At 71.4% G+C, this 57,062-nt stretch carries 50 protein-coding genes, 1 tRNA gene, 1 other RNA gene and 1 pseudogene (2 of these 53 only partly in view); 23 read left to right on the forward strand and 30 right to left on the reverse strand.

Annotated features, from left to right (window positions below; translation table 11 throughout):
- From leuA to FFT09_RS06320, 3 genes are all read left to right on the forward strand, one after another.
- Positions 1-1,065, forward strand: the 3' portion of a protein-coding gene (gene leuA, locus FFT09_RS06310) for a 2-isopropylmalate synthase (protein WP_081191902.1). The gene continues 720 nt to the left of window position 1, outside the view; only the last 1,065 of its 1,785 coding nucleotides appear in the window; its start codon lies beyond the left edge, outside the window; it ends in the stop codon at positions 1,063-1,065.
- Between the two features lie 180 nt (positions 1,066-1,245).
- Entirely contained in the window at positions 1,246-1,794 is a 549-nt protein-coding gene (locus tag FFT09_RS06315; RefSeq protein ID WP_138382122.1) for a DedA family protein, read from the forward strand.
- Between the two features lie 7 nt (positions 1,795-1,801).
- Positions 1,802-2,770, forward strand: a complete 969-nt coding sequence (locus FFT09_RS06320) for a helix-turn-helix transcriptional regulator (RefSeq protein ID WP_138382123.1) — start codon at positions 1,802-1,804, stop codon at positions 2,768-2,770.
- A gap of 7 nt (positions 2,771-2,777) precedes the next feature.
- Here FFT09_RS06320 and FFT09_RS06325 read toward each other — a convergent pair whose 3' ends face one another.
- Both FFT09_RS06325 and FFT09_RS06330 read right to left on the reverse strand, forming a co-directional pair.
- Positions 2,778-3,677, reverse strand: a complete 900-nt coding sequence (locus FFT09_RS06325; protein WP_138382124.1) for a LysR family transcriptional regulator — start codon at positions 3,675-3,677, stop codon at positions 2,778-2,780.
- Between the two features lie 18 nt (positions 3,678-3,695).
- Positions 3,696-4,784, reverse strand: coding sequence for a hypothetical protein (locus FFT09_RS06330; RefSeq protein WP_138382125.1), 1,089 nt, complete (start codon positions 4,782-4,784; stop codon positions 3,696-3,698).
- Between the two features lie 112 nt (positions 4,785-4,896).
- Here FFT09_RS06330 and FFT09_RS06335 point away from each other — a divergent pair, with 112 nt between their 5' ends.
- Positions 4,897-5,820, forward strand: a complete 924-nt coding sequence (locus tag FFT09_RS06335; RefSeq protein ID WP_176218269.1) for an EamA family transporter — start codon at positions 4,897-4,899, stop codon at positions 5,818-5,820.
- Here the strand turns inward: FFT09_RS06335 and FFT09_RS06340 are convergent.
- From FFT09_RS06340 to FFT09_RS06365, 6 genes are all read right to left on the reverse strand, one after another.
- Positions 5,811-6,728, reverse strand: coding sequence for an SDR family oxidoreductase (locus tag FFT09_RS06340; protein WP_024875486.1), 918 nt, complete (start codon positions 6,726-6,728; stop codon positions 5,811-5,813). The two genes, FFT09_RS06335 and FFT09_RS06340, sit on opposite strands and share 10 nt — an antisense overlap.
- Before the next feature lie 180 nt (positions 6,729-6,908).
- Positions 6,909-7,988 (reverse strand): ABC transporter ATP-binding protein, encoded by a 1,080-nt coding sequence (locus tag FFT09_RS06345; protein WP_138382126.1) that lies wholly within the window; start codon positions 7,986-7,988, stop codon positions 6,909-6,911.
- On the reverse strand, positions 7,985-8,980 hold the full coding sequence (locus tag FFT09_RS06350; RefSeq protein WP_081191912.1) for an ABC transporter ATP-binding protein: 996 nt from the start codon (positions 8,978-8,980) through the stop codon (positions 7,985-7,987). Before FFT09_RS06350 ends, FFT09_RS06345 begins: the two co-directional genes overlap by 4 nt.
- A gap of 5 nt (positions 8,981-8,985) precedes the next feature.
- A complete protein-coding gene (locus tag FFT09_RS06355) occupies positions 8,986-9,957 on the reverse strand; it encodes an ABC transporter permease (protein ID WP_024875489.1) in 972 nt (323 codons plus the stop codon).
- A gap of 3 nt (positions 9,958-9,960) precedes the next feature.
- Positions 9,961-10,986: an ABC transporter permease gene (locus FFT09_RS06360; protein WP_024875490.1), complete on the reverse strand. Its 1,026-nt coding sequence runs from the start codon at positions 10,984-10,986 to the stop codon at positions 9,961-9,963.
- Positions 10,987-10,996: 10 nt separating this feature from the next.
- Positions 10,997-12,676, reverse strand: a complete 1,680-nt coding sequence (locus FFT09_RS06365) for an ABC transporter substrate-binding protein (RefSeq protein WP_138382127.1) — start codon at positions 12,674-12,676, stop codon at positions 10,997-10,999.
- A gap of 437 nt (positions 12,677-13,113) precedes the next feature.
- On the opposite strand from FFT09_RS06365, the gene FFT09_RS06370 reads away from it, so the two are divergent.
- Positions 13,114-13,944 (forward strand): SAM-dependent methyltransferase, encoded by an 831-nt coding sequence (locus tag FFT09_RS06370; RefSeq protein ID WP_138382128.1) that lies wholly within the window; start codon positions 13,114-13,116, stop codon positions 13,942-13,944.
- A gap of 37 nt (positions 13,945-13,981) precedes the next feature.
- Here the strand turns inward: FFT09_RS06370 and FFT09_RS06375 are convergent, their stop codons facing one another.
- The 5 genes from FFT09_RS06375 to FFT09_RS06395 form a co-directional block, all read right to left on the reverse strand.
- Entirely contained in the window at positions 13,982-14,551 is a 570-nt protein-coding gene (locus FFT09_RS06375) for a uridine kinase family protein (protein WP_138382129.1), read from the reverse strand.
- The gene (gene recR / locus FFT09_RS06380) at positions 14,541-15,137 is read right to left on the reverse strand and encodes a recombination mediator RecR (RefSeq protein WP_024875494.1); all 597 of its coding nucleotides are present in this window, start codon (positions 15,135-15,137) and stop codon (positions 14,541-14,543) included. The genes FFT09_RS06375 and recR overlap by 11 nt, the downstream gene beginning before the upstream one ends.
- 2 nt (positions 15,138-15,139) lie before the next feature.
- Positions 15,140-15,496, reverse strand: a complete 357-nt coding sequence (locus FFT09_RS06385; RefSeq protein ID WP_081192438.1) for a YbaB/EbfC family nucleoid-associated protein — start codon at positions 15,494-15,496, stop codon at positions 15,140-15,142.
- A 95-nt stretch (positions 15,497-15,591) separates the two neighbouring features.
- The gene (locus tag FFT09_RS06390; RefSeq protein ID WP_138382130.1) at positions 15,592-16,257 is read right to left on the reverse strand and encodes a response regulator; all 666 of its coding nucleotides are present in this window, start codon (positions 16,255-16,257) and stop codon (positions 15,592-15,594) included.
- Positions 16,254-17,378, reverse strand: a complete 1,125-nt coding sequence (locus tag FFT09_RS06395; RefSeq protein ID WP_081191924.1) for a sensor histidine kinase — start codon at positions 17,376-17,378, stop codon at positions 16,254-16,256. The genes FFT09_RS06390 and FFT09_RS06395 overlap by 4 nt, the downstream gene beginning before the upstream one ends.
- A gap of 133 nt (positions 17,379-17,511) precedes the next feature.
- Between FFT09_RS06395 and FFT09_RS06400 the strand changes: the two genes are divergently transcribed.
- Both FFT09_RS06400 and FFT09_RS06405 read left to right on the forward strand, forming a co-directional pair.
- A complete protein-coding gene (locus FFT09_RS06400) occupies positions 17,512-18,459 on the forward strand; it encodes an ABC transporter ATP-binding protein (RefSeq protein ID WP_138382131.1) in 948 nt (315 codons plus the stop codon).
- Complete coding sequence (locus tag FFT09_RS06405) at positions 18,456-19,262, forward strand: ABC transporter permease (RefSeq protein WP_138382132.1); 807 nt, start codon at positions 18,456-18,458, stop codon at positions 19,260-19,262. Before FFT09_RS06400 ends, FFT09_RS06405 begins: the two co-directional genes overlap by 4 nt.
- An 18-nt stretch (positions 19,263-19,280) precedes the next feature.
- Here FFT09_RS06405 and FFT09_RS06410 read toward each other — a convergent pair whose 3' ends face one another.
- The 3 genes from FFT09_RS06410 to FFT09_RS06420 all read right to left on the reverse strand — a co-directional run bounded on the left by FFT09_RS06410 (position 19,281) and on the right by FFT09_RS06420 (position 21,820).
- A complete protein-coding gene (locus FFT09_RS06410; protein ID WP_138382133.1) occupies positions 19,281-21,326 on the reverse strand; it encodes a DNA polymerase III subunit gamma and tau in 2,046 nt (681 codons plus the stop codon).
- A gap of 64 nt (positions 21,327-21,390) precedes the next feature.
- Positions 21,391-21,487: signal recognition particle sRNA small type (gene ffs, locus FFT09_RS06415), an RNA gene on the reverse strand.
- A gap of 81 nt (positions 21,488-21,568) precedes the next feature.
- The gene (locus FFT09_RS06420) at positions 21,569-21,820 is read right to left on the reverse strand and encodes a DUF397 domain-containing protein (protein WP_024875497.1); all 252 of its coding nucleotides are present in this window, start codon (positions 21,818-21,820) and stop codon (positions 21,569-21,571) included.
- A gap of 239 nt (positions 21,821-22,059) precedes the next feature.
- Between FFT09_RS06420 and FFT09_RS06425 the strand changes: the two genes are divergently transcribed.
- Positions 22,060-22,251: a hypothetical protein gene (locus FFT09_RS06425; protein WP_081191932.1), complete on the forward strand. Its 192-nt coding sequence runs from the start codon at positions 22,060-22,062 to the stop codon at positions 22,249-22,251.
- 20 nt (positions 22,252-22,271) lie between these two features.
- Here the strand turns inward: FFT09_RS06425 and FFT09_RS06430 are convergent, their stop codons facing one another.
- Positions 22,272-23,126, reverse strand: a complete 855-nt coding sequence (locus tag FFT09_RS06430) for a helix-turn-helix domain-containing protein (protein WP_024875499.1) — start codon at positions 23,124-23,126, stop codon at positions 22,272-22,274.
- Between the two features lie 122 nt (positions 23,127-23,248).
- Between FFT09_RS06430 and gndA the strand changes: the two genes are divergently transcribed.
- The 3 genes and pseudogenes from gndA (at position 23,249) to FFT09_RS06445 (ending at position 26,812) form a co-directional block, all read left to right on the forward strand.
- The gene (gene gndA, locus FFT09_RS06435) at positions 23,249-24,712 is read left to right on the forward strand and encodes an NADP-dependent phosphogluconate dehydrogenase (protein WP_138382134.1); all 1,464 of its coding nucleotides are present in this window, start codon (positions 23,249-23,251) and stop codon (positions 24,710-24,712) included.
- Between the two features lie 98 nt (positions 24,713-24,810).
- A pseudogene (locus tag FFT09_RS06440) lies at positions 24,811-26,154 on the forward strand (TrkH family potassium uptake protein).
- A complete protein-coding gene (locus tag FFT09_RS06445) occupies positions 26,147-26,812 on the forward strand; it encodes a potassium channel family protein (RefSeq protein WP_244231259.1) in 666 nt (221 codons plus the stop codon). Before FFT09_RS06440 ends, FFT09_RS06445 begins: the two are co-directional and overlap by 8 nt.
- 87 nt (positions 26,813-26,899) lie before the next feature.
- Here FFT09_RS06445 and FFT09_RS06450 read toward each other — a convergent pair whose 3' ends face one another.
- From FFT09_RS06450 to FFT09_RS06460, 3 genes are read right to left on the reverse strand one after another with little or no spacing between them, the layout of a single operon-like run.
- Positions 26,900-28,021, reverse strand: a complete 1,122-nt coding sequence (locus FFT09_RS06450) for a 5-methyltetrahydropteroyltriglutamate--homocysteine S-methyltransferase (RefSeq protein ID WP_138382135.1) — start codon at positions 28,019-28,021, stop codon at positions 26,900-26,902.
- A 54-nt stretch (positions 28,022-28,075) separates the two neighbouring features.
- Positions 28,076-29,278 (reverse strand): hypothetical protein, encoded by a 1,203-nt coding sequence (locus tag FFT09_RS06455; RefSeq protein WP_138382136.1) that lies wholly within the window; start codon positions 29,276-29,278, stop codon positions 28,076-28,078.
- Positions 29,275-29,889, reverse strand: a complete 615-nt coding sequence (locus tag FFT09_RS06460; protein WP_244231260.1) for an RNA polymerase sigma factor — start codon at positions 29,887-29,889, stop codon at positions 29,275-29,277. Before FFT09_RS06460 ends, FFT09_RS06455 begins: the two co-directional genes overlap by 4 nt.
- A gap of 128 nt (positions 29,890-30,017) precedes the next feature.
- Between FFT09_RS06460 and FFT09_RS06465 the strand changes: the two genes are divergently transcribed.
- Positions 30,018-30,926 (forward strand): serine hydrolase, encoded by a 909-nt coding sequence (locus tag FFT09_RS06465; protein ID WP_138382137.1) that lies wholly within the window; start codon positions 30,018-30,020, stop codon positions 30,924-30,926.
- 27 nt (positions 30,927-30,953) lie between these two features.
- Positions 30,954-31,481 carry a hypothetical protein gene (locus tag FFT09_RS06470; protein WP_081191946.1) on the forward strand — a complete coding sequence of 176 codons (528 nt, stop codon included), beginning with the start codon at positions 30,954-30,956 and terminating at the stop codon, positions 31,479-31,481.
- 39 nt (positions 31,482-31,520) lie between these two features.
- Here FFT09_RS06470 and FFT09_RS06475 read toward each other — a convergent pair whose 3' ends face one another.
- Positions 31,521-33,374 carry a transketolase gene (locus tag FFT09_RS06475; protein ID WP_138382138.1) on the reverse strand — a complete coding sequence of 618 codons (1,854 nt, stop codon included), beginning with the start codon at positions 33,372-33,374 and terminating at the stop codon, positions 31,521-31,523.
- 75 nt (positions 33,375-33,449) lie between these two features.
- Between FFT09_RS06475 and FFT09_RS06480 the strand changes: the two genes are divergently transcribed.
- Positions 33,450-33,535, forward strand: a tRNA-Ser gene (locus FFT09_RS06480).
- A 95-nt stretch (positions 33,536-33,630) separates the two neighbouring features.
- Positions 33,631-34,251, forward strand: a complete 621-nt coding sequence (locus tag FFT09_RS06485) for a maleylpyruvate isomerase family mycothiol-dependent enzyme (protein WP_138382139.1) — start codon at positions 33,631-33,633, stop codon at positions 34,249-34,251.
- 16 nt (positions 34,252-34,267) lie between these two features.
- Here FFT09_RS06485 and FFT09_RS06490 read toward each other — a convergent pair whose 3' ends face one another.
- Genes FFT09_RS06490 through FFT09_RS06500 form a run of 3 tightly spaced genes read right to left on the reverse strand, consistent with a single transcriptional unit; the run spans position 34,268 to position 37,079 of the window.
- Positions 34,268-36,529: a heavy metal translocating P-type ATPase gene (locus FFT09_RS06490; protein WP_138382140.1), complete on the reverse strand. Its 2,262-nt coding sequence runs from the start codon at positions 36,527-36,529 to the stop codon at positions 34,268-34,270.
- Positions 36,530-36,541: 12 nt separating this feature from the next.
- Positions 36,542-36,748, reverse strand: coding sequence for a heavy-metal-associated domain-containing protein (locus FFT09_RS06495; RefSeq protein ID WP_024875511.1), 207 nt, complete (start codon positions 36,746-36,748; stop codon positions 36,542-36,544).
- A gap of 49 nt (positions 36,749-36,797) precedes the next feature.
- Positions 36,798-37,079 carry a metal-sensitive transcriptional regulator gene (locus FFT09_RS06500; protein ID WP_024875512.1) on the reverse strand — a complete coding sequence of 94 codons (282 nt, stop codon included), beginning with the start codon at positions 37,077-37,079 and terminating at the stop codon, positions 36,798-36,800.
- A 330-nt stretch (positions 37,080-37,409) separates the two neighbouring features.
- Between FFT09_RS06500 and FFT09_RS06505 the strand changes: the two genes are divergently transcribed.
- From FFT09_RS06505 to FFT09_RS06520, 4 genes are read left to right on the forward strand one after another with little or no spacing between them, the layout of a single operon-like run.
- Positions 37,410-37,670, forward strand: coding sequence for a hypothetical protein (locus FFT09_RS06505; RefSeq protein WP_024875513.1), 261 nt, complete (start codon positions 37,410-37,412; stop codon positions 37,668-37,670).
- Between the two features lie 16 nt (positions 37,671-37,686).
- On the forward strand, positions 37,687-37,932 hold the full coding sequence (locus FFT09_RS06510; RefSeq protein ID WP_081191954.1) for a hypothetical protein: 246 nt from the start codon (positions 37,687-37,689) through the stop codon (positions 37,930-37,932).
- Positions 37,933-37,942: 10 nt separating this feature from the next.
- Complete coding sequence (locus FFT09_RS06515) at positions 37,943-40,705, forward strand: FtsK/SpoIIIE domain-containing protein (RefSeq protein ID WP_138382588.1); 2,763 nt, start codon at positions 37,943-37,945, stop codon at positions 40,703-40,705.
- Entirely contained in the window at positions 40,698-41,066 is a 369-nt protein-coding gene (locus FFT09_RS06520; protein ID WP_024875516.1) for a hypothetical protein, read from the forward strand. Before FFT09_RS06515 ends, FFT09_RS06520 begins: the two co-directional genes overlap by 8 nt.
- A 223-nt stretch (positions 41,067-41,289) precedes the next feature.
- Here FFT09_RS06520 and FFT09_RS06525 read toward each other — a convergent pair whose 3' ends face one another.
- Positions 41,290-43,128: an endonuclease/exonuclease/phosphatase family protein gene (locus FFT09_RS06525; RefSeq protein WP_208544395.1), complete on the reverse strand. Its 1,839-nt coding sequence runs from the start codon at positions 43,126-43,128 to the stop codon at positions 41,290-41,292.
- Between the two features lie 145 nt (positions 43,129-43,273).
- Between FFT09_RS06525 and FFT09_RS06530 the strand changes: the two genes are divergently transcribed.
- Both FFT09_RS06530 and FFT09_RS06535 read left to right on the forward strand, forming a co-directional pair.
- A complete protein-coding gene (locus FFT09_RS06530; protein ID WP_081191958.1) occupies positions 43,274-43,945 on the forward strand; it encodes a type IV toxin-antitoxin system AbiEi family antitoxin domain-containing protein in 672 nt (223 codons plus the stop codon).
- Positions 43,946-44,854 (forward strand): nucleotidyl transferase AbiEii/AbiGii toxin family protein, encoded by a 909-nt coding sequence (locus FFT09_RS06535; protein ID WP_138382142.1) that lies wholly within the window; start codon positions 43,946-43,948, stop codon positions 44,852-44,854.
- Between the two features lie 50 nt (positions 44,855-44,904).
- Here the strand turns inward: FFT09_RS06535 and FFT09_RS06540 are convergent, their stop codons facing one another.
- The 4 genes from FFT09_RS06540 to FFT09_RS06555 form a co-directional block, all read right to left on the reverse strand.
- Complete coding sequence (locus tag FFT09_RS06540) at positions 44,905-46,149, reverse strand: MFS transporter (RefSeq protein WP_167305342.1); 1,245 nt, start codon at positions 46,147-46,149, stop codon at positions 44,905-44,907.
- A 115-nt stretch (positions 46,150-46,264) separates the two neighbouring features.
- The gene (locus FFT09_RS06545) at positions 46,265-47,527 is read right to left on the reverse strand and encodes a hypothetical protein (RefSeq protein WP_138382144.1); all 1,263 of its coding nucleotides are present in this window, start codon (positions 47,525-47,527) and stop codon (positions 46,265-46,267) included.
- Entirely contained in the window at positions 47,524-49,389 is a 1,866-nt protein-coding gene (locus tag FFT09_RS06550; RefSeq protein WP_138382145.1) for a dynamin family protein, read from the reverse strand. Before FFT09_RS06550 ends, FFT09_RS06545 begins: the two co-directional genes overlap by 4 nt.
- A gap of 96 nt (positions 49,390-49,485) precedes the next feature.
- Entirely contained in the window at positions 49,486-51,000 is a 1,515-nt protein-coding gene (locus FFT09_RS06555; RefSeq protein ID WP_208544374.1) for an IniB N-terminal domain-containing protein, read from the reverse strand.
- A 291-nt stretch (positions 51,001-51,291) separates the two neighbouring features.
- On the opposite strand from FFT09_RS06555, the gene FFT09_RS06560 reads away from it, so the two are divergent.
- Entirely contained in the window at positions 51,292-52,653 is a 1,362-nt protein-coding gene (locus FFT09_RS06560; protein ID WP_138382146.1) for an Hsp70 family protein, read from the forward strand.
- Positions 52,653-55,142, forward strand: coding sequence for a helix-turn-helix domain-containing protein (locus tag FFT09_RS06565; RefSeq protein WP_138382147.1), 2,490 nt, complete (start codon positions 52,653-52,655; stop codon positions 55,140-55,142). The genes FFT09_RS06560 and FFT09_RS06565 overlap by 1 nt, the downstream gene beginning before the upstream one ends.
- On the opposite strand, the gene FFT09_RS06570 is transcribed toward FFT09_RS06565, so the two are convergent.
- A protein-coding gene (locus tag FFT09_RS06570; RefSeq protein WP_138382148.1) for a PQQ-dependent sugar dehydrogenase crosses the window boundary here: on the reverse strand, positions 55,129-57,062 show its 3' portion. It continues 799 nt past the right edge of the window; the window shows 1,934 of its 2,733 coding nt (coding positions 800-2,733); its start codon lies off the right edge, out of view; the stop codon is at positions 55,129-55,131. The genes FFT09_RS06565 and FFT09_RS06570 overlap by 14 nt on opposite strands.

Below are 57,062 nucleotides of genomic sequence, written 5' to 3' on the forward strand. Positions count from 1 at the left end.
CCGGTGATCCTCAATCTGCCCGCGACCGTGGAGATGGCCACCCCGAACGTCTACGCCGACTCGATCGAATGGATGCACCGCAACCTCGACCGGCGGGACGGGGTGATCCTGTCGCTGCACCCGCACAACGACCGTGGCACCGGCATCGCCGCCGCCGAACTCGGCTACCAGGCCGGCGCCGACCGCATCGAGGGCTGCCTGTTCGGCAACGGCGAGCGCACCGGCAACGTGGACCTGGTCGCGCTGGGCATGAACCTGTTCAGCCAGGGCATCGACCCGCAGCTCGACTTCTCCGACCTCGACGAGATCAAGCGCACCGTCGAGTACTGCAACCAGCTGCCCGTACCCGAGCGCAGCCCGTGGGCGGGCGATCTCGTGTTCACCGCGTTCTCGGGCAGCCACCAGGACGCGATCAACAAGGGCTTCGACGCACTGCGTGACCAGGCGGCCAAGGCGAACACACCGGTGGACGAGTACCCGTGGGAGGTGCCGTACCTGCCGATCGACCCGAAGGACGTCGGCCGCAGCTACGAGGCCGTGATCCGGGTGAACTCGCAGTCGGGCAAGGGCGGCATCGCCTACGTCATGAAGACCGAACACCAGCTCGACCTGCCGCGCCGGTTGCAGATCGAGTTCGCGAGGACGATCCAGCGGCACACCGACACCGCGGGCGGCGAGGTGGCCCCGGACACGATGTGGCGGGCGTTCGCCGCCGAGTACCTGGAACCGGCCGCGCCGCTGGAACTGCTGCGCCAGCACGTCACCGCGAACGGCGACTACGAACTGACCGCGACCATCCGGCTCGACGGCGAGGAGCAGGACGTCGTGGGGCGCGGCAACGGCCCGATCGCGGCGTTCTTCGACGCGCTGGCGACGGTGGGTTACGACCTGCGGCTGCTCGACTACAGCGAGCACACCCTGACCCCGGGAGACGACGCCAAGGCCGCGTCCTACATCGAGTGCGCCATCGACGACACCGTGTACTGGGGTGTGGGTATCGACCCGTCGATCGTCACCGCGTCCCTGCGCGCCGTCGTGTCGGCGGTGAACCGCGCGCACCGGTGATCCGGACACCGTGTCCGCAGCCTGCGTAGCCGTGTTCGCACCGCACGGTGCGGACACGGCTACGCAGGCTGCGGACACGGCTACCTAACCTGCGGACACGGCTACGTAAAGTGCGACGGTGACAACACCCGCGGTGGGGGGCTGAAGGTCTCTCAGCGACGGCGACGTTGGATGGTCCTCGTGGACGTCCTCTCGCTGCTGTTGCTCTTCGCGGTGGCAGTGGTGCCGCTCGTCCCGACCGAGGTCGTGTTGATCGGGATGGGCGTGGCCGCCGCCGACGGGGGACGTTCGCTCGTTCCGGTGGTGGCGGTCGCGGCGGCGGGTTGCCTGATCTCGGACTACCTGCTCTACACGCTCGGCCGCCGGGGCGGCGCGCGGTTGCTCGACCGGCTGCGCAGCAGGGCCGCGGCCGAGCAGACAGCGCAGTGGATCACCCGGCACCTGGAGCGGCACGGCCTGCCCGCGCTGGTGGCCGCGCGCTGGCTGCCCGCGGGTGGCACGGTGGGCTCACTGCTGGCCGGGACGCTGCGCTGGCCCCGTGGCCGGTTCGTCGCCGCCTCGGCGATCGGTGTCACCCTCTGGTGTACCTACGCGGGGTTGCTCGGTTACGCGGGAGGCACGGCGCTGCGCCGGTCGGACCCCGCCAGCACACTCGTCGTGCTGCTCGCGGCTCTCGCCTGTGTGGCGGGGGTGGTGGTCTTCCGCCGCGTGCTGGCGATGCGGGCATGATGAGTGCATGCGAGCGGAGCGGTTGGTGGCCCTGCTGTTCACGTTGCAGAGCAGGCGCAGCGCGACTGTCGCGGAACTGGCCACCGCACTGGGAGTGTCGTCGAGGACCATGCATCGCGACCTCGCGGCTCTGCAGGCCGCAGGGGTTCCACTGTGGACCGAGACGGGCCGCTACGGCGGTGTGCGGCTCGTCGACGGCTGGCGCACGCGCCTCGACGGCCTGACGTCACGGGAAGCCGTGGCGATCTTCGCGATGGGCGTGCCGAGAGCACTCGCGGAGCTGGGGCTGGGCTCCGCCGTCGCCGGTGCCCACGCCAAGGTCACCGCGACACTGCCCACCGCGCTGCGCGACCAGGCCCAGCATCTCGCGCAGCGGTTCCACCTCGACGCGCCGGGCTGGTTCCGGGGCGACGACGACACCGAACACCTCAGCGAACTCGCGGCAGCGGTCTGGCACCAGCACCGCGTGCGCCTGCGGTACCGGCGTGCGCAGGGCACCGTCGAGCGGATAGCCGACCCGCTCGGCCTCGTGCTCAAGGCGGGTGTGTGGTACCTCGTGGCCAGGGTCGGCACCGACCTTCGCACCTACCGGGTCGCCAGGGTCGCCGCCGTGACCGTGCTCGACGAGTCGTTCGACCGTCCCGCGGACTTCGACCTCGCGGGCTGGTGGGAACGCTCGTCGGCGAGTTTCGAGCGATCACTGCAACGGGTGCCGGTGCGGATCCGGCTCAGCCCGGCCGGGATGCGGGCACTGCCCGCCGTGGTCGAGGCCGACCTCGTCGTGGCCGCCCTGCGCGAGGCGCCGCCACCGGGGCCGGACGGCTGGACCGAACTCGAACTCCGGCTGGAGGAACCGCACATCGCGGCGGGTCAGTTGCTCGGGCTCGGCACCGAGGTCGAGGTGCTGGAACCGCAGGCCGCCCGGACCGCCTTCGCCGAGGCCGCACGGGCGATGGCGCGGCGGCACGGCGCCTGAGCGCGCCTCAGGACGCGGTCACGGCTGTCGTCTCGGCACGCAGGTCGGCGAGCACGGCGGCGACGGCGGGGCGGGTCCGCGCCCCGGGGCGCAGCACCGCCTCGACGTGCCGGGCAGCTCGGATACCGGCGAGTTCCTTACGCAGCACCCGCCGGGTGTCCAAAGTGAAGCGTGGCAACAGCGCGATGCCGTGGCCTGCCGCCACGAGCGCCTCGGTGACGCGGAAGTCGTTGATGCGATGCACCACCGCGGGCTGGACACCGGTGCGCACGGCGAGCGAACGCAGCACGTCGTCGACGGGGTAGCCGACGTCGACACCGAGCCACGGCTCCCCCGCGAGTTCGGCGGGCTCCACCCGGTCGTGGTCCGCGAGCGGGTGACCGAAGGGAAGCGCCACGTCGAGCGGCTCCCGCAACAGGTGTACGACGTCGAGTCGCTCGGTGCCGAACGGCTCGGCGAGCTCGTCGCGGTGGGCGACCACGATGTCGAAGTCGGCCACGAGCCCGGGCACGTCCTTCGGCGTCATGTCGACGTCGCGCACCTCGACGTCGAGCCCCGGCCGCTCGGCGAACCGGCTCAGCAGCCCGGGCAGCAGGAGCAGGGCCGCCGAGGGGAACAGCGCGAGCCGGACCCGGCCGCGGGGAGCGCTGCGGTAGGCGTCGAGTTCGGCCTCGGCGTGTGCCACGGCGGCGAGCACGTCGTCGGCGCGCGCCACCAGGGCACGACCCGCGTCGGTCAGGCGCAGCCCCCGGCCGGAGGGCTCCGTGAGCGGCAGGCCCACCTCGGCCTGCAGTGCGCGCAACTGCTGGGAGACCGCCGACGGCGTGCAGTGCAGGGCCCTCGCCGCCGCGCTCACGCTGCCCCGGTCGGCGAACTCCCGTAGGGTGCGCAACTTCGCGATGTCCACGCCGACCAGTGAAGCACCCTAACCGGTCGGCACGAGCGCGCCCGCCACGAGCAGCACCGACACCAGCGCCAGGACCAGCGCGACCGTGCTCAGGTAGTGCCGCGCCCGGACCGGGCCGGGCATCCGCCGCAGAGCCACGAGCACGGCCACCAGCGTGGTGATCGCGATCGGGCCGAGCGCCGCCACCGCCCGGCCCACACTGTCCAGTGGCAGCACGGCTTCCGCGCCGTACAGCGACAGGATCAGCGCGGGCAGGCCGAGGCCGGCCGCCGCCGTGGCCGCGACCAGGTTGAACCGTTGCTGCGCCTCACTGTCCTGGGCGACGGCGAAGGTGGACATGCTCGCGAGCAGGCTCTGCAACTGGTCCACCTCCTCGCCCAGCTCCCGATCCATCGCCTCGCAGTGGCGCAGGGCCGCACGATGGGTTCGCGCCCAGGACGGTTCGGGCTCGACGGAGCCGCCGGTGTGCCACCGCCACAGCTCCAGCTGGTGGCGGGTCTGCCACCGGGCGAGGTCGCGCGCGCGTCCGAAAGCCAGCGACAGTTCGACCACGTCGGCGAGCAGGTCCCGCAGCACGACGGCCCGCCGCCGGGCGAGCAGGTCGGCGATGCGCCGCTCCACCTCGTAACGCAGCCCGCGCAGGCGTGCCACGTCGTTGCGGGAGCCTTCGGCGAGCGCCTTGGCCACCACGACGGCCCTGGCCTCGGGCTCGTCCGGGATCGCATGGGCGGGCTCGGCGAGCGCGGGGACCAGCGCGTCGGGCGGCAACTCCGGCTCGCCGGGCTCCCGCCGCCACCTTGCGGTGCCGGACCACACACCGTCGACCACGGCGGTGAGCGTGGTGTCGCCGTCGTCCGCCACGGCCACCCGCATCGTGCCGACGACCACGCGCCGCCCCGCGGCGGACGCGAGTACGCGCACCAACGGCACCACCAGAAAGGCGCGGGCCGCACCGCGCTCGAACGCGCGGTCGTTCCCGCCGTCCTCACCACTCGCCGCGCCCAGGTCGCCAGCGTGCTCGGCGCGCAGTCGTGCCCGCAGCCCCCGGTCCGGCCGCGTGGGATCTCCGGCGAGCAGCAGCGGACGATCGTCAGTTGTCCCCAGCACGACGGCAGCCTACGACGCGAGCGCACCACCCGACGATCTTTAAGACGAACTTGACATATGAGTAAAATAATCTCGCTAGTGCTTCACGGTCATCGCGGCCATGCTGGACACCGTGCCACTCCGCGACCGCCTGCTCGCCGTCCTCACCGCCACGCTCTGGGGCTGCAACTTCCTCGCCATCCACGCCATGCTCACCGGCATCCCGCCGCTGCTGGCCGGCTCGGTCCGGTTCCTGATCATCGCGATTCCGACGGTGTTGTTCGTGCCCTGGCCCGGGGTGAAGGTGCGCTGGCTCGTCGGATACGGCCTCGGGTTCGGCACTCTGCAGTTCGCGTTCCTGTTCGTCGGCCTCGACCTCGGTATGCCCACCGGCCTCGCCTCGCTGGTGCTCCAGGCGTCCGCGCCGTTCACCGTGCTGCTCGGCGCGGTGCTGCTGGCCGAGCGGCTCACCGTCCGGCAGGTGTGCGGCATCGGGCTGGCCGTCGTGGGCATGGCCGCGATCGCCTGGCAACGCGCCGAGTACGCCGCACTGCTGCCCGTCATCCTCACCCTGCTCGGCGCGTTGAGCTGGGCGGTGGGCAACCTCTGCTCGCGGCAAGCGCGGCCGGCCAACGCCCTGCACTTCATGCTGTGGGGATCGATCGTGCCGCCGATCCCGATGTTCGTCCTGTCACTGGTGTTCGAGGGTCCGGGAGCACAGTGGACAGCACTGTCCACTGTGCTCGCCGGTGACGCGTGGTTGTCGCTGGCCGGGCTCGCCTACGTCGTGGTGTTCGGCACCGTCGTGGGCTCGGGTATCTGGACCATGCTGCTCAGCAGGCATCCGGCCAGCACCGTGGCCCCGTTCTCGTTGCTGGTGCCCGTGGTCGGCATGACGCTGGCGTTCGCACTGCTCGACGAGCGACCGACCCCGGTGGAGATCACCGCGGCCGTGGTCGTGGTCGGCGGCGTTCTGCTGGGATCGCTACCCCGGCGTCGGACCCCACCGGCTGTCGACACCACGACGTTCATCCCGGTATCCAGCCGTCAGCGGTAACCGGTGGGGTCGGCCGGTTTGCCCTGGTCCGCCACCTCGCGCATGTAGCGCCAGCCGTCGGGCCTGCTGCCGTCCACGTCGTCGACCTCGTAGATCTTCGCGAGCTGCCCGCTGTTGAGCGTCTGCCCGGAGAACCGCTTCTTCTCCGGGTCGGCGGCCAGCGCCGCCACCGTCCTGCCGACGAACGCCGGCGTCTCGGAGATGCAGAAGTGCGGCTGCGCCGTCAGCGCGTCCCGCCAGTTCTGTTCGGTGACCCCGAACTCGTCGAGCATCGCCTCCGACCGGATCCAGCCCGGGGTGAACGCCACCGCGGTGCATCCGTGCTCGGCCGTCTCCGCCGCCTCCCCGCGAGCGAAGGCGTGGGCGGCGGACTTGACGACGTAGAAGGCGAGCGTCGTGCCCTCGCGGTACTTCGCGTTGTACTCCTCGGTGCCGTCGGTCAGCTCCACGACGAGTCCGCCGGGCTCGCGCAGTACCAGCGGCAGGAGGAAGTGCGAGGTGATGAGGTGCGCGTCGATGCCAAGCCGGACCATCCGCAGGCTCGCGTCCAGCGAGTGCTCCCACACCGGCTGCTCCCAGCCGAGGTGGGTGTCACCACCCCAGATCCCGTCGACGAGGACATCGAGCCTGCCGTGTTCGGCGTCGACGCGTTCGGCGAGGCTCCGTACCTGGTCGGGGTCGAGATGGTCCACCCGCACCGCGACGGCCGAACCACCGGCCCGCTCGACCAGCTCCACGGTGCCCTCGATGGTCTCGCTCCGCCCGACTTCCGAGCGGTGCTCGCCGCTGGTGCGGCCGGTGACGTAGACGTGCGCTCCGGCGCGGCCGAGTTCGACGGCGATGGCCCGGCTCGCACCGCGCGTGCCGCCCGCGACGAGGGCGACCTTTCCAGTGAGATCAACGTTCATGTCCCCAGCGTCGCGCCGAACCCTGCCACCTGCCGACAGGGTTACGCCGGACGTGTCGAGGCGGGTTTCCGTGGGCGGCTGGGGCGCCGTGAAGGCCGCCCTCGCTGCGTCTCACGCAGTGAAGGCCACCCTCGCTGCGTCTGGCGCAGTGAAGGTGGCCTTCGCGGCAACACCCGCAGCTCAGGCCGGGGCCGGGCTCACCGGGGACTGCGTGCGCGGGGCCAGCCGCCCGGCGAGGATGTCCTCGGCGTAGTGGCAGGCCACCCTGCGGCCCCCACCCATGTCGCGCAGCTCGGGCCGGTCGGTGTCGCACAGCGTCTCCTGCCGCCACGGGCAGCGCGTATGGAACCGGCACCCACTCGGCGGGTCGGAGGGCGAGGGCAGGTCGCCGGTGAGCAGGATCTGCTCCCGGCTGTCCTCCACCACCGGATCGGGCACGGGGATCGCCGACAGCAGCGCCTTCGTGTACGGGTGCAGCGGTTCGTCGTACAGCGAGTCCGCGTCCGACTCCTCCACGAGCGCGCCCAGGTACATCACGCCGATGCGGTCGGAGATGTGCCGCACCACCGCGAGGTCGTGGGCGATCACCACGTAGGTGAGCCCGAACTCCTGCTGCAACTCCTCCAGCAGGTTGATCACCTGGGCCTGCACCGACACGTCCAGGGCCGACACCGGCTCGTCCGCCACGATCAGGTCCGGTTCCAGCGCGAGTGCTCGCGCGATACCGATGCGCTGCCGCTGGCCGCCCGAGAACTCGTGCGGGTACTTCCGCAGCGAGTTCCGCGGCAGCCCCACCGCCGAGAGCAGCTCGGTGAGCCGCTTCCGGGTCTTCTCGGGATCGGTGTCGAGGCCGTGGGCCCGCATACCCTCCACGAGCAGCGACTCCACCGACTGCCGGGGGTCGAGGCTCGACAGTGGGTCCTGGAACACCATCTGCATGCGCTTGCGCATGGTGCGCAGCGCCTCGCCCTTCAGCGACGACAGGTCGGTGTCGTCGAAGGTGATGGTGCCGCCGGTGGGCTCCACCAGCCGCAGCAGCGCCCTGCCGAGCGTGGTCTTGCCGCACCCGGACTCCCCGACGAGGCCGTACGTCTCACCGCGGCCGACGCGCAGGCTGACGCCGTCCACGGCGTAGACGTGGCCGACCGTGCGGTCGAGCAGCAGCCCGCGTTTGATGGGGAAGTGGACCTTGAGGTCGTCGAGAACGAGGAGTTCGCCCTCGCCGGCGGTGTCCCCGGCCGGTCCGGTCTCGTCGGTCATCGTGCTCCCTCCGCCACCGTGACTCCCACCGGGTTGTGGCACCGCAGCATGCTGTCCGTCCTGGTCTCGTCCGCGACCAGGGCGGGTGGGTCGGACCGGCAGACGTCGACGGCACTCGGGCATCGCGGCGCGAACGCGCATCCCGCCGACCACGGGATGTTGTCGGCGACCGATCCCTTGACGGGCACCAGCTTCTCGCCCCGCGGCGCGTCCAGCCTCGGGATCGAGGCCAGCAGCCCGTGGGTGTACGGGTGCCGGGGTGTCGCGAACAGCTCGTGGCGCTGCGCGCGCTCCACGATCCGCCCGCCGTACATGACGTTCACCCGGTCACACAGCCCGGCCACCACGCCGAGATCGTGCGTGATCATGATCAGTGCCGTGCCGGTCTCGGTCACCAGCTCGCGCAGCAGGGTGAGGATCTGCGCCTGGATGGTGACGTCCAGTGCCGTGGTCGGCTCGTCCGCGATGAGCAGCTTCGGCTCACACGCCAGCGCGATGGCGATGAGCACCCGCTGCCGCATCCCACCGGAGAGCTGGTGCGGGTACTCGTCCACCCGGCGTTTCGGGTCGGGGATGCCGACCCGGGCCAGCAGTTCGACGGCCTCGCCCTTGGCCTGCTTGCGGTTGAGGTCGCGGTGGCGCAGCAACACCTCCGTGAGCTGCACCCCGATCGTCACCACGGGGTTCAGCGACGACAGCGGGTCCTGGAACACCATGCCGAGGTCGCGCCCGCGCCGCTCGTCGAGCTGCCGCTGGCTCAGCGTCAGCAGTTCCTCGTCCTGGAACCTCGCGGAGCCGGTGACCTCCGCCGACCGGCCGAGCAATCCCATGATCGCCAGTGACGTGACCGACTTACCGCAGCCCGACTCGCCCACGAGGCCCACGGTCTGGCCGGGCTCCACGTCGAAACTGATCGAGTCGACGGCGGTGGTCGACGGCTCGCCCTTGCGGTGGAACGCCACCGACAGATCGCGTACTTCCAGCAGAGCCATGCCACTCACCGCCGTTGCCGTGGATCGAGGGCTTCCCGCATCGACTCGCCGACGAGGGTGAACCCGAGGGCCACCACGACGATGCACGCCGCGGGCCAGAAGGCCAGGTGCGGCTGCGTGTCGAAGTAGTCCTGAGCGTTACCGAGCATCTGGCCCCATTCCGGGATCGAGTCGTCCGCCGCGCCGAGCCCGAGGAACGACAGCGCCGCCGCGTCGAGGATCGCGATGGCCAGTACCAGCGTGGACTGCACGATCACCGGACCCAGGGAGTTGGGCAGGATGTGCCGGAACACGATGGCGCCGCGCTTGACGCCCAGCGCTCTCGCGGCAAGCACGTGATCGCTCTGCCGCACCGACAGCATCGTCCCCCGCAACAACCGCGCGAAGATCGGAATCTGCACGATCGCCACCGCGAGGATCACCGAGAACTGGGTCTGCTGGGCGAACAACGCGCCGATCGACACGGCCAGCAGCAGCGACGGGATCGACAACATGACGTCCACGACACGCATCACCACGGTGTCGACCCAGCCGCCGAACGCACCGGCGAGCGTGCCGAGGATCGTGCCGCCGCCCAGCCCGATGATCGTGGCCAGCAGCGCCACCAGCAGCGTTTGCTGCGAACCGAGCAGCATTCGCGACAGCAGGTCACGCCCGTACTGGTCACCGCCGAGCGGATGACCCGGCTGCGACGGTGGGATTTCGTTGTTGGCGTTGGAGACCTGGTCGTCGAGCAGCCGGATGGCCGGGTCGTGCGGCGCCAGCCACGGAGCGAGCACCGCGAGCAGCACGAACAGCCCGATGATCGTGATACCGACGAGGAACAGCGGGTTGCGCCGCAACCGGCGCAGAGCCGACCTGGCGAGACTCTGCCCTTCGGCACCGGAGGAGCCGGTGTCGTCGGGTTCCAGCCCGCCCGCCACCGAACCACCCGCCGTCGCGGCGAGGTCGTCGATCTTCGTAGCACGTGAGGCCATCGATCACGACCCCGCTTTCTGTGCCGTGCGGATACGCGGGTCGATGAGCGCGTAGGACAGGTCCACGATGAGGTTGACCAGCACGTACGACGCCGCCCCCGCGATGATGACCACTTGGAGCACGGGGAAGTCCTTGCGTTCGAAACCGAGCGCGAGCGCCTCTCCGATGCCGTGCCAGGCGAAGACGGTCTCGGTGAGTACCGCCCCCGACAGCAGGGCACCGGTTTGCAGGCCGATGGTCGTGACCACGGGAAGCATCGCGTTGCGCAGGATGTGCCGGTCGCGGATCACGCGCTTGGCCAGGCCCTTCGACCTTGCCGTACGCACGTAGTCCTCGTCCATCACGTCGAGCACCGAGGCCCGCGTGATGCGGAAGATGACCGCGAACGGGATCGACGACAGCGCGATCGCGGGCAGGATCAGGTGCACCAGCGAGTCGATCGCGGCGTCCCATTCCTGGGTCAGGATGCCGTCGAGCACGAAGAACCCGGTGACTCTCGTGGCGTCGATGCCGACGGTCTGCCTGCCGCCGGTCGGCAGCCAGCCGAGTTCGATCGCGAACAGGTACTTCAGCAGGAATGCGAGGAAGAAGATCGGGACCGAGATGCCGACGAGCGAACCCACGATGCCGGCGTTGTCCAGCCAGCCGCCACGGCGGCGTGCGGCCAGATAGCCCAGCGGGATCGCCGTGGCCAGCGCGATGACGATGGCCGCGAAACTCAGTTCGAGAGTGGCGGGGAACCGTTCCAGGAACAGCTCCATCGCGGGCTTGCCCGGCGAGACCCCGGTCGAGGAACCGAAGTTGCCGGTCAGCGCCCGGCCCAGGAACGAGAAGTACTGGACGAAGATCGGCTCGTCCAACCCGAGGTCTTCGCGCAACTGCGCGCGGCTCTCCGCCGAGCCGCGGTTGCCGAGGAGGGCCGAGACCGGCCCTCCCGGCAGTGACCGCAGCCAGGCGAAGAGCAGCACCGAGAGAACGAACAGGACGAGTACGAGTTGCAGTACCCGTCGAAGAGCGAAACGGAGCACGGGGAAGCTTCTACTCCGAGATCGTGACCGTCGAGAACTCTTCCTTGGTCAGCGGGCTCGGAACGAGACCCTCGACCTCAGGACTCACGACCACCGCGGGCGGCGAGTGCGACAGCGGGATGGCGGGCAGGTACTCCGACATCAGGTCGCGGTTGATGTCCTGGTAGGCGGCCTCACGCTCGGCGTCGTCCACGATGGTGTCGGCGTCGTCGAGAGCCCCGGCCAGGTCGTCGCCCCACGGCGAACCGGCGGTGTAGAACTGGTTCTCCGGCGTACCGAAGAACGTGCCGATGAAGTTGTTCGGCGAGTTGTAGTCACCGGTCCAGCCCAGCAGGAACAGCTGGGCCCGAGTCGCCTCGATGTCGTCGATGTAGCCACCGGCCCACGGCTTGCTGACCGGCTCCACGGTGATCCCCGCGGCCTCGAGGTCCTCGCGCAGCGCGCCGAAGACGGCCTCCGGGTTCGGCAGGTAGGGCCGCGTGACCTGGGTCGGGTACCACAGCTCCACCGTCAGGTCCTCGTAACCGGCCTCGGCCAGCAGGTCCCTGGCCTTGTCCGGGTCGTGCGGGTACTCCTGCACGTCGTCGGCGTAGCCGTCCACCGTCGGCGGGTAGAACTGCTTCGCCACCTCGGAGTCCGCGGGCATGACCGACGACACCAGCGTCTCGCGGTCGAGCGCGTGCGCCAGCGCCTGGCGAACCTTCAGCTCCTTCAGCGCCGGGTTGTTCTTCTGCGTGATGCCCAGGTAGAGGATGTTGAACGGGTCGCGGATCTCGACCGTGTACCCGGCTTCCTCCAGCGCGGCCCAGTCGGACGGCGACGGGAAGTCGTAGCCGTCGATGTCACCGGCTTCCAGCGCCTGCTTGCGGGCCGTCTCATTCGGGATGATCCGGAAGATCAGCTCGTTGAGCTTGGCCTTCTCGCCCCAGTAGTCGTCGTTGCGGTTCAGGGTGATCGTGCCGTTGGCCTCGTCGTAGCCGCCGAAGGTGAACGGCCCCGTGCCCGTCGGGTGCTCCCGCGCGTAGTCCGAGAAGACGAAGCTGTCGCCCTGCGACTTCACGTCGTTGGCCTTGTGCTCGTCCATCGCGCCAGGGCTCTGCATGGCGAAGGAGTCCTGCGACAGCATCGTCGGGAAGTCGGCGGTGAAGCGTGACAACGTCAGCTCGACGGTGGTCTCGCCGGTGGCCTCGCAGCTCTCGTACAGCGACGGGGCGTCGGTGTCGGCGAACCCGCCGAAGTTCTCGACCCAGTAGTACGCCAGAGCCGGGGACGCGCCCGCACCGGTCTGGGTGTACATGCGCTCGAAGTTGGCGCAGACCGCCTCACCGTCGAACGGCGTGCCGTCGTGGAACGTGACGCCCTCCTGGAGTTCGAACGTCCACGTCGTGCCGTCCTCGTTCGACTCCCAGCTCTTGGCGAGTTCCGGTTCGAGTTCGGCCGTGCCCGGCTTGAGGCCGACCAGGTTCTCGAACATCTGCCGGGTCACCCGGAAGGTCTCGCCGTCGGAGGCGTAGAACGGGTCGAAGTTGGACGGAGCGCCCGCGGCGCCGAAGACCATCGTGCCGCCCTCACCGCCACCGCCGCCGGAATCCCGCTCGGATTCCGCGCACGCCGACAGTGACAGCGCGAGCGCACCCGTCAGCCCGATCAGGGCTAGGCGGCGTGGTCGTGCCACCCGTGACTGGAGCATGTTGGCCCCCTTGGAGCAGAGCATCGGTTCGGGTCGCGTCCACCGAGTGTGTACGCGGATGGTGGCAGACCATAGCGGTTATCGCTCGCTTACTTAAGACCTCGCCGTTAAGATCATGCGCCCGACGCGGCCACAAGCGCGGAAATTCGCCATGCCGGAGGTGCGAACCACCCTCTCCCGTTCGGCGACTCCGGCTACGGGCGAACGAGTTCTGGTCGGCGTTTCTCCTGCTGCGCGCAGTGCGCGCGCGGATCGCCGAGATCACCGGCCACAGCCGCCCCGGCCCGGCGACCGAGTGGCCGGCAAACTTCGTCACAGTTGCATAACCCGAAGCGATCTCGGTCGACGTGGCCCCAACCACACTCCCGTGTGTGACCCACAGTGGTGAATTCACTACGATGGCGCGTCCGTGGACCGCCGAAGGGAGCCGATCGCCGATGCCACCCACACCCCACACCTCTGAACAGGACAAACCAGACATCGTGCCGCTGGACGACGGGGTGCCCACCGCAGCCCGCGTGTACGACGTGATGCTGGACGGCAAGGACAACTACGCCATCGACCGCAAGGTCGGCGAGGCCAGCCTGGCGGTCATGCCCGAACTCAAGGAGATCGCGCTGCACAACCGGGCGATGCTCGCCCGCGTCGTGCGCAAGCTCGCCGCCGAGGAGGGCATCACCCAGTTCCTCGACCTCGGCTCCGGGCTGCCCACCGTCGGCAACACGCACGAGGTCGCGCAGGCGGCCAACCCCGACGCGAAGGTCGTGTACGTCGACATCGATCCCATCGTGCTGGCCCACGGCCGCGCGCTGCTCGAGGACAACGACAACACCAAGGTCGTCACGGCCGACATCCGCGAGCCGCGCGCGATCCTGGACAACCCCGACGTGCGGTCGCTGATCGACTTCGAGCGGCCGGTGTGCGTCATGCTCGTCGGCATCCTGCACCACATCCTCGACGAAGAGGACCCCAACGGCATCGTCGCCACGCTGCGCGACGCGGTGCCATCCGGCTCGTACTTCTTCATGACGAACTTCACGAGGCTCAGCGACAGCCGGGAGAGCGAGGAGCTGGAGCACGTTCTGCTCTCCCAGCTCGGCACCGGCCGCGTGCGGACCCCGCAGGAGCTGGAGCGCTACTTCGACGGCCTCGAACTGCTCTCGCCCGGTGTCGTGCCGCTGCCGCTGTGGCGGCCCGACGAGCTCGTCACCGACGCGACCACCATCGGAGTGCGCTTCATGACGGGCGGCGTCGCGCGCAAGCCCTGAGCAGGGCGAGCCCCACCAGGCGCCGCGCTCTCGGCGGTCACCGGCTCCCGACCGCGACGACGTCGTCGGCGTGTTGCCTGGTGCGGTCCACCGCGAACCATCCGCGCTCGAACCGCTGCCACGCGGCCAGCTGCCGCGCGCAACTCTCGCCGTCGCGCGCCACGGCGCGGGCCAAGCGCAGCGCGGGGTCCGGCAACTCCAGCCAGACCAGTCGCGACAGCCGCGGCCGGATCGAGGCTCGACCGGCCGACACGCCCTCCACCAGGAGCACGTCCGGCACCGGCACAGCCACCCACGCGCCCGGCCTCGGTTCGCCGTCCGACCAGTCCCAGGCGCGGTAACCACCGGCCTCGCCCCGCGCGAGCCGGTCGAGGACGTCAGCGAGCCTCGGCCACCAGGCCACGGGGTCATCCCAGGTCGCGAAGTCGTCGGTACCGATCAGTCCGGCCTCGGCGCCACGCTCCCGCAGCGCCGCGATCAGCGAGCGCGCGAACGTGGACTTGCCCGCCCCCGAGGGGCCGTCCACGGCGACCAGCCGCACGGCACCGAGGCGCGCCGGTGCCGCGAGCACCGCCCCGGCGATCCCCGGCGCGGCGTCAGAGAGCACGCCGGCCGGACAGCGCCCGCCCGAGCGTGAGTTCGTCGGCGAACTCCAGATCGCCACCCATCGGCAGGCCCGAGGCGAGGCGAGTCACGGTGAGCCCGGGGAAGTCCTTGAGCAGCCGCACCAGATACGTCGCCGTGGCCTCGCCCTCGGTGTTCGGATCGGTCGCGATGATCACTTCGGACACCTCGTCGGTCCCGATCCGCGACAGCAGTTCCTTGATCCGCAGCTGGTCGGGCCCGACGCCCGACAGCGGGTCGAGCGCACCACCGAGCACGTGATAACGCCCCCGGAACTCGCGGGTGCGCTCGACCGCCAGCACGTCCTTGGGTTCCTCCACCACGCAGAGCACGGTCGCGTCGCGGCGCGGGTCGGAGCAGATGCGGCAGCGCTGCTTCTCGGAGACGTTGCCGCACACCTCGCAGAAGCGCACGCCCTCGCGCACCGTGCCGAGCACGTCCTGCAGCCGCGCCAGGTCGGCCGGGTCCGTCGCCAGCAGGTGGAACGCGATGCGCTGCGCGCTTTTGGGACCGATGCCCGGCAACCGCCCCAGCTCGTCGATCAGGTCCTGAACAACGCCCTCGTACACCGCTATCCCGGAAGTCCGAACCCGCCGAGGTCGGGCATGCCACCGCCGAGCCCGCCCGCGAGGGGGCCCAGCTTCTCCTCGGTGAGCTGCTGTGCGTTGTGCATCGCGTCGCGCACGGCCGCGACCACGAGGTCGGACAGCGTCTCGGTGTCCTCGGGGTCGACGATCTTGGGGTCGATCGCCAGCGACTTGAGTTCGAGGCCCCCGCTCACGGTGGCCGTCACCAGGCCACCACCGGACGTTCCGGTCACCTCGGCCTCAGCCAGCTCCTGCTGCGCCGTGACGAGTTGTTCCTGCATCGCCTGCGCCTGCTGCAGGATCTGCTGCATGTCGGGCATTCCACCGCCGGGTTGCACCATGGCCATCCGATCTTCGCGTCGCTTGCAGGAAGGGTTGCGGTACCCGGCTCCAGCCTAGCCTTTGCCGCGCGCGCCACCACGCGAGCCGTCCGCGCTCACGCCTGCCCGGGTTCGAGCAGGCCCGCGTGCAACGCACGCAGCACCGCGCGGGTGCGATCCCGGGTGCCCAGCTTGAGCAGCACGCTCGACACGTGGTTCTTGACGGTGCCCTCCGCCAGGGAGAGCACCTCCGCGATCTCCCGGTTCGCCCAACCGCCCGCCAGCAGCCCCAGCACCTCCCGCTCCCGCTCGGTGAGCGGCTGGATCGGCCCTGCGTCGTCCTCCACCGGGTCCGGCACCCGCCCCTCCCGCACGGCCCTGAGCAGCCGTTCGGTCACCGCCGGTTGCAGGAGGGTGCCGCCCGCAGCCAGGCGACGCACCGCGCCGACGAGCTGGTCGAGCGTCACGTCCTTGAGCAGGTAGCCCCGCGCACCACCCCGCAGCGCACGCAACACCAACTCGTCGTCGTCGAACGTGGTGAGCACGAGCGCCGGCACCGTGCTGCCGCGCTCGCGCAGGGCGTGCAGCGTCCAGATCCCGTCCCGGTGCGGCATCCGCAGGTCCAGCAGGACCACGTCGGGCTCGCTCGCCTCGATCACCCGCAACGCCGCCGCGCCGTCGTCGGCCTCGCCCACTACCTCGATGTCGTCGGCGAGTCCGAGCAGGCCGCGGATGCCCTGCCGCACGAGCGTCTGGTCGTCGACGACGCACACCCTGATCATCGGAGCGGCACCTCGGCGGTCACCCGGAAACCACGCTCCCCCGCGAACGCCACCCGCCCGCCGAGCGCCGTGACGCGCTCCTGGATGCCCCGCAGGCCGTGGCCGGGCCGCACGGGGTCCGCACCGGGCCCGTCGTCGACGGCCGAGAGCGTCAGCCCGCCCTGCTCGGTCATCGCGACGTCGATCCACAGGTTGCGCGCGGTCGTGTGCCGGATGGTGTTGGTGACGATCTCCTGTACGCAGCGCACGAGCACCGTCGTGCCCTCCTCGTCGGCACGCACGTCGTCGTGGACGACGAGGTGAACGGCGGGACGCGGCAACTCGCCCGTGATGCGTTCGAGCGTCGTGCGCAGATCGGGAGCCCGCTCCCGCAACTCGCCCACCGTGGTGCGGACGTCGCCCAGCAGCTCCCTGGCGATGTGGCGTGCCCGCAGCACGTGGTGGCGCCCGGGCTCGGTGCTGTGGTGGGCGGCCACCTCCAACTCCAGCGTGAGCGCGGTGAGCTGGTGACCGATGAGGTCGTGCAGCTCCCGCGAGATCCGCAGTCGCTCGTCGCTGCGACTCGACTCGGCCAGCAGCGCGCTCGTGGCCCCCAACTCGGTGTGGGCCTCGGCGAGTTCCCGCTGCGCCCTGGAGTCACGCTGCTGACTCATGACCGCGAAGACACTCGCGCCCTGCAGCAGCAGGTACAGCAGCCCGCTCAGCAGCGTCTCCACCACATCGGCGGTGCTGAGCGCGGCGGCCACCAGCACCACGGCCGTGTTCCCCACGATGATCGCCGCCGTGGCCCGGCGCGGAACCACGTAGCCGCTCAGCGCCGCCGTGAACACCAGCAGGATCGACGTCCAGCCCGCCCCCGGCGCCAGCAACACCACTGCCGCGCCGAGCACGACCTGCGCGGCGAACGCGGTCACCACCACCCGGCGCGCGAGCACGTCCTGCAACCAGGTGCTGACGAACAACGCGACCAGGAAACCGGCGTAGGCGCACCACCACAGCCACCACGGACCGAAGGCGACGTCCCGGCCCGACAGTTCGAGTACCAGCACCGGCACGCCAAGGGCGGCGCAGATGACGATCACGAGCACGCCCGACCACAGCTCGGGATCGAAGCGCCTCATCCGGCCAGCCTAGAGCGGGCGGCACCGCACGGGCAGTGCCGGAAGTCATGGGTCACGACCATGACCGTCGGCACTGCCGCCCGAACCGATCGCGGCCCTAGCGTCGGCGCCACCAAGAGAAAGGGGGGCGCGCATGAGCGCAATCGACGTGGTGGGCCTGCACAAACGCTACCGCGACACGGTCGCCGTCGATGACGTCACGCTGTCGGTGGGGCGCGGCGAGATCGTCGGCCTGCTCGGGCGCAACGGGGCGGGCAAGAGCACCACCGTCGCGTGTCTCGCCGGGCTGCGGCGGCCCGACCGCGGCACCGTGCGGGTACTCGGGCTCGACCCACGGCGCGACAGGACCAGAATCCGGCAGGTACTCGGCGTGCAGTTGCAGGAAAGCTACCTGCACCACGCACTCACCGTGCGCGAACTCGTCCGGCTCTACCGCTCGTTCTACCGCGACGGCATCGAACCAGACCGGATCATCGAGGCGGTCGGGCTCAGCGAGCAACGCGGGACCCGCTTCGAACAGCTCTCCGGCGGACAGCAGCAACGCCTGTCCATCGCGCTCGCCCTCGTCGGCAAGCCGCGAGTGGCCCTGCTCGACGAACTGACCACGGGCCTCGATCCCGAGGCACGTCGCCACCTGTGGGAACACGTGGCCACGTTGCGTGCCGACGGGGTCGCCGTGTTGCTGGTCAGTCACCACATGGACGAGGTGCGGCGGCTCTGCGACCGGGTGGTGCTGCTCGACCGGGGCCGGGTCGTGGCGGAGGACACCCCGGAGGGCCTCATCCGCCAGGCCGGGCTGGGACAACGGGTCCGGTTCCGCGTCACCGACCCGGCCCGTAGCGCCGCGCTGGACGCGGTGCTCACGCCACTCACCGACGTCGACGACATCGAGGTCGCGGGAACGCAGGTCACCGTGACCGGACGCGGCGAGCTGCTGGAGAGCGTCAGCACCGCGCTGGCTGCAGCCGGGATCGCCGCGACGGAGACCCGGCTGGAACAGGCCACGCTCGACGACGCCTTCCTCGCGCTGACCGGCCGCCCCCTCGACGACTCACACACCGGAAGCGAGCCTCGACCATGACCGGCACCCACCACGACAGCACGGCGGCCGAAGCTGGGAACCTCAGCGCCCGGGGCCCCGGTCCACGTGCCTGGCTGGAACTGGTCCGCGCCGAGAGCCGCATGGTGGTGCGGGACACGGCGGGCCTGCTCATCCCGCTCGGGCTGCCCCTGCTGATCCTGGTGATGAACGGCATGGGCGCGGCCGGAGAAGCGATGCCGGAACTGTCCGGTCTGACCCCGCTCGACGTCTACGTTCTGCCGCTCGTGCTCACGATCGTCATGTCGACGATCGGGGTCATCAACATGCCGAGCTTTCTCGCCTACTACCGCAAGTCGGGCATCCTGCGCAGGTTGTCGGTCACCCCGGCGCACCCGGTGATGGTGCTCGTGGCCCAGCTCGTCATCAGCGTCGCGCAGACCGCCCTGGGCATCACCCTGTGCCTGCTCGCCGGGATGCTGTGGTTCGACCTCAGCCTCCCGCGCGACGTGCTGGGCGCGCTGGGCGTGCTCGCCCTGACCGCCGCGGCGATGTACGCGGTGGGGATGCTGATCGCCGCCCTCTCCCCGACACCCAACTCTTCGGTGGCGATCGGGCTCGTGACGTTCTTCGCACTGGGCGCCACGGGTGGCCTGTTCGGCGGCACGTCGACCCTGCCCGAGCCGGTGGCGCAGGTCGGCGAGGTGCTGCCCTTCGGCGCGGCCGTGCAGGCCATGGGTGGCGCCTGGGCCGGCGCGGGCCCCGAATCAGCGCACCTGCTGTCGCTGGTCGTGACCGTGCTGGTGTGCGGGGTGCTCAGCGCACGGCTGTTCCGCTGGCAGTGACGCTCGGTGCGCGCCGCCTCAACCCAGGCGGCGCGCACCGAGGTGTTCGGACAACAGTTGCTGTGCCCGGCTCTCGGCGTCCACCGGCCCCGTGCCGGGCGGCGCGTCGGACATCACGGCTCCCGGATCGGCCCGCACGTCGGGCTCGTCGGGGTCCGGCTCGGGCGGCAGCGGGATGTCGGGCTCACCCGTGGCCACGGCGCGGCTCGGCGCGTCGCCGCCCTGCCGGGTCGGGCGCTGGAAAGTCCGCGCGGGGGGCTCCTGGCGTCCCCGCCCGTTCTGCTGCGGCGCGGACGGCGGCCCCGAACCCGGGGAGTTCCCGGTGTTCCCAGTGTTTCCGGCGTTTTCCGCCGCCTGCACCGCGCTGGGATGCACGCACCGGACGGTCCACTCGCCCGAGACGACCTCGCCCAGCGCCGCCGCGATGCACTCGACGTTGCGCTTCTCCGACAGCCGCCGCACCAGTGGTTCAGCAGGATGCGTCAACACCACCGTGGCACCGCTGACGCTGTGTACCGTGGCGCCCGTCAGCAACGCCTCGGTGCTGCGGCTCCTGGTACGCACCGCCGCGAGGACCTGCGGCCAGTACTGCCGCAGGCCCGCCGCGTCCACCTGCGAGGGCTCGGCTCCCGCCTGCGGTGGCGCGGCCTGCTCGGTGGGCTCGGCGGGTTCGGCGCTCGACGGCGCGGGCGTGGCGGGCGCGGTGGGCGGAGTCGCGGGCGTCTCGGCCCGGGTCTCGCGAGGCGCTGCCCGCTGCGGCTCGGACTCCGGAACCGGGCGTTGCGGCGCCGCTCGCTGGGACGGCCGTTCGTACACCCGCTCCGGTGCCGGAGCCTGCGCGGCCGGCGCGGCCTGCGGTGAGCTCTCCTGTGTCGACGGTGCCGACGGCGCCGACGGCGCGCCCGCGGTCACCCGGCGTTCGAGTCGTTCGAGCCGTTGCAGCGTCGCGCCCTCGTCGTCGGCGACCTCCGGCAGCAGCATCCGCGAGCACAGCAACTCCAGGACCAGCCGGGGCGAGGTCGTTCCCCGCATCTCCAGCAGCCCGTTGTGCAGGATTTCGGCGTAGCGCGTCAGCGTGCCGGGGGCCAGGCGTTGCGCCTGCCCCACCATGCGCTCGACCTGCTCCTCCGGCGCGGCCACCATGCCCCGGTCCGCCGCGTCGGGTACCGCCCGCAGCAGGATCAGATCGCGCAGCCGGTCGAGCAGGTCCGTGGCGAACCGGCGCGGGTCGTGCCCGGCCTCGGCCAGGTGGTCGACCGTGCCGTACACCGTGGCGGAGTCGTCGGTGGCGAGCGCGTCGACCATCGCGTCGAGCAGCGCCACGTCGGTGACCCCGAGCAGCGCCGCCGCCCGGTCGTAGGTCACGCCGTCGGGCCCGGCGCCCGCGAGCAGCTGGTCCAGCACCGACTGGGTGTCCCTGGCCGAACCGCCGCCCGCCCGGATCACCAGCGGGTAGACCGCCTGCTCGACGGCGATTCCCTCGGCCGCCACGTTGCGCTCCAGCAGCTCACGCATGGCGCTCGGCGGGATGAGCCGGAACGGGTAGTGATGCGTGCGCGAGCGGATGGTGGTGAGCACCTTGTCCGGCTCGGTGGTCGCGAAGATGAAGATGAGATGGTCCGGGGGCTCCTCCACGATCTTGAGCAGGGCGTTGAAACCCTGCGGCGTGACCATGTGGGCCTCGTCGATGATGAACACCCGGTAGCGCGACTCCGCCGGGGCGTAGAACGCGCGGTCGCGCAGCTCTCTCGCGTCATCGACGCCGCCGTGGCTCGCCGCGTCGAGTTCGGTGACGTCGACGCTGCCCGGCCCCTCCGGCGCCAGCGCCCGGCACGGCCCGCACTCGCCGCACGGGTCCGGGGTCGGCCCCTGGACGCAGTTGAGGGAGCGCGCCATGATCCGCGCACTCGACGTCTTGCCACAGCCTCGGGGGCCCGAGAACAGGTAGGCGTGGTTGATGCGGCCGGAGGCGAGCGTGGTGCGCAGCGGCTCGGTGACGTGCTCCTGTCCCACGACCTCGGCGAAGGTCGCAGGCCGGTACTTGCGGTACAGCGCGAGAGCCACGCGAGCGAGCGTACCGGCTGGTCCCGACGATCCGCCCGCTGCCCGCGCCGGGCACGACCCTCGACATGAAGGGGACCCCCGCACCCGTCAGAGCCTGCTTATCCTTGCTGCCTTCCGGCCCTGGGGAGGTTCACAGGATGGACGCCGCGGGGGTCCGCCGCACAGTCTAGGGCAGACCGTGCCGGGGCATCGACACGGGTCACCTCGCTCGGTGTTCCGCCCGCGTCGCACCGCCGGCCCGGTCATCGCGGTAGGTCGAACTGTCCGGCCTTCACCGCCCTGACGAACGCGTCCCACTCCGAAGCGCGGAACACGAAGACCGGGCTGTCGCTCAGCTTCGTGTCCCTGACCCCGATCCTGTCCCCGGCGACGTTGACCTCCACGCAGTTGCCCCCATTGGGCTCACTCGCATAGGACTTGCGCCAGTTGCCGGGGTCGAACAACCCCACCGCCGTGGCCGGGTCATACTCCGCGTTCCCGGCATAATCGCCCATCGCTGACCTCCGCGCCTGTCGTGCGGGCAACCCGCACTCGTTCTCGTCCTCGTGATCATCCTGCCGTGGAGCCCGGCCCCCTCTTAAGGATGCGTCCATCCGTGCGACATTCGAGCACGAGGGTCGACAACGCGATTATTCACCAACTAAGATTATTACTAGTTGGTAGGGATCAACACACACGAGCGGGGCCGGTCTTGTTGAGAGATCGACAACAACCACGGGGGACGGAGCACGACATGGCAGTACGACTCGACGTCGAGCCGTTGAAGAATCAACAACCAGAGCCGGAGGCCGAATTCGACACCCCGGCACCACCTCGCCGCGCGAGGCTGAACCTGAACTTCGTCAAACTCTCACACCGCACCCGGGCCACGTCGCTCCTCCACCTCGACGACCCGCTGACGCTGCGCTACCTCTCCCGCGCCTGACCGGACGCGGACCACCGAGATCAGTCCAGCTCCTCGCGGTACTCCTGCGCGAGCTGCTTCAGAAACTGCCGGGTCTCCTGCCGTTCGAGCGCGGCCCCGCGCAGCCGGTCCCAGGAGTCGACGAAGATCTGGAAGTCCTTGACATCGTCGAGGTAGATACCACCGGCCGAATGCTCGATGTACACGAAATCCCTGGTGCGGTCGGGAAACCGCATGATGGTGAAGTCGTTGGGTACGGCGGCCAGCCGGGCCGAGAACGGCAGCACGTGGACGTACACCCGCTCCCGGCGGTCGAGTTCCAGCATGTGCTCCAACTGGTCGAGCATCACCGCCGGAGCGTTGCCACCGGGCGCTCTGCGCAGCGACGCCTCGCTGACGATGAACCGGTAGTACGGCGGTTGCGGCTGATCGAACACCGCCTTGCGGTCGAGCCGGTTGCGGACCATCGCCGTGACGTCGCTGGCGCCGAACTCCGTGAACTGCTTGAGCATGTAGTGCTCGGACTGCAACGGGCCCGGCACCCGTTCGCCGTGCCACGTCATGATCTCGGCGGCCGCGGGTTCGAGGTCGGTGAACGTGCGGAACCAGTGCGGCACGACCGACCGGTAGCCGGACCAGTGTCCGCGCTGCCCCGCGGCGGCCCTGGCCATCCCGATCAGGGTCTCGGACTCCTCGCCGGTGACGCCGTACGCCTCCAGCATGCGGCGGACGTCTCCGAGCTTCGCGCCGACCGACCCCGACTCGATCTTGTTGACCTTGCCCTGGGTGCAGCCGAGGATCTCGGCGACCTGTTGCTGGGTGTACCCGGAGGACATGCGCGCGTGCCGCAGCTCGTTGCCGAGCTGCTTCCGGCGAGAGGTCACGGTGCTGGCCATGGCGGGATGACGTTACCGTGTTCGACCCATCAGGTGAAATCACCTCTCCGGCTGGACACGAGGACGATTTCGGCCACGCAGCGCGACGGCCGGCGGCCGTTCGGACCGCGTAGGGTTCGACTATGACCACTCACGCGGCGAAATCCCCCGCCTCACGAGCGAGCATCGGCGTCACCGGACTCGCGGTCATGGGCCGCAACCTCGCCCGCAACCTCGCCCGGCATGGGCACACCGTGGCCCTGCACAACCGGTCGCCGCAGCGCACCCGCGACCTCGTCGACCAGTTCGGCTCCGAGGGCGACTTCGTACCCACCCACACCGCCGAGGAGTTCGTCCGGGCCCTCGAACGACCCCGCAAGCTGGTCGTCATGGTGAAGGCGGGTGCCCCCACCGACGCGGTCATCGACGAGTTCGCGCCGCTGCTGGAGCCGGGCGACATCATCATCGACGCGGGCAACGCCCACTTCGCCGACACCCGCCGCAGGGAGGCGGCCCTGCGCGAACGCGGGCTGCACTTCGTGGGCACGGGCGTGTCCGGCGGTGAGGAGGGTGCCCTGCACGGGCCCAGCATCATGCCGGGCGGCTCCGCGTCCTCCTACGACTCCCTCGGCCCGCTGTTCGAGGACATCGCGGCGAAGGTGGACGGCGCACCCTGCTGCACCCACATCGGCCCCGACGGCGCGGGCCACTTCGTGAAGATGGTGCACAACGGCATCGAGTACTCCGACATGCAGCTCATCGCGGAGTCCTTCGACCTGCTGCGCGGCGCGCTCGGCTACGAACCCGCGCAGATCGCCGACGTGTTCCGCACGTGGAACACCGGCCGTCTCGACTCGTACCTCATCGAGATCACGGCCGAGGTGCTCGCCCACACCGACCCCGCCACCGGCGCACCGTTCGTCGACGTGGTCGCCGACGAGGCCGAGCAGAAGGGCACGGGCCGCTGGACCGTGCAGAACGGCCTGGAACTGGGTGTGCCCATCACGGGCATCGCCGAGGCGACCTTCGCCCGCTCCCTGTCCGGGCACACGGAACTGCGCCGTGCCGCGCGGGGGCTGGCCGGGCCCACGCGCTCCGCCGCGCGCGGCGGCGTGTCCGAACGCTTCGCCGACGACGTGGAGCAGGCGCTGTACGCCTCGAAGGTCGTGGCCTACGCGCAGGGGTTCAACCAGATCCAGGCAGGCAGCGCCGAGTACGGCTGGAATGTCGACCTCGGCGCGGTGGCCGCCGTCTGGCGCGGCGGCTGCATCATCCGGGCCAAGTTCCTCGACGACATCCGCGGCGCCTACCGCGCCGAGGCCGGGCTGCCGACGCTGCTGGCCAGCGGCGAGTTCCGCTCCGCCGTGGAGGACGCCCAGGACGCGTGGCGCTCGGTGGTGTCCACCGCCGTGCGGCTGGGCATCCCGACGCCCGGGTTCTCGACCGCGCTGGCGTACTACGACGCTCTGCGCGCCGAGCGGCTGCCCGCCGCGCTCGTCCAGGGACAGCGCGACTACTTCGGTGCGCACACCTACCGCAGGGTGGACCGCGACGGCAGCTTCCACACGACGTGGGCGGCCGACCCGCGTGCCGAACACGAAGCCTGACCCACCGTGTCCGCAGCCTGCGTAGCCGTGTCCGCAGCCTGCGTAGCCGTGCCCGCATCGTGCGGTGCGGACACGGCTACGGGAACTGCGGACACGATGTGACTTCCACCTTCAGTGGACTGCGGCACCCGGCCCGGGTCGTGGTCGCCGCCTTCGCTTCGGCCGTGGCGGTGGGCACGGTGCTGTTGATGCTCCCGCTGTCCGCCGAGTCGGGTGAGCCGACCGATCTGGTGACCGCGCTGTTCACCTCGACCTCCGCGGTCTGTGTCACCGGCCTCGTGGTCGTGGACACGCCGGGTCACTGGTCCACGTTCGGCGAGATCGTGATCGCGGGACTCATTCAGGTCGGCGGGCTCGGGATCATGACACTCGCCTCACTGCTGGGACTTCTGATCACGCGGCGTATCGGTCTGCGGATGCGGCTGACCGCACAGGCGGAGACCAAGGCACTCGAACTGGGAGACGTACGCAGAGTCGTCAAAGGCGTCGCGCTCGTCAGCGTGTCGTTCGAGACCGTGATCGCCGCAGCGCTCACCGTCCGCTTCCTGACGGGGTACGACTACGCCTTCGGTACGGCGCTGTACCACGGCGTCTTCCACGCGATCTCCGCCTTCAACAACGCGGGCTTCGCGCTGTATCCGGACAGCCTGACGCGGTTCGCCACCGACGGGTGGATCTGCCTCCCGATCGTCGTCGCGGTCATCGCTGGCGGGCTCGGCTTTCCGGTGTGGATCGAGTTGTGGCGCCACGCCCGCCATGTCCTGCGCCGCTAGTCACTGCACGTGAAGCTGACCCTGTTGACCACGGCCGCGCTGTTTGTGGTGGGCACGGTGGCGATCACAACGGCGGAGTGGAACAACCCCGCGACGCTCGGCCAGTTCGGAGTGGCGGGCCGCCTGCTCACCGGGTTCTTCCACGCCGTCATGCCGAGGACCGCCGGTTTCAACTCCGTTGATGTCGGTGAGTTCGAGTCGGGCACACTGCTGGTCAACGACATCCTGATGTTCGTGGGAGGCGGGAGCGCGGGCACCGCGGGCGGCATCAAGGTCACCACCTTCGCCCTGCTGGCCTTCGTGATCATCGCTGAGGTGAAGGCACAGCCGACCGTGCACGTACTGGGTCGCAAGGTCCCCTCCACCGCGCAACGGCAGGCACTCGCCGTGGTGCTGCTCAGCGTCGGCGCGGTGGTCACCGCGACACTGGCGCTTCTCGCGCTCACGCCGTTCTCACTCGACGAAGTGCTGTTCGAGTCGGTGTCGGCGTTCGCCACGGTGGGCCTATCGACCGGGATCACCACCGCGCTGCCGGTGTCGGGGGAGCTGCTTCTGACGGTACTGATGTTCCTCGGCCGCATCGGGCCCATCACGCTCGCCTCGGCGCTCGCCCTCCGCGAGCGGACCAGGCGATACGAACTCCCGGAGGAAAGGCCGATCATTGGGTAGCAAAAAGCTGGCACAGCGCGTGGTGGTCGTGGGACTCGGCCGGTTCGGCGGATCACTCGCGACCGAACTCATCAGACTGGGCAGCGAGGTACTCGGGCTCGACCGGAGCGCGAAGCGGGTGCAGCGTTTCGCCGACGAACTCACCCACAGCGCGGTGGTGGACAGCACGGACGCCGATGCGCTGGCCCAGCTCGACGTGCCCGCCTTCGACCGCGCCGTGGTGGGCATCGGCAGCGACATCGAGGCGAGCATCCTCACCACATCGCTGCTGTCGGAATTCGGGGTGCGCCAGATCTGGGCGAAGGCCGTGAGCAGACAGCACGGGCGCATTCTGGAACGCGTCGGCGCGCAGCGTGTCGTCCTGCCCGAGTACGAGATGGGCGAACGGGTCGCACACCTGGTGACGGGCCGCATGCTCGACTACATCGAGTTCGAGGACGACTACGCGATCGTGAAGACCACCCCTCCGTCGGAGGCCCTGGGCAAGCCGCTCGGCGAGACCCGGCTGCGGGTGCGTTACGGGGTCACCGTGGTGGGGATCAAACGCCCCGGCCTCGGCTTCACCTACGCCACACCGGACAGCGTCATCCACGCCGAGGACGTCCTGGTGGTGGCGGGACGGCGGGACGACGTGGAGCGGTTCTCCGACGTCGTGTGACCGCGCCAGGCCGCAACGGGAACCGCGGACACGGCTACGCAGCCTGCGGACACGGCTACGGGAACTGCGGACACGATGGCTGCGGGGTCAGCCCCACACCTTTTCGGCCGTCTCGACGATGCGTTCGAGTTTGCGCCACTGTTCGTCGTGGGTGAGGTCGTTGCCCTCCTCCGTCGAGGAGAAACCGCACTGCGGCGAGAGGCACAGCTGGTCGATGTCCACGTAGGACGCTGCCTGCTCGATGCGGCGTTGCAGCGACTCCACCGACTCCAGCTCGCCCCGCTTGGTGGTCACGAGTCCCAGCACGACCCGCTTGCCCTTCGGCACGAACCGCAACGGAGCGAACCCGCCGGAACGCTCGTCGTCGAACTCCAGGAAGTACCCGTCCACGTCGAGTTCGTTGAACAGCGCCTCGGCCACGAAGTCGTACCCGCCCTCCGCGGCCCAGGACGACCGGAAGTTTCCCCGGCACAGGTGCGTGGTCACGGCCATGCCCTCCGGCCTGCCCGCGAGCGCCGCGTTCATGGTGCGGATGTTGCGCAGGTGCAGCGTGTCGGCGTCGACGCCCATGCGGGACACCAGTTCGCGCTGCGCGGGATCGTTGAGGTAGGCGAGGCTGGTGTCGTCGAGTTGCAGGTACGTGCAGCCCAGCTCGCCCATGGCCGTGATCTGGTCGGCGTAGGCGGCGGCCAGGTCGGTGAAGAAGTCCTCCAGATCCGGGTAGACGCGCTCGTCCACCGCCGTCCTGCCGCCCCGGTAGTACACCATGCTGGGTGACGGGATGGTCAGCTTCGGCGTGACGCCCTCCCCCGCGACGGAGGCGAGGAACGCGAAGTGCTCGGCGAAGATGGGAGTGCCGAGCCCGACCCTGCCGTCCACCTGGAGCCCGGGCGGGCTGAACTCCAGATCACCCGCGGCGTTGTGGAACTTGACGTGCAGGCGCTCGTCACTCTGCGAGATGCCGTCGAGCTGGTAGATGAAGTCCATGTGCCAGGACGCGCGCCGGAACTCGCCGTCGGTGGCGCTGCGCAGTCCTGCGCGGCGCTGACGCGCGACGACCTCGCGGATCGCCTCGTCCTCGGCCGCTTTCAGTTCGGCCGCGCCGAGTTCGCCCCGAGCAGCCCTCGCTCGGGCCTCGTGCAGTCCGGCCGGGCGCAGCAGGCTGCCGACGTGGTCGGCGCGAAACGGTGGCATCGGGCGCTGACTCATCGCCTGATCTTCACACGTCCGCGCTACGGCCTTCAACATGTCGAGCGCGCGCGGTCACGGGCCGCTCCGCTGCGGGGGCGCGGCCGTCACCGACACGCTGGTGGCCGACAGCAGCGTTCCCGGTTCCACTCCGGGCAGGCCGGTCTCGGTGGTGGCGATTACGCGGGCTCCCACGAAATCGCCGGTGGCCGGGTCGACGACGACCTCCCGCAGCGTGTGGCCGTCGTCGAGGCCCACGGCCACGCCCGTCCGGCCGTCCATGGTCACCTCGCGCTCGGTGACCCGCAGGCCCGGAAGCCCGGCCAGCTCCCGGTACACGGCAGCACGCAGGTCACCGGAGATCACGCCGGTGCGCAGCACCGACACGGCCGTCGACAGCGGGTCCGGCACCGCGTCCGGCGAGGATTCCACCGGGCCGTGGGACTCGGGCGTCCGGGTCGTCGACGTAGCCCTGGCCTCGGGAACGTCGCTCGGCCACGCGAGTCCGCTGGGCAGCGGCTCGCTCGTCGAAGCCAGGTTCTCCAGCACGGCGCGCTCGTCGGCCAGCCCGGCGTAGCGCGCGGGGTCGATGCTCTCGTCCAGGCACCGGTCGGTGTCCGAATCCGAGCAGAGGTGATCGTCGACGGCCGGGGCACTGTGCGGCCCCGGCACATGCTCCGCACCCAGCGGCACCGGATTCTCCTGCTGGCGAGAGACCTGCCACCGCCCGGGCTCGGCCGTCTCCGTGTCGATCTCGGTCCTCCGCCACTGCCCCCGCACGAGTTCGTCCGCACCGTTCGAGATCAGTCCCGAGACGAAGTCGCGCTGGACGATCCGGAAGCGCCGGTCCTCGAACGCGGGCGCGGCGGTGCCGTCGGCGGCTTTCGCCGCGCGGTGCAGGACCTCACGGGCATCGGCCCGGGTGACCCCGTTGAGCCGCGACGACTCCGCGGCCGGATTCGCCACGCCGGAGCCGCCGGACGTCACCGCGAGCGGGACCGCCACGGCCGCCACCGCCGCCGCGGCGGCGGTCAGCGTCGGCAGCCAGCGTTGCCGCAGCCATCGCTGCGCGGCGCGCCCCCGGGCGGGGCCGGTCGCCGTCGTCGCGCGCTCGCGCTCGGCCCTGGCGGCGGTCAGCACCCGGACGCGCACCTCGTCGAGTGCGGCGGGCGCGTCCCGCGCGTCCCGGTGTAGCTCCCGCAGCGCCCGGTCCAGCAGCAGGTCGTCCGGGTTCCGGTCGTCCCCCCGGACCCCGCCGAGCTCGTCGTCGCCGGTCATGCCACACCTTCCTGAGTCGCCTCCGCGTCGAGCACGGCCGCGCGCAATCGGCTGCGTAGCCGGTGCAGGCGGGACCGCACGGTGCTCGCGGGCATGTCGAGTGCCTGGCCGATCTCGGTGGGCGTGAGGTCCGCCCACGAGGACAGCAGCAGGATGTCGCGGTCGGCGCGGGCCAGCCCGGCGAGGGCCGTGGCGAGCCTGCGCGTGCGGCGCTGGGCGTCGATGCGTTCGGCCACGCGGACATCGGGGCGTTCGGGGACCGCGCCCGGGTCCTCCCGCGCGGCCCGCACCGTGGCGCGCAGAGCCCTGACCTCCTGCCGGACATGGGAGCGCACCAGGTTGGTGGCGATGCCGAACAGCCACGCGCGTACCGGCCCCCGCCCGGGGTCGTACGCCGCACGCCTGCGCAGGGCGAGCAGGAATGTCTCGGCCACGAGATCGTCGGCGACCTGCGCCCCCACCCGCCCCGCGAGATACGACCGCAGGGCACCGGCATGCGCGTCGAACAGCCGGGCGAAGACCACTTCCGGATCACCACCCGCGAGGTCGGGACGATCGTCGTCCCCGGCCTCGGTGTCGCGCGCACGCAGGCGCTCGATTCGTTGCCGCACCGAAGCATGCACGCCGGTTCTTGACCGCGCGGTCCTCCCGCGTCCCCACCACGAACGGGTATTGTGGTTCATGTCACAGCAACGGCTCGGCGTCGCAGCGCCGGAGCCCGAAGCGACCAACTCCCGGCATGGCACGCACGAAACCACGCGCACTGCGGTGGTGGTTCACCGGACTGGCGGCAGTGCTGTCGGCGCTCGTCGTCGCGGTCGCCGTGACCGCGGCGGACAGCGTTACGGAGCACCGCGGCGTGACCGCGTACGCGGAAGCCGAGAGACCACCGCCCATCTCCGCCCCATCCGAGTCCGCGGCTCCGGCACCCGCGCCGCGTTCCGCGGGAAGCACACCCGCCGACGCGCCGAGATTCCCGGACGCCGGCCTCGAGCACGACTTCACCGCACTCGGTGTGGCGGTCCACGACCGGCACGCGGGCGAGACGGTGCTGCGGGACGGAGCCGACCGGCAGTTCACCTCGGCGTCGCTGGTGAAGCTGCTCGTCGCCTTCGAAGCGCTCGAACACCACGCGCGGACCGTCGACATCCACACGATGCTCGCGCGCAGCGACGACGACATCGCCGGACTGCTGTGGGTGCGCCACGGCGGCCCCGAGATCGTGACGACCTGGGCGCAGCGACTGGACCTGCCGGGCACCGCACCACCGGCGCAGGCGAACCGCTGGGGCGACACGCTCACCACCGCCGACGACGTCGTCGCCGTGTACCGGTACCTGCTCACCGACGCGCCAGCCGACGTGCGCGAGGTCGTCCTCGGCGGCCTGCGCGCCGTCACTCCACTGGGCGCCGACGGGTTCGACCAGTCCTTCGGCATCCCGGACGCGACGGGCGAGGCAGGGGCGGTGAAGCAGGGCTGGGCCTGCTGCCTGCCCGACCGCGTCCTGCACAGCACCGGCGTGGTCGGCGCCCACGACCGCTACGTCGTGGTGGTGCTGACGAGGAGCCCGAGCACGGTCGGGTGGGAGACCGCCTCCGCCGACGTCACCGACGTCGTCACCCAGGTGCTGAACGCGCTGCCCGAGTGACCGCCCCGCACGCGGGTATCCGGGGGCATGCTGACTTCCATCGCGCGCGGCGCCGCCGCGGGAGCCGCGGGGACCACCGCCCTGCACGCCGCCACCTATCTCGACATGACACTGCGGGGCCGCCCGTCGAGCAGCACGCCGCAGCAGACGATCGACAAGCTCAGCGAGGCCGCGGGCACGCACATCCCCGGAGACGCCGAGAAGCAGGAGAGCCGCAAGTCCGGGCTCGGTGCGCTGCTCGGCATGGTCACCGGGACCACGGTGGGCGTGGGATACGGCGCGCTGCACGGCCTCGGCTGGCGGCCTCCGATGCTGGTGGGCGCCGCGGTGGCGACGGTGGCCGCGATGGTCGGGTCCAGTGCGCCCATGACGGTCCTGGGAGTGACCGACCCGCGCACGTGGAGCGCGTCCGACTGGGTCAGCGACGTGCTACCGCACGCTGCCTACGGCCTCGTCACGGCGGCCACCTACCGTCTGACCGAGCACGGCCGGTCCTCGCGCCGGTGCCGTCGCAGGACGCAGCGAAGGCCACCTTTGCTGCGTCTGGTGCAGTGAGGGTGGCCTTCGCGGCACCCTGGCCAGGCCCGCACGGGCTCAGCCGGACAGCAGTTCCCGGGCCGCCTCCACCACCGAGTCGGCGTCGATACCGGCGTGCCGGAGCTGCTCGGCCGGCGTGGCGGAACCCGGCAGTGCGAGCACGCCGAGCTTGAGCACCGACGGCATCGCGAGCGCGCCCGTGAGCGCGTCCAGCACGGCGTCGCCCAGCCCGCCCTGAGGCCAGTGGTCCTCCACAGTGACGACCCGCCCGGTGTCGGCCGCCGCCCGCCGCAGCGTGGCCGCGTCACACGGCTTGACCGAGTACAGGTCGATCACCCTGGCGTTGACACCGGAGTCGGCGAGCACGTCGGCCGCGCGCAACGCCTCGGGCACCGTGATACCGGCTGCCACGATCGTGACCTCGTCCGTCGCGGACGAGCGCAGCACCTTGCTGCCGCCCACGGGGAACGTCTCCTCCGGCCCGTACAGCACCGGCATCTCCCCACGGGTCGTGCGCAGGTACCGGATGCCGGAGTGCTCCGTCATGGCGGCGACCAGGTGCGCCGTCTGGTTCGCGTCACACGGGTAGAGCACGGTGCTGCGCCACAGCGCGCGGAACAGGGCCAGGTCTTCCAGGCCCATCTGCGACGGCCCGTCCTCGCCGATGGAGACCCCGGCGTGCGAACCCGCGAGACACAGGTCGACGCCACTGATGGAGGCCATCCGGACGAAGTCGTACGCACGACTCCAGAACGCCGCGAACGTCGCCGCGAACGGCAGCCAACCCCGCACCGCCAGGCCGACTGCAGTGGCCGTGAGCTGCTGCTCCGCGATGTGGCACTCGACGAAGCGCTCGGGATGCTCGGCCTCGAAGTAGCCGGTGCGGGTGGAGTCGGCGACCTCGGCGTCGAGCACCACGAGATCGGAGCGCGCGTGTCCCAGTGCCGCCAGCGCCTGCCCGAACGCGGTGCGCGGGGCGACCTGATCGCCACGCTCGTAGACCGGGATGGCCAGCGACCGCAGATCGGGCCGGGAGGGCTGCTCGTACTCGGGTGCCTCCACCTGGACCCGGATGGCGCGGCGGCCACCCAGTTCGGCCACCGCCTCGGCGGCGTCGGGAAGCGGCTTGCCGTGGGCGCCCTCGGCGTCCTCCACCGCGCGCACCCCGCTGCCCTTGCGGGTGCGGGCGAGCACGGCGGTGGGCCCGCCGGTGTGGGCGGCGGCCTCGGTGTACGCGGCGTCGATCGCGTCGGTGTCGTGGCCGTCCACCTCGATCGTGTGCCAGCCGAACGCGCCCAGCCTGCGCGCGTAGGCGCCGGTGTCCCAGCCGTGGCGCGTGGGACCGCGCTGCCCGAGGCGGTTCACGTCGATCACGGCGGTGAGGTTGCGCAACCGTTCGTGCGCGGCGAACTCGACCGCCTCCCACACCGAGCCCTCGGCCAGCTCGCCGTCGCCGCACAGCACCCACACCCGGAAGTCGCGCTTGTCCAGCCGCAGCCCCGACCAGGCGATGCCCGCACCGATACCCAGCCCCTGCCCGAGCGAGCCGGTGGCCACGTCCACCCACGGCAGCGCGGGCGTCGGATGGCCCTGGAGGCGGCTGCCCGACGAGCGGTACCACCGCAGTTCCTCCGGCGAGATCGCGCCTGCCGCGACGTACATCGCGTACAGCAGCGGGGACGCGTGCCCCTTCGAGAAGATCAGGTGATCGTTCGCGGGGTTCTGGGACGCCTCGAAGTCGTAACGCAGGTGCCGGGCCAGCAGCACCGCCATCAGATCCGCCGCAGACAGCGACGACGTCGGGTGTCCGGAGGACGCGGCGTCGGCGGCGAGGATCGCGTCCACCCGAAGCTGCCTGCCCAGAGCGGTGAGCAGATCGTGGTCCGACGCGGTGACCGGCGAGTGCGGCATGCCCCTGAATACCCGCCTTCGGAGAGGCCCTAACCGGGCGCGGGGAGCGGCGGTGCGCCTGGTAGCCTTCTCGGCGGAGGATTGGCCGAGCGGCCTAAGGCGCACGATTGGAAATCGTGTTGGGTTAACAGCCCTCACGGGTTCGAATCCCGTATCCTCCGCTCACGCGACGCCGGGCACCCGCAACACGGGTGTCCGGCGTTTCGCTGTCAGGGGCGCGGCGTATCTTTCGTGGACCCGACGCGAGGAGGCGCGGATGAGCGTGCTGGCCGAGGCACGGCGGGAACGCCGCGAGCTGGCGGACTTCCTTGAGCAGTTGGAGCCACACCAGTGGGAGGCGCCGACGCTGTGTTCACGGTGGACGGTCCGCGAGGTCGTGGCCCACATGATCAGCTACGAGGAACACACATCCCGCGACCTTCTCAACCGCCTGGCGAAGGCGCGCTTCCGGTTCGGTGAGATCAACCAGGTCGGGCTGGCCGAGTACGCCCACCTCGGCCCGGCCGAACTCGTCGCGTTCCTGCGCGCCCACCTCGATCCGCGGGGCGGCACCCGCGGGTTCGGCGGCCGGATCGCCCTCGTGGACGCCCTGATCCACCACCAGGACATCCGCAGGCCACTCAACCTGCCCCGCACCGTCCCGGTGCAGCGGCTGCGGTACGCGCTGCCGTTCGCGGTCGTCGGCCCGCCGCTGCGCGGCTTCTGGCACGCGCGGGGAGTGCGGCTGGTCGCGACCGACCTCGGCTGGTCCTACGGCCGGGGCCCCGAAGCCCGGGGCCCCGGCGAGGCGGTCCTGATGGCGCTGACCGGCCGTGCGGGAGTCGCGCGGGAACTGACCGGCCCCGGCGCGGAGATCCTCCGGCGCAGGCTCGGCTGACCACCACGCCTTCTCCTCACCGCGCCTCTTCCGTCACCGCGCCACGGAAGCGCTTGAGCCGCAGGCTGTTGCTCACCACGAACACGGAGCTGAACGCCATCGCCGCTCCCGCGATCATCGGGTTGAGCAGCCCGGCTGCCGCCAGCGGCAGCGCCGCCACGTTGTAGGCGAAGGCCCAGAACAGGTTGCCCTTGATGGTGGCGAGCGTGCGCCGGGACAACCGGATGGCGTCGGCGGCGACCCGCAGGTCACCCCGCACCAGGGTCAGATCGCCCGCCTCGATCGCCACGTCGGTGCCCGTGCCCATCGCCAGCCCGAGGTCGGCCTGTGCCAGCGCGGCGGCGTCGTTGACGCCGTCCCCGACCATCGCGACGACGGCGCCGTCGTTCTGCAGCCGCTGCACGACGTCGACCTTGTCCTGCGGCAGCACCTCGGCGATGACCCGCTCGATACCGACCTCGGCCGCGACCGATTTTGCGACGGCCTCGTTGTCGCCGGTCAGCAGCACGGGCGTCAGGCCGAGTTCCCGCAGCCGGGTGACCGCCTCGGGCGAGGTCGGCTTCACGGTGTCGGCCACCACGAGCACGCCCCTGGCCCTGCCGTCCCAGCCGACCGCGACCGCGGTCCCGCCGTGCCGTTCGGCCTCGGCCTTGGCCTCGGCCAGCTCGGGCGGCAGGTGCTGACCCCAGTCCGCCAGCAACGCCGTGCGGCCGACCAGCACGGCCCGCCCCGCCACGACACCCTGCACCCCGAGTCCCTCGACGTTGTCGAAGCTCTCCGGGGTGTCGAGGTCCCCGACCCGCTCGGCGGCGCCGGCGGCGATCGCCTGCGCGATGGGGTGCTCCGAGGCGTTCTCCACCGCACCGGCCAGGCGCAGCACCTCGTCGGCGTCCTCGCCCTCGGCGACGTGGATACCCGACAGAGCCATCCGGCCGGTGGTCACGGTGCCCGTCTTGTCGAGCACGACCGTGTCGACCCGGCGTGTGGACTCCAGGACCTCGGGCCCCTTGATGAGGATGCCGAGCTGCGCTCCGCGTCCCGTGCCGACCAGCAGTGCGGTCGGCGTGGCCAGCCCCAGCGCGCACGGGCACGCAATGATCAGCACCGCGACGGCGGCGGTGAACGCGGCCGAGGTCGCCGCGCCCGTGCCGAGCCAGAACACGAGCGTGCCCAGCGCGAGCGCGATGACGATCGGCACGAAGACACCGGAGACGCGGTCGGCGAGCCGCTGCACGGCCGCCTTACCCGACTGGGCGTCCTCGACGAGCTTCGCCATCTGCGCGAGCTGGGTGTCCGCCCCCACCCGCGTCGCCCGCACCAGCAGGCGCCCGCCGGAGTTGACCGTGGCGCCCACCACGGTGTCGCCGGGCCGCACCTCGACCGGCACGGATTCGCCGGTGAGCATGCTGGCGTCGACCGCCGAGCTGCCCTCCTCCACCACGCCGTCCGTGGCGACCTTCTCGCCGGGCCGGACGACGAAGCGGTCACCGACCGCCAGCTCGGCCAGGGCGATGCGCCGTTCCCGGCCGTCCCGCAGCACGGCGACGTCCTTCACCCCGAGCTCAAGCAGCGCGCGCAGGGCGGCACCCGCACGCCGCTTCGACCGCGCCTCGAAGTAGCGGCCCGCGAGGATGAACGTCGTCACCCCCGCCGCGACCTCCAGGTAGATGTTGGCGTCGCCGCTCACCCGCTCGATGGTCAGCTCGAACGGGTGGGTCATTCCCGGCATCCCCGCGCTGCCGAACAGCAGCGCGTAGAGCGACCACGCGAAGGCCGCCAGCGTGCCCATCGACACCAGCGTGTCCATCGTGGCCGCCCCGTGCCGCAGATTGGTCCACGCCGCGCGGTGGAACGGCCACGCCGCCCAGGTCACGACCGGCGCGGCCAGGGTGAGCGAAATCCACTGCCAGTAGTCGAACTGGAGTGCCGGAACCATCGCCAGCAGGATCACCGGCACGGACAGCACGGCCGCGCCGACCAGCCGTTGCCGCAGCGACCGCGTGGCCTCGTCGTCGGGCTCGGATTCGGGTTCCGCCTCGTCGTCCTCGCGGGGCAGCTCCGCCGAGTAGCCCGCGTCCTCCACGGTGGTGACCAGCCGCGCGGGGTCCAGCTCACCGGGGAAGCTGACCCGGGCCTTCTCCGTCGCGTAGTTGACGGTGGCCGTGACGCCGTCGAGCTTGTTGAGCTTGCGCTCGACGCGGTTGGCGCAGGAGGCGCAGGTCATCCCGCCGATCGAGAGCTCGATGTCGCGCTGGGCGAGAGTTGCCTCGGATGTCATCGCGTCCCCTGGTCAGGCGGTCAGGGTGTAGCCGGCCTCGGTGACGGCGCCACGGACCTCGTCGTCGGTGAGCGCCCGCTCACTGGTGACGGTGACCGCGCCCGTGGGGAGGTCGACGGCCACACTCGTGACTCCGGCCAGCTCGCCGACCTCCTCGGTCACCGAACGCACGCAGTGCTCGCAGGTCATGCCGGTCACGGTGTAGGTCTGCTCGGCCATCTCGCTCGTCCTCTCGTCGGGTGTTTCTCGGCAGGGATGGTGCTCGTGATCAGGAGCGCACCAGGCGGGCGATGGCGTCGCTGGCTTCCCGAACCTTCTCGTCGGCCGCGGCGCCGCCCTCGGCGATCGCCTCGGCGACGCAGTGCCGCAGGTGTTCGTCCATCAGCCCGAGGGACACCGCCTGCAGGGCCTTCGTGGCCGCCGAGATCTGCGTGAGCACGTCGATGCAGTACTCGTCGTTCTCGACCATCCGCTGAAGCCCTCGGATCTGTCCCTCGACCCGGCGCAACCGCTTGAGGTACGCCTCCTTGTCACCCGTGTATCCCCGCATGTCCGCTCCTCTTCTCGTCGGTGCCTCCCACGCTACCCCGTACCCGTATCCCCGAAGCAGCGTCGGTGACGCCCGACCCGGCTTTTATACCCTAGGGGGGTAGAGCATTGTCAAGCTGGTGCGCACGATCGAGTAACCCGAGTTGAGCAGCCCTCCGCACCGGAACCGTGACTCACGGACCCATACCCCCTACGTGTATCTCTCCCGGAGGGCGCGGACTGCGACGGACAGCGCAGGGCCGTTACCCCACCTACCTGCTGTGCGACGTCGATCAGTCACGCTAAGTTGGTAGCGCGCGACAGCACCCGACGTCTGCAAGGAGCTCGCCCCATGCCCGGTGTGGAAGAGATTCGCGCGGGGATCGCCCTCGCGAACGAGAAGGCTTCCGCGAGCATCGCCGCCCTCCAGCAGGCCGCCCAGTCACTCGAGGAAGCGCAGCAGTCGCTCGCCCAGGCCACGACCGGGAGCACGCAGGAGGAGGTCAACCAGGCCCACGGCCTGCTCGCCGAGGCCCTCCAGGCGGTGACCGGCACCCAGAGCACCATCATGGCGTGCATCTCCTCCGCCGAGAGCTACTCGGCCCGGCTGTGACGGCGCGACCGCGACGATGTCACTGGAGCAGTTGCGACACCTGCTGAGCGGCGTGCTCGACGCCGTCGCGGACACGGGCGCGCACAACGCCGAGGCACGGCGGCTGCTCGACGATTACCGCAGGGTGGTCGTCGACGCGCAGGCGCAGGCGCAGCCGTGGCTACCTGCCGAACTGGGCAGGGCCGTAGAGCAGCTCGACGCCAACCAGGCGCGCCTCGACACCGTGCGCGACCTGCTCACCAGCTACCAGTCGAGGTTGTGACAGCGTGCCGATGGGACGCAAGGCCGCGCAGCAGCGCACCCGCGTGACGAACGCGCTGGACGCGCTGCGCCAGCAGATCGGGCTCACCCTCGGCGCCGCACGCAACGCCCACCAGGCCGCCGAGGACGAGCTGCTGCGGCTGCGGCTGGAACAGCTCGTGGTGTCGGTGGGGCTGGAGCGCGCCGCCGACGATTCCCGCGTGGCCGAGTACCGCGCCGATCCCGGTATGCAGGCCGTGCTGGCGTGGCTGGACAGCGTGCGCAGCCGCTTCTACGCCGACTGGGCCGACGGCCCGCAGCGGTTGCGGCAACTCGTGGCGTCGGCAGCGCCCGGTCCGGCGGGGCGTCCCGCCGGGGAGTGGCTGGGCCGGCTCGGCGCGCTCGACGCCGGCGATCCTCCGGAGCTGTGGCGGATCGGCTCGGCCACGGTGGACGGCACCAGCGTCGGCAAACCGGCGGGCACCACACTGACCTTCGACGTGGCGGTGCCGCTGCTGGAGGAGTCGCACCTGTCGATCACGTCGGTGCCCCGGAGCAGGCCGACGGTGGACGCGCTGGTGGAGGCCCTGCTCATGCGGGTGCTCAGCACGTTCGCCCCCGGCGCGGTGAAGGTGCACCTGTGGGACGTCGGCCAGCTCACGGCGGTACTGCCCAACTTCTACGCCCTGAGCCGCACCAGCGCCGTGACCGTCCACGACCCGACGCGCCTGGTGGACCTGCTCGACGAACTCGCCGGGCACATCCGCCGCATCCACTCGCACACGCTGCAGTCCGGTCACCCCTCGCTGCGCGCCATGCGGGCGGCCACCGGCAAGCGCGGCGAGCCGTGGCGCGTGGCCGTGCTGTACGGCAACGGCGAGGACCTGGCCCCCGAACACCTGCGCGACCTGCGCCGGGTCGCCAGCGGCGCGCTCGCGGCGGGGATCTCGCTGATCCTCGTCGACGTCCCCACCGTGCTCGGCGGCTCGGTGGAGACCATCAGCCTGCTCGACGACCGCCGCGCGGTCACGTCGATGACCGGGTCGGAGGTCGTGGTGGACCTCGACCCGCCACTGCCCGCGGGCCAGGTCGCCGGAGCGGCGGCCCGCCTGGCCGAGGCCATCGTGACCCGGCAGGGCGGACCCCGCTCGTTCCACGACCTGCTGCCGACGGAGTTCGGGCGAGAACACTCGGCGCGGGAGCTGCGCGCCCCGATCGGCTTCCACGAGGGCGAGCCGGTGGAGATCGTGATCGGCGACGCCACGCCGCACGCCCTCATCGGCGGGCCGAGTGGTTCGGGCAAGACGAACCTGCTCTACGCGCTGCTCGGCAGCCTCGCGGCCCGTTACACCCCCGACGAGCTCGCGCTGTACCTGCTGGACTTCAAGGAAGGGGTGTCGTTCGCGGGGCTCGCGCCCGGCAAGAAGGACGAGAGCTGGCTGCCGCACGCCCGGCTCGTGGGCGTCAACGTCAACACCGACCGCGAGTTCGGACTGGCGCTGCTGCGGTTCCTCTCCGACGAGATGCGGCGCCGCTCGGCCGTGGCCAAGGAGTTCGAGGTCACCAACATCGCGGAGCTGCGCGAGCAGGACCCGCACGGGCACTGGCCCCGCATCGTCGCCGTGATCGACGAGTTCCAGTACCTGTTCGCCGAGCGCGACTCGGTGACGGCCATGGCGACCGCGCTGCTGGAGGATCTGGCCCGCCGGGGCCGTTCGCAGGGCATCCATCTCGTCCTCGCCAGCCAGGACATCGCGGGCATCGAGGCGTTCTGGGGCAAACCGGCCGTGTTCGAGCAGTGCACGTTGCGCGTGGCGATGCCGAAGGCGAGGCGGGTGCTGGCCGAGGCCAACCAGGCCGCCGTCGCGGCGCCCCGCTGGCACGCCGTCGTGAACCACGAGTCCGGGGTAGCGCACGGCAACCAGCTCGCGCACATCCCGGACGCCAGCGGCAGAGACACGTTCCCCTCGTTGCAGCGCGAGCTGTGGCAGCGCTACGCCAACCACGGTCACCCCCGGCTGTTCGACGGCGCCGTCGCGCCCCGACTCGACCGCTCCACCGCGTTCGCCTCCCTCGGCCCCGAGCCCGACCGGCCGCGGGCGCTGGTCGGCCAGGCGATCGAGGTCGCCGACAACGCGCACAGCGTGGAGCTGTCGGCCGCCCCGGGCCGCAACCTCGCGGTGCTGGGGACCAACCGGCCGGAGGCGCTGTCCGTACTCGACGCGGCGGCGCGCTCGCTGGCCCTGCAGTGTGAGGCCGGTGCCGTGGAGTTCGTCCTCGGCTGCGCCGTGGAGTCGTGCCTGCCCGAGGTCCGCGCGCTGTCGGAGCGGCTGGCCACGGCAGGGCACAAGGTGACGACCGCGACCGGCGACGAGATCCCCGCGCTGGTGGCCGACTTGGCCGACCGCCTGCCTGGCTCGACCACGGCGACGTTCGTGCTGCTCTACGGGGTGGACGCGGCCCTGCCCGCGCTCGAGAAGAAGGAACCCGCCCGCGCCAGCGGGCTCGACCACCTGCGGGCCGTGCTCAAACAGGGCCCGGTACGCGGTCTCCACGTGCTGGGCTGGTGGCGCGGTGTCGCGCGGCTCAAGGACACGCTGGGCTTCGGCGGCACCGAGGACATCGGCGCCTGGGTGGCGTTGGACGTGCAGGGCAACGAACTCGCCCCGTTCTGCGCGGGCCAGGTGGTCCACTGGTCGCCCCGGCCGGGGCGCGCGCTGTTCTTCGACCGGAGCACGCACGCGAGCCCCGAGGTCACCATCCCGTTCCACCCACCGGAGGCCGCCGATGCCTGACGAGCCCACCGCGGCCGTGCGGTACAAGGAGATCATGGGACTGGCCCGCAGGGCCGCCGACGAGCTCCGCGAGTGGGAACGCAGGCGGGCCGCCGAGCTGGAGTCCCGCATCGCCGAAGCACAGGCGCGGCTCGACGCGCTGGCCGAGCAGGAGACGGCCGCACAGGAACGGGCGCATCGCTGGTGGCGGATGGCGTGCGACAACGTCGACCGCCTGCCGTGGCTGGAACCGGGGCAGCAGCCCGCCGTCGTCACCTCCGCACGGGGAGAGTGGGCCGACCGCTACGCCGAGGACATCCGGATCACCTACCGGGAACTGACCAACGCCATCAACGACCTGGGCTGGCGGGCACGCCGCTGAGAGCCTCTAACACATTGGCGTTCGATCAGGGAGCGGCGGCCAGGCGGTCCCCTACCGGGGTCGCGAGCGTCCCCGGCGGGGGCCCAGGCTCGCAAGGCGGAGGGGCGTCCGCGTACTGGAAGTACGTGGGCGATCCTCCAACGCAGCGAGGCGCCGCCTGGCCGCAGCGAGCCGAACAGACCAATGTGTTAGGGGCTCTGAGGGCGCGCCCGCCGGGGTGTCGCTACCGGGGCAAAAACCGCACGATCTGCGGATCGTGGTCGCTGGCCTGGTCGGCGAACTCGGCGTTGACGTGGACGACGTCGTAGTCCACGCGATGCGGCGCCGCCGACACGAGAATGTGGTCGAGCACCTGCGAGTTGCCCTCGAACACGTAGCTGTAGCGCTCGTCCGGAGGCAGTGTGTCCACCAGGGACCCCAGCGCGCCGCCCTCGGTCAGCGTCGCCAGCGTCGGCGAGAACGGGAAGTCGTTGAGATCGCCCGCCACGACGACGTTCGCGCGCCGGTCCACCGCCAGCAGCTCGCCAACGAAGTCCCGCACCACCTCGGCCTGACGCACGCGCTGCGGCTCGGTCGTGCGCTCGGGCGGCTGGAAGCGGCCGTGCGTGGGCTGGTCACCGCCCTTCGAGGCGAAGTGGTTGGCCACCACGAACACCGTCCTGCCCCGGAACACGAACTCGCCTGCCAGGGGCTTGCGGCTCTCGTGCCACGCCGGGTCGGCGGGCTCGATGCGGCCGGGCGAGACCGACAGCCGCGCGCCGCCCGGCGCGCGCCGCGCCCGCACCGGCGTCGTGGCGTCGCCGCCCTCGCGGTCGACGAACGACACGCGCTCCGGGTCGAACAGGAACCCGACCCGGATGTTGCCGCCGGGCTGCCCGCCGTCGGCGCCCTCCACCGGATCGATCTGCCGCCACTCGTAACGCGGGCCGTCGGCCTCCACGATCGCGTCGGTGAAGCGCCGCAGCGTCTCGTCGGCCGACACGACACCGTCACCGATGCCCTCGGGCCCGTTGTCGTCCTGGATCTCCTCCAGCGTGAGGATGTCCGGGGACCGCAGGTTCGTTACCACGCCCTCGGCCAGCTCGGCGAACTTCTCCCCGCCGTCCACGGCGGACAGGTTCTCGACGTTGTAGGTCGCCACGGACAGCTCACCGGGGCGCTGGGGCCGCGTGACCTCGCGTTCCAGGCCGCCTCGCTTGACCTCGCCGAGCGTGTTCGCCATGAGCGTGTACCCGCCGTAGGAGTCGTAGGCCACCGGCCCCGACGTGACACCCGCGAGCGTGTCGCCCGTGTCGGCCTCGGGGAACGGGCGCTCGGAGAACGGGATCAATGACTCGATCTTGAGAACGCCCGTGTTCGGCCGGTCGTAGCCCGAGTAGACCGTGCCGCCACGCTCGCTGGGATTCTGTTCGGGCTTCGTCGTCACGTACAGCTCGTTGTAGTCGGTGCTGCGACTGACGAGCCTGGAGTCGACCACGGAGACCAGCTCACCCTCGTGCGCCTCCCAGAAGTCGAGCGCGTAGGTGTCCGGGCGCAGCGTGAGCCCCTCGATGCTGCCGCCGGGCCGCGCGCTGAGCCGCTCGGGCACCGTGTCCGGGCCGACGGGAAGTGCCTCTGGAACGTCCGCGCCCCGTGCGGTGACCGTCCACTCGGCGTCGACGAGTTCCGTCGTGGACTGCGCGGCGGTCGTGGCGGGATCACCCGGGTAGTACTCGGCGACGGTCCCGGTCGCCGCGAACACGTCGCCCGGTGCGACGCTCGGAGTCCGGTCGCCGGTGAACACGAACAACCCCTCGCTGGTGCGCGGGTCCCCGTCGCCGTGCGCGTCCTGGATCCAGAACCCCCGGCTCGCCCCGAACGTGCGCGTGGCGGTGACCACGCCGGGAACCGTCACGCGGTCGCCCTCCAGCGGCGACAGCCGCGTGGTGCCCTGGACGTCGTGGATGCGGGTCGCGGTCGGCGCCGGAGCCCCTTCGGCGACCGCCCCCGGAGTCACGACCACACCGAGTGCCGCCACCAGTGCCGCGCCACCGGCCATCGTCGCTCTGCGTTGGGAAGACATCACCGGGGCATACTGGCCCACCCAGGCGAACGAAGAGAAGCCACCGATCGTCTGACGACGGTCGAGCAGCGGATATTACATCGCTCTGCAGCGTTTGTTACGCCTAGGTGTAACAAACGCTGCGCCACGGTGTAGTATTTGCCGCATGGAGCAAGGGGTGGCATTGAGCGCACTGGGCGAGTACACCTCGCAGCAATGGGGCTTGGTCACCGCCGCTCAGGCCGTGCGAGCGGGCGTGGACCGGGTTACTCTCGCTCGATTGGCGGACGCCGGTCATCTCCAACCGGTCCGCCGCGGCGTATACGCACTGGACGCCGCGCCAGAGCCCCGTCTTCGCGAGCAACAAGCCGTATGGCTGTCTCTCAACCCAACCGTCCCCTCCTGGGAACGCCCGAAGCTGGACCCGGGAGGCGGGGTCGTCTCACATACCTCAGCGACGATCGCGCACGGCGTCGGCGATCTGGTCGCGGACGCCGTCGAGTTGACCACACCTCGGCGTCGCACCTCCCGTGATCCGGCTGTGAGACTGCGCGTCGGGCAGTTGACGGAAGACGAAGTCGTACTCCTTGACGGGCTTCCCGTGACGAGCCTTGAACGCACGATCCTCGACCTGCTCGACCGCCGCACGGACGCCAGTCACGTCGCACAGGTCGTGCGCGACAGCATCGACGAACACCGTCTTGACCTACCGGCGCTGACATCGCGCATGGGCCCTCACGCCCGTGCGTACGGCCTGAAGACCAGGGACGGCAATCGACTACTCGACCACCTTCTCGCCGACACGCACGCGGGATCGCGCCCGGTTTGGAGTGCCTGAATGCCCTATTCCAGCCCCAAGGCCCTGCAGAATGCGCTGAACGCCCGCTCGCGCGTCGCCGCGCGCGAGCGCGGAACTCCGCCGGAACAGTTGATGAACAGGTTCTACCTCAGCCGTCTCATGGCTCGGGTATTCGTCCACGACCCGACGGGCTGGATACTCAAGGGCGGCCAGGCACTACTGGCTCGCTGGCCCGACGCTCGGTACTCACGAGACGTCGATCTCTACCGAGAACACACCAGCGCACTCGGAGAAGCCGTGGGCGCCCTCCGCGACGCCGCCGTCATCGATCTCGGTGACTTCTTTCGTTACGAGTTCCGCGATGTAGAGCAGCAGTGGGAGGAGGGCGTCACCTGCCGGGTCCGATTCGAAACCTACTTCGGCAGCAAGAACTGCGGCGTGGTCGCCGTCGACGTGGTGGCCAATCTTCGACCGCAGGGCTGCCCGTACAGGGGACCGCTCGACCAGCCTTTCGACATCGATCTCGGTGAAGGCATGGTTCCAGAAGTCCGAATGTGGCCGCTAGAAGATCATGTCGCCGACAAGATCGCGGCGATGTACGAACGTCATTCCGGTAGGCCATCCAGTCGCTACAAAGACCTCGTCGATCTCGTACTGATGGCCTCGCGCGCCGAACTGGACGGCACCGGCACACATGCGGCTCTGCACACGGAGGTCGAGCGGCGCAGTGCTGCAGGCGTTGAAATCACGCTGCCGCAGCAGTTCGAGATTCCCGAACGTACAAGCTGGTCCCGCGGTTACCGGACAGTTGCACGCATTACCCCGGCACTGACCACAGCTTTCCACACCCTCGACGGATGCGAGCCGTTGATGCACGAATTCGTGACACCGTTACTCGGGATGCGACCGCCAGGCTGGTGGGTACCTGCGCGCGGACGCTGGACGTAGCTGTGCTTGCCGGTGTGGAGCCCGAACAGCGACAGGAAGCACGGTCGCGTTCACCTGCTGTGGGCCCTCTTCGCTGACCGGGCGCGCTCGATCGCCGCGTTGTCGAGCACTCGCACGAAAGCGAGCGCGACCACGAGCAACAGCGCCCCGGCGACCCAGAACGGGGCGGTCAGGCCGAACTCGGGGGCCAGCAGGCCCCCGATGGGCGCCCCGCACGTCAGGCCGATCAGGCCGATCGTCTTGTGTGCCCCGTTGACCCGCCCGCGCAAGTCGTCGGGAATCAGCTCCTGGCGCAACGACGTGACCGAGACGCTCCACACGACGGCATGGAAGATGTACAGCGCCAGCATGGCTCCGACCAGCACCACGTTGGTCGTCGTGGCGATCACGAGATACGCGAGACCGCCGAGTGCGACCGCGGCCAGCGTGGTCGTGCCGCGCCCCAGGCGTCGCCGCGCCCGCTCGGCCACAGCCGTGCCGAGCAGTCCGCCGAGGGCCGAGGCCGCCAGCAGGAAGCCGTAGCCGACTTCGCGCAGCCCCAGCCGGTCCTGCGCGAACAGCACCAGCACGGAGAACGGAATCATGTAGGCGATGCTGACCAGGCCGAACATCACGGTCAGCCACTTCAGCAGCGGATGGCGGCGCAACAACCGCACGCCAGAAGCCATGTCCCGCCAGACTGTCGTCCTCGACGTCCTGCGCTCGGTGTGCTCGCGAAAGCGTCCTCGCAGCAGAAGGACACAGATCGCGGCCCCGGCGAACGTGGCCGCGTCGAACAGGATCGGCAGTGCCGCCGCCACCCCAAACAGGAATCCCCCCAATGGCGGTCCGACGAACTCGTCGGCGACCAGCTGGGCGGAGACGATCCGGGCGTTGGCCCGGTCGAGCTGCTCGTCGGCGACCACCGAGGGCAGCAGCGCGAACGCCGAGTTGTCGGCGGCCGTCTCCAGGACACCCAGCCCCACGAACACCGCGTACAGGAACCAGAGACTCGCGAAGCCGAACAGCACGCCGCACCCGAGCAGGGCGGTGAGCACGGCTCTGGCGGCGTTCACCGAGACCATGAGCATCCTGCGATCGGCCCGGTCGACGAGGACGCCGGTCACCATCGAGGTGAAGATCCTCGGCAGCGTGTAGGCGACCGAAACACCGGCCACCAGCAGCGGGTTCTCGGTCAGCATCGAGGCGAGCAGGGGAGCCGCGACGAACATGACCCCGTCGCCGAGGTTCGAGGTCGCGTTGCCGAGCCAGAGCTTGGTGTAGTCCCGACCGAGTTCCCGGCCTCCGGCGCTCACCGGTGCGGGGCACTTCCTGTGCAGTGAAGGCCACCCTCGCTGCGTCTGGTGCAGTGAAAGTGGCCTTCGCTGCGCCACACGCAGTGAAGGTGGCCTTCACGGCACCACGCGCGGGTCACAGCGGCTCGGTCACCAGCGCTTCGCAGGTGCGGACCACCGTGGAGGCGGCGAGGCGCTCCGCCGAGCTGAACACGGGGTTCTCGGCGTACCCGCGCCACCGCCGCAGCGTGCCCGCGGCGGCCTGCCGCAGGGCGGGCTCCGGGGCGTCGACGGCGAGTCTGGCCTGCGGTGCCTCACCGTAGCCGCCGACGAGCCGCGCGGCCTCCTCGCCCAGTTCCTCGGGCAGGCTCACCCTGCCGGTCCGCAGGGTGGAGAACAACCGCAACTCCGCCAGCTCGTGTGCTCCGGTCAGCGTGCGTTCCAGCTCGGTCACCAGTGGTGCCGCCGAGGGCCGTGGTTCCCTGCGCAGCACCACGTCCAGCCCCAGCAGCGCCGAACGTGCCTTCAGCACCGGCGCGCGGCGGGCGACGTAGGTCGACACCGCCTCCCCCAGCGCGTCGAGCCCGCTGCGCCTGCCCAGTTCGGCGGACAGCGCCCGCGGGGTGTCGCGGCCACCGCGGATCAGCGTGGTCGCGAGCCGGATGCCGTACAGCCCGAACCGGCCGAGCAGCTCCGCGCGGTCGGGGTCGGCGCCGAACCGGTCGGCCGACAGCAGCAGCGGGTCCAGTTCGGACTTCGGCGCGGCGGCGAGCGCGGCCAGCAGCTCGAACTCACCGGGGCGCATCGTCCGCGCCGCCAGGGCTGCCAGACCCGCGACGGCCACCACGTCCTGACACAGTTCCGCCAGCGGAGCCTCGGCGGCCCATCTCCGGGCGACCCGCCTCGCCGAGATCAGCGCGTCCACGCGACCGCCACCCAGCTCGTCGGCGCGGGCCAGCACGGCGAGGACGTTCACGGGCGCGAGCCGGATCGCGGGATGGTCGTGTGCCGCCCGGAGCAGGGCCAGGTCGGCCTCATGCGGATGGGGTGCCAGGTAGAGCACCGCGTCCGCCTCCATGCGCAGTGCGTCGGCGACGCGGGGACCGGCCTCCTGGGCCGAGGCCGAGGCGTCGAGCACCAGCAGCTCAGGCCACCCCGCGTCGGCGGGCAGGTGCTGCCACGACATCGGCGCGGCCTGCCGCCTGCCGTCGGCCGCCTCGCCCAGCAGCGCGGCGACGAGCGTGGAGCTGCCCGCGCCCTGCGGCCCCGCCACGGCCACCCTCGGTGGCTCCCCGAACCGCGCGGCGTGGCGGCGCAGCCAGTGGGTGGCGGCCGGGCTGTCCGCGTAGACCTCCTGGGCGCGGGTGAGCAGCGACCAGGCGCGCTCCGCCAGGTTCATGCGGTGAGTCCTCGCACGACGGTGCGGGGTGCCAGCGCCTCCGCCCTCCGCCGCAGCAGGTCCAGCTCGTCGATGCGCCGGGCCACCTCGCGCATCGCCGTGCCGCGTTCGGCCGTCTCGGCGTCGATGACCTGCTTCACCCGTTGCGCACCGTCGCTGATCTCGGTGCGCAACTCGTGCGCCACCGCCGTGCAGCGGTCCCGCAGCTCCCGGTGGATGAGGCGCACGGTGTCCTTGCTCTCCTTGCCGTAGGCGAGGAAGAAGTCGTCCACATAGCGGTGTGCTGCCGTCCTCGCCGTGGCCTGGCGGCGTTTGAGGCGGGTGCCGCGTTCCTCGAACACGCTCTTCGCCCCGAACGCCACACCGGCGCCGAGGGAGATCGGGTTGATCAGATCCATGCCGGCCAGCGTCGTGGCGAGCCCGAACATCAGCAGGCCGCTGTAGGACCCGCGCATCCCGACGAACAGCTTCTGGCCGAGGGTGAACTTCTCCACGTTCGGCATCCGCAGCTCGTCGAGCTCGTCCCTGGTGAGACCGTGCAGGACCGAATCCGGCTCGAACAGCTCGGAACGCGGCGGCTCGATGACGGCGGCGAGCTTGCGGGTGATCCACTCGAACCGGTCGAGCAGCCAGCCCGAGTTCGCCTCGGCCGCGCTGCGCAGGTTGTCCCGCAACCACTCCTCGAACTCCGGCCAGTCCTTCACCGGATCGGCGGTCTCGAAGTACTCGTCGGCCTCACGCAGGATGCGGCGCGTGCGATCGCGCAGGTCGTAGTCGAGATCGGCGGTGAGGTCGGCGACCTCGTCGGACAGGATGGTCTGCCAGCGCGCGGACTCCCGCTGCAGGCGATCGAGCTTGCGGCTGGCGGCGCGGTAGCGGGCGGTCAGCTCACCGTCCCCACCCTGCTGCAACTCGGCCAGCCGCTCCCGCAGCGGCGGCACCACCCGTTCCACGGCGAGCCGGGTCAAAGCTCCGGCGCTGCGCCTGCGCAGCACGTCCACATTGCCCATCAGCTCGTGGTGCAGGTACGAGATCAGCGCGGGGTAGCCGGACTCGTCGTTCAGCGCGGTGTCGTTGGTCTTCGCCGCCAGCATGCGCAGCGTCGACGAGACGGGGAACAGCGCCACCGGCAGCCCGTGGTGCTCCAGCCGCGCGCGGTTGCGCTCGGCCACCCGCTGCCAGCCGGGGACGAGGTCGGTCTTGGTCAGAACCACCGCCGCGGTGGGGCAGACGGTCAGCACACGCTCCATGACGGCCAGCTCGTCCGGCGAGAGGTCGCGAGTCACGTCGCTGGCCAGCAACACCGCGTCCGCCTGCGGCAGCGTGGCCAGCGCGGCACGGGCGTGCTCACCGCCGTCGCCGCCACAGGGCGGGGTGTCGATCAGCCGCAGCCCGGTTTCGAGCAGTTTGCGGGGCAGGCCCACCTCGACCCGCGCCACCCCGCTCCTGCGGTTCGCGTCGGCGGTCGCGTGCTCGACCGGGACCGGGATCTGGTCACCGCTGGTGAGTGCGGGAACCGCGGGGGCGGGGCCTTCGAGGACCAGGCTGTCCGCGGGCTCTGATCCGATCATCGGTGCCGGGTCGCCGGGCACCAGCATCGCGGAAGGGGATGCCGAGTACTTCACGACGGCGGGCACGGTGGTGGTGAGGTCGTCCCCCACCGCGCAGACGGCGGAGCCCAGCAGGCCGTTGAGCAGTTGACTCTTGCCCTGCCCCGCCGCGCCGAGTACCACGACCCGGACGGCGGGCTGCGCCAGTTCCGCACGGCGGGCACGCAACCGCCCGGCGAGGTCGGCTCGGTCGTGCGCGGCGCACGACCGGATGGCCTCGTCGAGCACGTCGAGCCACGGAGTTGCCTTCATACGATCGGACAGTGTGCCTCGTTCACGCAACGCAGTACAGGCCGGGCTCGTGATATCACCGAGCCCGGCCTGTTATGCGCCTGATATGACTGAGAGTCAGCTACCGAGGCCCAGATCGCCGACGACGGGCGCGTCAGACAGCACGTCTTCACCCTTTTCAGTGACGGTGCCCAGCGGGCTGTCACTGACCGTGTCGGTGACGTTCGAGACGCCCGGAACCTGCTCCGTCGCCTCCGTGATGTCGCTCTTGGCCTCGCCCGCCGACTCCGGCAGCGGGTTGACCACCGGCAGCTCCGGCATCTCCGGCGTCTCGTTCGGCACCGCGAAGCCGAGGTCGCCGGGCACCGAGGTCAGGCTGGAGTGCACTTCGGACGCCAGGTCGTACACCGAGCCGCCCACGTTCGGCAGGTTCGAGTCGATGTCGGCCACCTGCAGCGGCTCGTTGATGTCCGGCACCACGTCGCGCGGCTCGGACAGTACGGCGTCGTCCACACCGGGCGCGGACGCCGCGTCCACCGGAACGGCGGGCACGTCGACGGGCACGTCGACGGGCAGGTCGGCGGCGGGCACACCGGCGGGAACGTCCACCGGCAGCTCGTCCGTGGCCGAGCGCGCCACCCCGTGCAGAGCGGCACCGCCGGAGGCCACGTAGGTGACGACCGTGCTGGCGGCGGCCTCGCTGCCCCGGGTGATCGTGTCCGTGTCGAGGGTGTCGGCGAGGTCCCCGGTGGTGTCGAGCTCGGGCACGCTCAGCGTCGGCTCACCCGTCAGGTCGACCCCGTAGGAGCCGAACGGGGTCTCCAGCGACCCGTTCACGTCGAGGCGCTCGGCGGAGACGTCCGCGACGCCCTCGGCGGTGACCGCGTCGGTCCGCAGTCCGGCACCGCCCTCCGCGCCCTGCGTGTCGGCCTGGCCGAACACGGCGGCGTCGAGGTGGTCGGTGTCCACCCCGCCGTTGCCGGTGACGCCGTCGAGGCCCGCGTCCACCATGCCGCTGCCGCTGCCCGCGAGGGTGTCGGCGTTGACCATGCCGCCGGAGCTCTCGAGGCCGACTCCGCCCATGCCGGCCGCCCGGCCCGCGACGGTGTCGGTGACGGCGCCGAGGCTCAGGCCCTCCTCGCTGAGCCGTCCCGTCGCCTCACCCGACGCCACGTCGGTGGCCCAGCGCGCGGCACCGGTCACTCCGTCGAGGCCGGCCGCGCCGCCCGCGAGCACACCACCGGCGTCGGAGGTCAGGTCCGCGGTGCCTGCCAGCTCGTCACGCTCGCCCACCGCGGCGTCCGCCACGCTACGCAGCTGCTCGATGGCACCGTCCAGGCCGCTCACGGCACCCGCCGGCTCCGTGATCGCGTCCGTGCCCGGCAGCTCGGTGTAGTCCATGACCAGCGGGACGACGTCCTGCACGTCCTCGGCCGTGATGTCGTCCAGACCGGCCATCCCCAGCGCCTTGGCGGGGTCGTGCGCGAAGGCGTCGCGCGCCGCCGCGTCGTTCAGCAGGTTCGTGACGAAGTCGTGCAGCGTCTGCTCCTGCGGGACGGCGGTCACGGGGTTCACCGGGTTTTCCACGGTGGCCGCGTGCTCGGTCTCGGTCTCCCCCTGTGCGTGGATCAAGGGATTCTCCTTCGGGTCGGACATACGTCTGTTGCCGCCGCGCGACGGCCCGGCCGACGTTATGGCCCACCCGGCCGGCCGGGCATCGGGGAAGGCACCGGGTCCTCACCGCCGCCCGCACCCCGCCCCGTTAGGGGCATTAGGGGATCGGCGGAGTGGGCGCACCGGGGATGCCGATCGGCGGCCCGGCTTTGGTACGAAAGGAGCACCGTTTCCGGGCCGTCGTCGTCGAGCCGGTCCCCCCCACAGTCACAGCCACACAGCCCACCAGCCGTGAAGGAACCGCAGCGTATGCGCTATGTCCTGGGGATACACCTCGGCGCGACCCGCGTGAGCGCGGCGGTCTGCCGCCACCGGGGCGGGCGGTGGTGGCCCGCGGAGGTGAGCCCCGTCGGGGCGAGCACCGCGTGGGCGGAGTCCATCCTCCACGTCTCCGAGCAGGGGGACCTGCTGGTCGGCCAGGCCGCGCTCCAGCGGGCCGCCGCGGAACCCGATCGGGTGGCCCGCGCGCCGCTGCACCGGACCGGTGACCCGGTGCCGTTCGTGCTCGGCGAACTGTCCTACCCCGCCGAGACGCTCGCGGCCGGGATGATCGGGTGGGTGGCCGACCGCGTCGCCGAGGCCGAGGCCGCGCACGCCGAGCGCATCGTCGTCACGCACCCGCCGGGCTGGTCGGCGTACCGCAGGGGGCTGCTGCACGAGGCACTCGACGCCGCCGAGCTGCCCGGGGTGCTCGCGCTTCCCAGCCCGGTCGCGGCGGCCGAGTGTCACCTCGCGCGCGAGGACGTGCCGGAGATCCCACCGGGACAGCTGCTGGCCGTGTGCGCTGTCGGGGGCGTCCACGTGGAGACCGCCCTGCTGCGCCGGACGCCGGTCGGAGTCGAACTGCTGGCTCACAGCGAGTCCGGCGAGCACGGGGCGGGGTGCAGGCTCGACGACCTGGTGGTCCGGCACGTCCTCGACCGCACGGGGATCGACCCCGGTGATCCGTTCGCGATGAGCAGGCTGCGCATGGCCTGCATCGCCGCCAAGGAGCGGCTGGCCACGACCACGGACGCGCAGGTCACCGACAGCGTCTCGCTGACGCGGCAGGAGTTCGAGGGACTGGCGCGACCCGTGCTCACCGGCGCGTTGGAGAAGCTGCGGCGGCTGGCCTCCCGCGTACCGCCCGACCAGCTCGGGGCCGCGCTGCTGGTCGGGGGCACCGCGCGTGTCCCGCTGGCGGCGAGTCTCGCCCGCACTATGCTGTCGTGCCCGGTCGTGGTCGACGACGATCCGGGGACGGCGACCAGCCGGGGTGCCGCGCTCGCGGCCCGGCCCCGGCCCCGCCCCGGGCCGGGCGCCGACGCGCGGGCCGAGGCGGGGCAGGCGATCGAGGCACCGGCGACCGACCGCGCCGGCGGCTCGGCCACGGACACGGGCTCGGGCAGCGCACGCGGTGTGGACGGGGTGGACAGGGTGGGCAGTGTGGACACCGCGCTCGTGCCGGATGTCGGCGCCGGCGCCGCGCTGGCCACGTCGAACACGGCCGGGGACGTGGAACCACCGCCGGGACGGCCGCCGGTGGAGATCACTCCGCTGGAGCCGCCCCGTCGCCGGTTCTCCCTGCCGCGCCGCGGCGGCACGACCGACGACCGGAACGAGGAACGCTGATGCCGAGCACGGGAGCCGACGCCACGGCGCCGCCGGTCGACGAGCCGTTGCTCGACGAGCCGACCCGCGCACTGTGTACGTCGGTGGCACAGGGGTCGCTGGCTCCCGCCCGGCTCGCTGTGGTGGCGCCCGGCGGCCACGGCAAGACCGCCGTGCTCGGGCATCTCGCGCGCCGGTGCGAGGCCCACGGCGTCACCGTGGCGTGGTTCGGCGCGCCCGGCGGAGTTGACCCAGTCGACCCACGGACGGCGGAGCTCGTGCTCGTCGACGACGCGCACGAACTGTCCGACACCGCACTGGACACGCTGCGGCAGCTCGCCGAGCGCGACGGCGCGGGCCTGGTGATCGCCGCACGACCGTGGCCTCGACCGGCCGCGCTGGGCGCCGTGCTGGCACGGCTTCGCGGCCAGGTGGCACTGCGTCCGCTCGACGCGAGCCGGGTCGCCGCGCTGCTGGGGCGCGACCGGGCAGGCCTCGTGGAGACGGTGTGCACCCAGACCCTCGGTGTGCCGGGATTCGTCACCCGTCTCGCGGCGGCCCTGCGAGGGCAGAAGGCCGATGCGGAGGCCGCGCGAGGCGAGCTCGGCGCCGCCGTGCTGGACGAGTTCCGTCCCGATCTCGACCGCCTCCCGCCCGAGACGCTGTCGCTGCTGCTCGCGGCCACCTCGGGGGCGGGAATCGACGTCGACCTCCTGGCGGGGCTGCTGGACACCGACCACGACGGAGTCACCCGCGCGCTCGATGCGGCACGGGCCTGCGGGCTGCTCACCCACGACGGCACGCCGCTGCCCCTGGTGGCCGCCGCGGTCACGGCGCTGGTACCGGAGGAGCGGCGGCTCGCCGTGTCGCAGCGGCTCGTCCGCCTGCAACTCGATCGCGAAGGGCCCGTGCTTGAGCTGGTCCGGCCGCTGCTCGGCAGCGGACTGAGCGGCGCAGAGCCCGCCGAGGCCTTCGAAGCCGCCGCCGACGAGGCCGCCGCCGACGATCCCGTTCTGGCCGCCCGGCTGTACGCGGCGGCGGCGGAAGCCGGGCGCCCTGTCAGCGTCCTGGGCTGCCGCTGGGCCGACGCCGCCGCACGTGCGGGCGACGTCGACACCACGCTTCGGCTGGCCGACCAGGTGATCGCGGAACCGGACGCGGCGGGTCGCGCCGACGCCGCCCGCACCGCCGCCACCGCGTGCGTCCACAAGGGACAGCTGGATCGCGCGCGCGAGCTGTACGCCTGGTCGGACACCCGGCTCGCCCGGGTCCAGGCCGCACTCGTGGCCGTCCAGCAGGGCAACGCCGGGGAGGCGGAACGCCTGCTGGCCGCGCCCGCACCGGGCGAACCACCCACTCTGCTCGCCGGTGCCCTGTCGGCGCTCGCGCGCGGGGCGATCGAGTCGGTCACCGAGGGGCCCACCCTCGCACTGTCCACTCTGGTCGATGCGGCCGAGACGCTGGAACCGGTGGGGCGTACGACCTTCCTGCCCGACACCCCGGCCGCGCTCGGCGCGCTGGTCGGGATGCACTGCGGCGAGTTCGCGGTGGCGAGCACGCTGCTGGAACGTGCCGTGGCCGCCGAGTCGGGGGGCAGACCCGCGCGGACCCGCCACCTGCTGCTGACCGGGTGGATCGCCCTGTTGCGCGGTGACCTCGACTCCGCGGCGCGCACCCTCCGCACGGCCGGAACCGTGGAGTCACCGAGAGACTGGCTGTTCGCGGTCGGCCTGCGGGCGGGAGTGGCCCGCCGGTCCAGCGACCTCACCACACTCCGCGCGCTCTGGGCCGACGTGCGCGAGAGCGTCATCCGGGTCCGCGTGGACGTCTTCACGATCCTGCCGTTCGGCGAACTCGCCGTGGCCGCTGCCCGGCTGGGGGAACGCGACCGGCTAGTCCACCACCTCGCCCGAGCCCGCCGCCTGCTGGCCGCGCTGGGAGACCCACCGCTCTGGTCGGCGGCACTGCACTGGAGCGGCCTGCACGCCGCGATCACCGCCGACCGGACCGCCGAGGCCGCCGACCACGCGGGCGCGCTCGCCCACATCGCTGGGCACAGTCACCACCACAAGGCACTCGCCGAAGCCGCCGCGTGCTGGCTCGACACCCTGAGCGGCACCGTGGAGGCCGCCAGGGTGGAGTCGGCGGCCAGGGCCCTGCACGCCACCGGCCTGTGCTGGGACGCGGCGCGGCTGGCCGGGCAGGCGGCGATCCGGACCACCGACCGGAAGGCCATGGTGAGCCTGCTGGAGTGCGCACGCTCGCTGGGTGGCGCGGCGCAGGGCGGGGCACCGGCCACGACCCCACCCGACGTGCCCGCCCTCAGCGAGCGCGAACGTCAGGTGGCCGAACTGGTCGTGTCCGGCATGACCTACCGCCAGGTGGGCGACCGGCTGTTCATCTCGGCGAAGACGGTCGAGCACCACATGGCCCGGATGCGGCAACGCCTCGGGGCCACCAGCCGGGCCGACCTGCTGGCTCAGCTGCGCGGGCTGGTCACGACGCGCTGAGGCGGCCGTCGACCACCGTGTCACCCGCGGCCCGCCATTCCAGGTACCCACCCTGGAAGTCGTTCCGCCTGCCACCCCGCACCGAGTACTCGCTGGTCACCGGATAGCCGAGGTACGAACGCTCCCAGCCGAGTTCCCGCCAGCGGCCCCGGATGGCGCCGTAGACGGCGTGCGCCCCGGTGCGCGGCGTCCAGTACACCGAACCGCCCTTCGAGAAGTGGTTGTACCGGCCCACTCCGTCGGGCGTACGGCTCTCGTCGGTGGCCGGATAGCCGAGAGGCCCGCGTTCCCAGCCCATCGAGGCCCAGCGCTTGCGCACCTCGCCCCAGACGGCGTGGGCGCCGGTGTCCGGCGTCCAGTAGACCGAGGCCGTCCGCGAGTAAGAGGTGCCCTGGAAGTGGTTGTACCGGCCCTGCCCGTCCGGTGTCACCCGCTGGTCGGTGGTGGGCGGCCCGAACCGTTCGTGCCCACCCAGCTCCACGTACTTCTCCGCGAGCGGACCGTGGACCTCCCGCGTCCCCGTTCCGGCCGACCAGTACAGGCGGCCGTTGTCGTGTTCGCGGTAGTAGACCTCGCCGTCGATGCGCACCGGTCCCGCCGGCTCACCCAGTGTCTCCCTCAGCTCGGGGTCCTGCTCGTACCGTTGCTCCACAGGGGTCGCGTAGACCGCGGTCAGGGTGAAGTCTTCGTCCGGCATGGACAGTGACCGGGTCCGCTGCGAGACCCCGTCGTCCCAGCCGGAGAACCGCGACTCGCCGTCGGTGGCCGTGTCCGCGGCGGCGATCCCCACGGTCGCGCCCGCCGTGACCATCGCGCTGCCCGCGCCGGACGGCGAGGTGTCGCCGTCGCCCTCGCTCGCGATCTCCACGGCGGCGGGTACCGTGCTCGACAACGTCAGCCGGTGCTCCCTCGGCAGTGCCTCGTAGGTGTGGGTGGTGCTGACGCCCTGGCTGTCGGTCGCCGTGGCCGTCAGCTCCATGTGGGAGTCGGGGTGGTCGGTGAACGGGATGGAGAACACCATGCCCTCACCCGACTCGGTCGGGTGCGCGTGGCAGGTGGCGTCCTCGGGACAGTGCATCACCGTGGCCTGCCAGTGAACGTCGAGCAGGCCGTCCTCGCGGTCGGTGGCCATCGCGCTCGCCGACACCGTTTCGCCGACGGCGTACGTGTGCCCTTCCCGTGCCTCCACCCGCAGTTCGGGCGTGTGGTTGCCGGGGACGACGGTGACCTGCTCGGAGCCCTGCGCCCCCGCCGGGTCGGTGACCGTCAGCGTGGCGGTGTAGGAGTCCGTTCTCCGGTCACCGTAGGTGTGCTCGATCCGCTCGCCCGTGCCGGAACTCCCGTCGCCAAAATCCCAGTGGTAGGTGAGGCGGTCGCCGTCGAAGTCGAAGGATTCGCCCGCGTCGAACGCCACCGTCCGGGTGTCGGGATCGGTCTCCATCGAGATCCGCGCGACGGGCGTCTGGTTGCCGTCCGCGTACGTCAGCCGCTTGAGCGTGCCGGACGCGATGTCGGCGAACACGATGTCGCCGTTGGCCGCGGTGTCGAACTTGACCGGCCTGCCGACGTGGGTGCCCAGCGGCGGGCTCTGCGGAGCCTGGGTCAGCCTGCCCTGGTGGTCGTAGCGCAGCGACCAGAGCTTCTGGTGGGTGTAGTCGCCGAAGAAGTACGCGCCCCGGTACTGCTCGGGATAGCTCGTGCCGGTGTAGACCACGCCGCCCGTCAGGCTGTTGGCGCTGTCGGTCTGCTTGCCGTGCCGCAACTGCACCAGCGGCGCGGTGTTGGGCGCGTCCTCGCACTCCGGCATCTCCCGGTATCCCGGCGTGCGGTCGGTGCCCTCCCAGCAGGGCCAGCCGTAGTCGCGGCCCGGCTGCACGAGGTTGATCTCCTCCCAGCGGTTCCAGCCGACCTCGCCGAGGA

Origin of the sequence: Saccharomonospora piscinae, from assembly GCF_005862235.1 — a bacterium.
Taxonomy (GTDB): Bacteria; Actinomycetota; Actinomycetes; order Mycobacteriales; family Pseudonocardiaceae; genus Saccharomonospora; species Saccharomonospora piscinae.

Coding starts and splice junctions, on each gene's coding strand:
- FFT09_RS06320 (WP_138382123.1), top strand. CDS start 1,802: ATGCGAGCGGAGCGGTTGGTGGCCCTGCTGTTCACGTTGCAGAGCAGG.
- FFT09_RS06340 (WP_024875486.1), bottom strand. CDS start 6,728: ATGAACGTTGATCTCACTGGAAAGGTCGCCCTCGTCGCGGGCGGCACG.
- FFT09_RS06345 (WP_138382126.1), bottom strand. CDS start 7,988: ATGACCGACGAGACCGGACCGGCCGGGGACACCGCCGGCGAGGGCGAA.
- FFT09_RS06350 (WP_081191912.1), bottom strand. CDS start 8,980: ATGGCTCTGCTGGAAGTACGCGATCTGTCGGTGGCGTTCCACCGCAAG.
- FFT09_RS06355 (WP_024875489.1), bottom strand. CDS start 9,957: ATGGCCTCACGTGCTACGAAGATCGACGACCTCGCCGCGACGGCGGGT.
- FFT09_RS06365 (WP_138382127.1), bottom strand. CDS start 12,676: ATGCTCCAGTCACGGGTGGCACGACCACGCCGCCTAGCCCTGATCGGG.
- FFT09_RS06370 (WP_138382128.1), top strand. CDS start 13,114: ATGCCACCCACACCCCACACCTCTGAACAGGACAAACCAGACATCGTG.
- FFT09_RS06385 (WP_081192438.1), bottom strand. CDS start 15,496: ATGGTGCAACCCGGCGGTGGAATGCCCGACATGCAGCAGATCCTGCAG.
- FFT09_RS06390 (WP_138382130.1), bottom strand. CDS start 16,257: ATGATCAGGGTGTGCGTCGTCGACGACCAGACGCTCGTGCGGCAGGGC.
- FFT09_RS06395 (WP_081191924.1), bottom strand. CDS start 17,378: ATGAGGCGCTTCGATCCCGAGCTGTGGTCGGGCGTGCTCGTGATCGTC.
- FFT09_RS06400 (WP_138382131.1), top strand. CDS start 17,512: ATGAGCGCAATCGACGTGGTGGGCCTGCACAAACGCTACCGCGACACG.
- FFT09_RS06405 (WP_138382132.1), top strand. CDS start 18,456: ATGACCGGCACCCACCACGACAGCACGGCGGCCGAAGCTGGGAACCTC.
- FFT09_RS06420 (WP_024875497.1), bottom strand. CDS start 21,820: ATGGGCGATTATGCCGGGAACGCGGAGTATGACCCGGCCACGGCGGTG.
- FFT09_RS06425 (WP_081191932.1), top strand. CDS start 22,060: ATGGCAGTACGACTCGACGTCGAGCCGTTGAAGAATCAACAACCAGAG.
- FFT09_RS06430 (WP_024875499.1), bottom strand. CDS start 23,126: ATGGCCAGCACCGTGACCTCTCGCCGGAAGCAGCTCGGCAACGAGCTG.
- gndA (WP_138382134.1), top strand. CDS start 23,249: ATGACCACTCACGCGGCGAAATCCCCCGCCTCACGAGCGAGCATCGGC.
- FFT09_RS06450 (WP_138382135.1), bottom strand. CDS start 28,021: ATGAGTCAGCGCCCGATGCCACCGTTTCGCGCCGACCACGTCGGCAGC.
- FFT09_RS06455 (WP_138382136.1), bottom strand. CDS start 29,278: ATGACCGGCGACGACGAGCTCGGCGGGGTCCGGGGGGACGACCGGAAC.
- FFT09_RS06465 (WP_138382137.1), top strand. CDS start 30,018: ATGGCACGCACGAAACCACGCGCACTGCGGTGGTGGTTCACCGGACTG.
- FFT09_RS06470 (WP_081191946.1), top strand. CDS start 30,954: ATGCTGACTTCCATCGCGCGCGGCGCCGCCGCGGGAGCCGCGGGGACC.
- FFT09_RS06475 (WP_138382138.1), bottom strand. CDS start 33,374: ATGCCGCACTCGCCGGTCACCGCGTCGGACCACGATCTGCTCACCGCT.
- FFT09_RS06485 (WP_138382139.1), top strand. CDS start 33,631: ATGAGCGTGCTGGCCGAGGCACGGCGGGAACGCCGCGAGCTGGCGGAC.
- FFT09_RS06490 (WP_138382140.1), bottom strand. CDS start 36,529: ATGACATCCGAGGCAACTCTCGCCCAGCGCGACATCGAGCTCTCGATC.
- FFT09_RS06495 (WP_024875511.1), bottom strand. CDS start 36,748: ATGGCCGAGCAGACCTACACCGTGACCGGCATGACCTGCGAGCACTGC.
- FFT09_RS06500 (WP_024875512.1), bottom strand. CDS start 37,079: ATGCGGGGATACACGGGTGACAAGGAGGCGTACCTCAAGCGGTTGCGC.
- FFT09_RS06505 (WP_024875513.1), top strand. CDS start 37,410: ATGCCCGGTGTGGAAGAGATTCGCGCGGGGATCGCCCTCGCGAACGAG.
- FFT09_RS06510 (WP_081191954.1), top strand. CDS start 37,687: ATGTCACTGGAGCAGTTGCGACACCTGCTGAGCGGCGTGCTCGACGCC.
- FFT09_RS06515 (WP_138382588.1), top strand. CDS start 37,943: ATGGGACGCAAGGCCGCGCAGCAGCGCACCCGCGTGACGAACGCGCTG.
- FFT09_RS06520 (WP_024875516.1), top strand. CDS start 40,698: ATGCCTGACGAGCCCACCGCGGCCGTGCGGTACAAGGAGATCATGGGA.
- FFT09_RS06525 (WP_208544395.1), bottom strand. CDS start 43,128: ATGTCTTCCCAACGCAGAGCGACGATGGCCGGTGGCGCGGCACTGGTG.
- FFT09_RS06530 (WP_081191958.1), top strand. CDS start 43,274: ATGGAGCAAGGGGTGGCATTGAGCGCACTGGGCGAGTACACCTCGCAG.
- FFT09_RS06535 (WP_138382142.1), top strand. CDS start 43,946: ATGCCCTATTCCAGCCCCAAGGCCCTGCAGAATGCGCTGAACGCCCGC.
- FFT09_RS06545 (WP_138382144.1), bottom strand. CDS start 47,527: ATGAACCTGGCGGAGCGCGCCTGGTCGCTGCTCACCCGCGCCCAGGAG.
- FFT09_RS06550 (WP_138382145.1), bottom strand. CDS start 49,389: ATGAAGGCAACTCCGTGGCTCGACGTGCTCGACGAGGCCATCCGGTCG.
- FFT09_RS06560 (WP_138382146.1), top strand. CDS start 51,292: ATGCGCTATGTCCTGGGGATACACCTCGGCGCGACCCGCGTGAGCGCG.
- FFT09_RS06565 (WP_138382147.1), top strand. CDS start 52,653: ATGCCGAGCACGGGAGCCGACGCCACGGCGCCGCCGGTCGACGAGCCG.